This window comes from Flavobacterium sp. KMS (assembly GCF_000813005.1).
In the GTDB taxonomy this organism is placed as follows: domain Bacteria; phylum Bacteroidota; class Bacteroidia; order Flavobacteriales; family Flavobacteriaceae; genus Flavobacterium.
On the sequence record NZ_JSYP01000001.1, the window covers coordinates 576,716 to 634,386 of the forward strand.

Annotated in this window: 36 protein-coding genes (1 of these 36 cut by a window edge); 20 read left to right on the forward strand and 16 right to left on the reverse strand. The window is 33.9% G+C overall.

Annotated elements, in window-relative coordinates; all coding sequences use genetic code 11:
• The 3 genes from OA93_RS02425 to rpe all read left to right on the forward strand — a co-directional run.
• On the forward strand, positions 1 to 1,343 hold the 3' portion of the coding sequence (locus OA93_RS02425; protein ID WP_082001750.1) for a hypothetical protein. Its footprint begins 400 nt before the window's first position; only the last 1,343 of its 1,743 coding nucleotides appear in the window; its start codon lies off the left edge, out of view; its stop codon occupies positions 1,341 to 1,343.
• A gap of 80 nt (positions 1,344 to 1,423) precedes the next feature.
• Positions 1,424 to 2,287 (forward strand): sigma-70 family RNA polymerase sigma factor, encoded by an 864-nt coding sequence (locus tag OA93_RS02430; RefSeq protein ID WP_026707723.1) that lies wholly within the window; start codon positions 1,424 to 1,426, stop codon positions 2,285 to 2,287.
• 508 nt (positions 2,288 to 2,795) lie between these two features.
• A complete protein-coding gene (rpe, locus tag OA93_RS02435) occupies positions 2,796 to 3,458 on the forward strand; it encodes a ribulose-phosphate 3-epimerase (RefSeq protein WP_039111521.1) in 663 nt (220 codons plus the stop codon).
• Positions 3,459 to 3,723: 265 nt separating this feature from the next.
• On the opposite strand, the gene OA93_RS02440 is transcribed toward rpe, so the two are convergent.
• A complete protein-coding gene (locus tag OA93_RS02440; protein ID WP_039111522.1) occupies positions 3,724 to 4,563 on the reverse strand; it encodes an AraC family transcriptional regulator in 840 nt (279 codons plus the stop codon).
• An 85-nt stretch (positions 4,564 to 4,648) separates the two neighbouring features.
• Here OA93_RS02440 and OA93_RS02445 point away from each other — a divergent pair, with 85 nt between their 5' ends.
• Positions 4,649 to 6,184 carry an MFS transporter gene (locus OA93_RS02445; protein ID WP_039111523.1) on the forward strand — a complete coding sequence of 512 codons (1,536 nt, stop codon included), beginning with the start codon at positions 4,649 to 4,651 and terminating at the stop codon, positions 6,182 to 6,184.
• Positions 6,185 to 6,748: 564 nt separating this feature from the next.
• On the forward strand, positions 6,749 to 8,074 hold the full coding sequence (locus tag OA93_RS02450; protein WP_039111524.1) for a serine hydrolase: 1,326 nt from the start codon (positions 6,749 to 6,751) through the stop codon (positions 8,072 to 8,074).
• A 235-nt stretch (positions 8,075 to 8,309) separates the two neighbouring features.
• On the opposite strand, the gene OA93_RS02455 is transcribed toward OA93_RS02450, so the two are convergent.
• The gene (locus tag OA93_RS02455) at positions 8,310 to 9,257 is read right to left on the reverse strand and encodes a DUF4421 family protein (RefSeq protein WP_039111525.1); all 948 of its coding nucleotides are present in this window, start codon (positions 9,255 to 9,257) and stop codon (positions 8,310 to 8,312) included.
• A gap of 345 nt (positions 9,258 to 9,602) precedes the next feature.
• Here OA93_RS02455 and OA93_RS02460 point away from each other — a divergent pair, with 345 nt between their 5' ends.
• The 6 genes from OA93_RS02460 to OA93_RS24000 all read left to right on the forward strand — a co-directional run bounded on the left by OA93_RS02460 (position 9,603) and on the right by OA93_RS24000 (position 16,609).
• Positions 9,603 to 12,005, forward strand: coding sequence for a hypothetical protein (locus OA93_RS02460; RefSeq protein WP_039111526.1), 2,403 nt, complete (start codon positions 9,603 to 9,605; stop codon positions 12,003 to 12,005).
• A 194-nt stretch (positions 12,006 to 12,199) separates the two neighbouring features.
• Entirely contained in the window at positions 12,200 to 12,871 is a 672-nt protein-coding gene (locus tag OA93_RS02465; RefSeq protein WP_039111527.1) for a response regulator transcription factor, read from the forward strand.
• Positions 12,871 to 14,142 carry a HAMP domain-containing sensor histidine kinase gene (locus OA93_RS02470; protein ID WP_039111528.1) on the forward strand — a complete coding sequence of 424 codons (1,272 nt, stop codon included), beginning with the start codon at positions 12,871 to 12,873 and terminating at the stop codon, positions 14,140 to 14,142. The genes OA93_RS02465 and OA93_RS02470 overlap by 1 nt, the downstream gene beginning before the upstream one ends.
• Positions 14,143 to 14,213: 71 nt before the next feature.
• Positions 14,214 to 14,657 carry a PepSY-like domain-containing protein gene (locus OA93_RS02475; protein ID WP_039111608.1) on the forward strand — a complete coding sequence of 148 codons (444 nt, stop codon included), beginning with the start codon at positions 14,214 to 14,216 and terminating at the stop codon, positions 14,655 to 14,657.
• Positions 14,658 to 14,674: 17 nt separating this feature from the next.
• Entirely contained in the window at positions 14,675 to 15,139 is a 465-nt protein-coding gene (locus OA93_RS02480) for a PepSY-like domain-containing protein (protein ID WP_039111529.1), read from the forward strand.
• Between the two features lie 606 nt (positions 15,140 to 15,745).
• Positions 15,746 to 16,609 (forward strand): PepSY-like domain-containing protein, encoded by an 864-nt coding sequence (locus OA93_RS24000; RefSeq protein WP_052259345.1) that lies wholly within the window; start codon positions 15,746 to 15,748, stop codon positions 16,607 to 16,609.
• A gap of 704 nt (positions 16,610 to 17,313) precedes the next feature.
• Here OA93_RS24000 and OA93_RS02495 read toward each other — a convergent pair.
• From OA93_RS02495 to OA93_RS02540, 10 genes are all read right to left on the reverse strand, one after another.
• Positions 17,314 to 22,341 (reverse strand): T9SS sorting signal type C domain-containing protein, encoded by a 5,028-nt coding sequence (locus OA93_RS02495; RefSeq protein WP_039111530.1) that lies wholly within the window; start codon positions 22,339 to 22,341, stop codon positions 17,314 to 17,316.
• A 714-nt stretch (positions 22,342 to 23,055) separates the two neighbouring features.
• Positions 23,056 to 24,198, reverse strand: coding sequence for a DUF1343 domain-containing protein (locus tag OA93_RS02500; protein WP_039111611.1), 1,143 nt, complete (start codon positions 24,196 to 24,198; stop codon positions 23,056 to 23,058).
• A gap of 286 nt (positions 24,199 to 24,484) precedes the next feature.
• A complete protein-coding gene (locus OA93_RS02505; RefSeq protein ID WP_039111531.1) occupies positions 24,485 to 25,789 on the reverse strand; it encodes a serine hydrolase in 1,305 nt (434 codons plus the stop codon).
• 5 nt (positions 25,790 to 25,794) lie between these two features.
• Positions 25,795 to 28,299, reverse strand: a complete 2,505-nt coding sequence (locus OA93_RS02510; protein WP_039111532.1) for a family 20 glycosylhydrolase — start codon at positions 28,297 to 28,299, stop codon at positions 25,795 to 25,797.
• A gap of 21 nt (positions 28,300 to 28,320) precedes the next feature.
• Positions 28,321 to 29,793 (reverse strand): family 10 glycosylhydrolase, encoded by a 1,473-nt coding sequence (locus tag OA93_RS02515; protein WP_039111533.1) that lies wholly within the window; start codon positions 29,791 to 29,793, stop codon positions 28,321 to 28,323.
• A gap of 495 nt (positions 29,794 to 30,288) precedes the next feature.
• A complete protein-coding gene (locus OA93_RS02520) occupies positions 30,289 to 32,127 on the reverse strand; it encodes a PQQ-binding-like beta-propeller repeat protein (protein WP_039111534.1) in 1,839 nt (612 codons plus the stop codon).
• A gap of 347 nt (positions 32,128 to 32,474) precedes the next feature.
• The gene (locus tag OA93_RS02525; protein WP_240474646.1) at positions 32,475 to 33,080 is read right to left on the reverse strand and encodes an alpha/beta hydrolase-fold protein; all 606 of its coding nucleotides are present in this window, start codon (positions 33,078 to 33,080) and stop codon (positions 32,475 to 32,477) included.
• A 340-nt stretch (positions 33,081 to 33,420) separates the two neighbouring features.
• A complete protein-coding gene (locus OA93_RS02530) occupies positions 33,421 to 36,336 on the reverse strand; it encodes an FAD-binding and (Fe-S)-binding domain-containing protein (protein WP_039111535.1) in 2,916 nt (971 codons plus the stop codon).
• A gap of 405 nt (positions 36,337 to 36,741) precedes the next feature.
• Positions 36,742 to 38,667: a glucosamine-6-phosphate deaminase gene (gene nagB, locus OA93_RS02535; protein WP_039111536.1), complete on the reverse strand. Its 1,926-nt coding sequence runs from the start codon at positions 38,665 to 38,667 to the stop codon at positions 36,742 to 36,744.
• 135 nt (positions 38,668 to 38,802) lie between these two features.
• A complete protein-coding gene (locus OA93_RS02540) occupies positions 38,803 to 39,552 on the reverse strand; it encodes a DeoR/GlpR family DNA-binding transcription regulator (protein ID WP_039111537.1) in 750 nt (249 codons plus the stop codon).
• 245 nt (positions 39,553 to 39,797) lie between these two features.
• Here OA93_RS02540 and OA93_RS02545 point away from each other — a divergent pair, with 245 nt between their 5' ends.
• The 9 genes from OA93_RS02545 to OA93_RS02585 all read left to right on the forward strand — a co-directional run bounded on the left by OA93_RS02545 (position 39,798) and on the right by OA93_RS02585 (position 56,058).
• Positions 39,798 to 43,091, forward strand: coding sequence for a TonB-dependent receptor (locus OA93_RS02545; protein WP_039111538.1), 3,294 nt, complete (start codon positions 39,798 to 39,800; stop codon positions 43,089 to 43,091).
• A gap of 24 nt (positions 43,092 to 43,115) precedes the next feature.
• On the forward strand, positions 43,116 to 44,849 hold the full coding sequence (locus tag OA93_RS02550; protein WP_039111539.1) for a RagB/SusD family nutrient uptake outer membrane protein: 1,734 nt from the start codon (positions 43,116 to 43,118) through the stop codon (positions 44,847 to 44,849).
• A 281-nt stretch (positions 44,850 to 45,130) separates the two neighbouring features.
• A complete protein-coding gene (locus OA93_RS02555; RefSeq protein ID WP_039111540.1) occupies positions 45,131 to 46,330 on the forward strand; it encodes a DUF1343 domain-containing protein in 1,200 nt (399 codons plus the stop codon).
• A 116-nt stretch (positions 46,331 to 46,446) separates the two neighbouring features.
• Positions 46,447 to 47,274: an N-acetylmuramic acid 6-phosphate etherase gene (murQ, locus tag OA93_RS02560; protein ID WP_039111541.1), complete on the forward strand. Its 828-nt coding sequence runs from the start codon at positions 46,447 to 46,449 to the stop codon at positions 47,272 to 47,274.
• Positions 47,275 to 47,532: 258 nt separating this feature from the next.
• Positions 47,533 to 49,041 carry a sodium:solute symporter gene (locus OA93_RS02565; RefSeq protein WP_039111542.1) on the forward strand — a complete coding sequence of 503 codons (1,509 nt, stop codon included), beginning with the start codon at positions 47,533 to 47,535 and terminating at the stop codon, positions 49,039 to 49,041.
• A gap of 83 nt (positions 49,042 to 49,124) precedes the next feature.
• Positions 49,125 to 52,124 (forward strand): glycoside hydrolase family 3 N-terminal domain-containing protein, encoded by a 3,000-nt coding sequence (locus OA93_RS02570; protein WP_039111543.1) that lies wholly within the window; start codon positions 49,125 to 49,127, stop codon positions 52,122 to 52,124.
• A gap of 170 nt (positions 52,125 to 52,294) precedes the next feature.
• Positions 52,295 to 53,503, forward strand: coding sequence for an anhydro-N-acetylmuramic acid kinase (locus tag OA93_RS02575; RefSeq protein WP_039111544.1), 1,209 nt, complete (start codon positions 52,295 to 52,297; stop codon positions 53,501 to 53,503).
• A gap of 216 nt (positions 53,504 to 53,719) precedes the next feature.
• Positions 53,720 to 54,991, forward strand: a complete 1,272-nt coding sequence (locus tag OA93_RS02580; RefSeq protein WP_039111545.1) for a DUF5009 domain-containing protein — start codon at positions 53,720 to 53,722, stop codon at positions 54,989 to 54,991.
• 203 nt (positions 54,992 to 55,194) lie between these two features.
• A complete protein-coding gene (locus OA93_RS02585) occupies positions 55,195 to 56,058 on the forward strand; it encodes a penicillin-binding transpeptidase domain-containing protein (protein ID WP_039111546.1) in 864 nt (287 codons plus the stop codon).
• A 1-nt stretch (position 56,059) separates the two neighbouring features.
• On the opposite strand, the gene OA93_RS02590 is transcribed toward OA93_RS02585, so the two are convergent.
• The 4 genes from OA93_RS02590 to OA93_RS02605 all read right to left on the reverse strand — a co-directional run bounded on the left by OA93_RS02590 (position 56,060) and on the right by OA93_RS02605 (position 57,633).
• On the reverse strand, positions 56,060 to 56,260 hold the full coding sequence (locus tag OA93_RS02590) for a hypothetical protein (protein WP_039111547.1): 201 nt from the start codon (positions 56,258 to 56,260) through the stop codon (positions 56,060 to 56,062).
• A 95-nt stretch (positions 56,261 to 56,355) separates the two neighbouring features.
• Complete coding sequence (locus OA93_RS02595; protein WP_052259346.1) at positions 56,356 to 56,769, reverse strand: DUF4279 domain-containing protein; 414 nt, start codon at positions 56,767 to 56,769, stop codon at positions 56,356 to 56,358.
• 152 nt (positions 56,770 to 56,921) lie between these two features.
• Positions 56,922 to 57,224 carry a hypothetical protein gene (locus tag OA93_RS02600; RefSeq protein WP_039111548.1) on the reverse strand — a complete coding sequence of 101 codons (303 nt, stop codon included), beginning with the start codon at positions 57,222 to 57,224 and terminating at the stop codon, positions 56,922 to 56,924.
• A gap of 22 nt (positions 57,225 to 57,246) precedes the next feature.
• Positions 57,247 to 57,633: a hypothetical protein gene (locus tag OA93_RS02605; protein ID WP_039111549.1), complete on the reverse strand. Its 387-nt coding sequence runs from the start codon at positions 57,631 to 57,633 to the stop codon at positions 57,247 to 57,249.
• Between the last annotated feature and the right edge of the window lie 38 nt (positions 57,634 to 57,671).

Consider the following 57,671-nt stretch of genomic DNA (forward strand, 5'->3'; position numbering starts at 1 on the left):
TAACGAGTGTAAAAAGCAATTCAAACAATAATTCCTACTCTCAAAAAAAGGAACCAAAAGGTACAGAAACTAAATCAGACTTAGCCCTGTCACCTACTAAAGACCAAAATTTTGCAATAGAATTAAATAAAGTAAATGCAATAAAAAGAGAACAACTTTCACTTAAAATTAAATCATTAACTGCTATTAATAGTAAAGGAAACTACTCTCTTTCTATAAAAAAAATTGACAATTTACCTTCAAAAAAACCATTGAGTTCTTATGAATTTGCAAAGTATAATTCAGATAATAAATGGGTAAATACAATAAATGATACCATCTTATTTATACCAGAACTTAGAGGTGAAATAATATCTGGTACAATTACAAATAGTAAAGATTCAAAACAAATAAGCGACAAAAGTGTAGCATTATCTATACCTGGAACTGATTTTGGTTTTAAAATCGTTAAGACTAATCAAAATGGTAAATTCAATTTTATTTTAGATAAAAACCCCAACTATACTAATGTTGTAGCTCAGGTAATAGGAGATGACAAAAATGATTACACGATAGAAATTGATAAAATCAAACCATACACTTTATCAGAGTTAAAATTTGCAGATGAGTTAAATCTTACTTCAGATTATAAAAATAGCATTGAAGAAAGATCAATTGCAAACCAAATAGAAAACGCTTATTACTCCATAAAAAAAGATAGTGTAGAAGCCAATAGTAAAGCTGTATCATTTTTTAATCCATTACAGAAAGAGTATATACTTGGGGACTACACAAGCTTTCCGAGTTTAAAAGAAACAATAACTGAAGTGGTAAAAGAAGTTTATTACCGTGAAGAAGATAAAAAATATAGCCTTAATGTGAGAGACATAAACTATGATTTAAAATATTTTTCTGAGCCAACATTAGTATTAGTCGACGGATTATTAATCCAGAATGTCAACGAATTATTTGATTACAAAACAGAAAATATATACAAAATAAGTGTTGTTCCCGGAGTTTATTTTTATGGTCCAAAAGCATTTAATGGCATCATAAGCATCACTACAAAAAGAAATGATTATGTAAGTAAAGAAACTGGAAACTATATTTTGAAATCTGAAATTCAAAGACCTTTAAATAAAACTATCTATTTCAAACAAGATTATACTGATGGTGATAAATACAATAGAATTCCTGATTATAGATACCAATTACTTTGGCAACCAGACTTAACACTGGAAAATAAAGAGAACACAATTTCCTTTTTCACTTCTGATGTATCTGGAGAATATGAAATCAATTTAGAAGGGTTTACACAAGAAGGAATCCCTGTATCATTGAGAGAAACTTTCGAAGTGAAATAATTATTTTTAAATTTTTGTAACTTTTTTGCAACTTCATACGTATAACCATTTGTACACTTAAAAATTGAGGAGACAAAAACATGAGACAACTTAAAATCACCAAGCAGGTAACCAATCGTGAGACTGCTTCATTAGACAAATATTTACAAGAAATTGGAAAAGTTGACCTAATTACCGCTGACGAAGAAGTAGAGTTAGCACAAAAAATTAAAGCTGGTGATCAAAGAGCATTAGAAAAATTAACAAAAGCCAACTTACGTTTTGTGGTTTCGGTGGCAAAACAATATCAAAATCAAGGGTTAACACTTCCCGATTTAATAAACGAAGGAAATTTAGGTTTGATTAAAGCGGCACAACGTTTTGATGAAACACGTGGTTTCAAATTTATATCATACGCAGTTTGGTGGATTCGTCAATCGATTCTTCAAGCATTAGCAGAACAATCACGTATCGTTCGTTTACCTTTAAATAAAATTGGTTCTATCAATAAAATCAACAAGATGTATGCATTATTAGAGCAATCTAATGAGCGTCCACCATCTGCTGAAGAAATTGCTAAGGAACTAGACATGACAGTAAATGACGTAAAAGAGTCAATGAAAAACTCTGGTCGTCACCTATCAATGGATGCACCTCTTGTAGAAGGAGAAGATTCAAACCTTTACGATGTATTACGTTCTGGTGAATCTCCAAATCCTGACAGAGAGTTAATTCACGAATCATTACGTACAGAAATCGAACGTTCATTAGAAACATTAACTCCAAGAGAGGCAGATGTAGTTCGTTTATATTTTGGTCTTGGAGACCAACACCCAATGACTCTGGAAGAAATTGGAGAAACTTTCGACCTAACTCGTGAGCGTGTACGTCAGATTAAAGAAAAAGCAATCCGTAGATTAAAACATACTTCAAGAAGTAAAATTCTTAAAACTTATTTAGGTTAAAACTAGCCTTAAAGTTAGAAAGTTTATAAAGTCCAAAAGTTTAGGCTTTAAGACGTTTAACTTTCGACTAAACAGTAAACAACAGTTTGATTGACTGTTCGTTTTTTGATTGATGATTGAAACTCCGGCTGATTACCGGAGTTTTATTTTTTTATACCATCAACTATTTCACCTTATAATTGGGCGTGCCCTTCCGTAAAAACTACAGGTCAGGCTTTCGCACTCGCTTTTTTTAAATCATTCCACTACGTTACATCATTTAAAAAAGAGCTCAAACAATTGCTCAATCCCTCACGCAAAACCATTTTAGTAGTCGAAGGTTTTCATGTCTTATATTGAATTTTAAACGCAAAGAACACAAAGCTTTGTGAACTTTGCGTAAATCCTTGTGCCCTTTGCGGTTAAAAAAACAGCATAAAATACCCTAATGAACTTTACATAAATCCTTACGAACTTTGCGGTTAAAAAAATTACCTTTGCAAAAAATAACACAACACACAACTACACAATGAAAAATACACTTATTGCACCGTCTGTTCTTGCTGCCGATTTTGCAAACTTACAACGTGACATCGAGATGATTAACAATAGTCAAGCCGATTGGTTTCATATAGACATCATGGATGGCGTTTTTGTTCCAAACATTTCTTTCGGAATGCCCGTTTTAGAAGCAATTAACAAACATGCAAAAAAAACTATCGATGTTCACTTAATGATAGTTGATCCAGATAGATATATTAAAACTTTTGCCGACTTAGGCGCTAATATATTAAGCGTACATTATGAAGCTTGTACACATCTTCATAGAACCTTACAAGCGATTAAAGCAGAAGGAATGAAAGCTGGAGTAGCAATTAATCCACATACAAACATAGACTTACTAGAAGATGTTATAAACGACATCGATTTGGTTTGTATCATGAGTGTAAATCCTGGTTTTGGGGGACAATCATTTATCGAGAATACATACGCAAAAGTTAAAAAACTAAAAGATTTAATTACCAGAAAAAATGCATCTACAATTATTGAAATTGATGGTGGTGTAACTAATAAAAATGCAAAACAATTAGTCGAAGCTGGAGCAGACGTTCTAGTAGCAGGAAGTTTCGTTTTTAAAGCCGAAAACCCAACAGCAACAATTGCCGATTTAAAAGCATTGACTTCTTTTTAATTTCTTTAGAAGTAAATAAAAATACAAAAGCCGAAGTATCTCTTCGGCTTTTTTTATGTTCATTGTAAAAATGTAAAGAATTTCCACGCTATCGTTGTTTTATTTACCACATAGAAACATAGATACTATATGTTATAAAGAACACAAAAAGAAATACATTCCTTTCACATAGCCAACTCTGTGCCTTTTAAATAAGTGAAACGTCTTTTTTAAGAATATAAAATCTATGTTTCTATGTGTTAAAATAATTGTACCAAAACCATTCTTAGCTCAACAAAACTTTAGCTTTTCGATATCCCGTTAAACTAATGTTTCTGTGCTTCTTAAAGAATTTATTCAGATGACTTTCGTCAGAAAAACCAAATTCATCTACAATCTCATTAATTCGCATATCGCTAAAACTTAATCGGTGCTCTATCAATCTAATTTTATAATTTGAAATAAAAGACTGAATCGTTTCTCCACAATGATTCTTGAAATAACTCCCCAAATACGTATCCGATATATCAAATTTCTCCGCTATTGCAGAAGCTTTCAATTTTTGAGGACACAAAATATTAGATTGAATGTAATTTATGATTTCCAAAATTCTTTTATCTGCATTCTCCTTTATCCCAACGGGTTTTATTTTAGCAATATTTCTTGCAGCAATTACAATCAATGCATTTACGTAATGAATAATTAAATCTTCATCATAAATATCTTTGTTATCAATACTATGTATCAAAGATTCTGCAATAGACTTAACAAGAAATTCATCTTCTTTACGATTTAAAATACAGCCTGATAAATGAGTTGCATAATGCAATATACATTCAATATGATCGATACTTTTCGACTTATAATCTCTTACATATTCACTATTAAGTTTAACCAATAAAAACTCTGTAGTTGTAACGATATCAAACGTATGATAATCATTTGGCGTAAGCAACATTAAATTACCCGCTTGATAAGAGATACAATTTCCGTTAATATGAAGAAATCCATTTCCTGAAATAACATAAACCATCTGGAAAAAGCTGAATTGCGAATTTCCGATAGGACATTCATTAACCTTCTTATAAATTACCTCGACAGATTGGTGCATATTTTCTTTTCTCATCTTGCAAAGATACCTCTTTATCATAAAATTGTACCGAAATATCAATCATACTCAGTTTATTTTTGCTAAATATAAAAACTTAAAAATGACGCAAAAATTTAAACTCACCAAAAATACAATTGCCTTAATCGCCATTTGTCTAGCCACATTAATGTTCTCACTAGAAATTTCGAGTGTTCCTGTAATTCTCCCAACTCTCGAAAAAGTCTTAAACGCTAACCTTCGGGATATGCAATGGATAATGAATATTTATACTATTGGTTGTACCGCAGTTCTTATGGCAGCTGGAACTCTGGCCGATCGCTATGGTCGAAAACGCATTCTTATCATCACTTTAATTCTGTTTGGGATTTCCTCCTTAATATGCGGTTTAGCACAAAATGTAACCGTATTAATTATAAGTCGATTTTTTCAGGGAGTAAGTGGCGGTGCAATGCTTATATGCCAAGTAGCTACTTTATCCTATCAATTTCAGGAAGGAAAAGAACGCAGTAGGGCTTTTAGCATCTGGGGAATAATCCTTGGGGTCGGTTTAGGATTCGGACCTATTATTGGTGGTTCAATCACAGCTTTATTATCTTGGGAATGGGTATTCTTAATACATGTTCCAATAGCTATTATAGCTGCTATTCTTGTTTATAGTAATGTAAATGAATCCAAAGATCCTCAAGCCAAAAAACTAGACATTTGGGGAATGCTCACCTTGTCTATATCCATTTTTGGGCTTACTTATTTTATTACACAAGGACCAGATTTAGGTTTCTCTAGCCCTATTGCCCTAGCAAGTATCCTTATTGCGTTGATAAGTTTAATACTTTTTATAAAGGTCGAAAAAATAAACCCTCATCCCATGTTTGATTTCTCGGTATTTAAAATTCGTAATTTCTCTGGCGCTATCTTTGGCTCAATCGGTATGAATTTTAGTTTTTGGCCGTTTATAATTTACTTACCTATTTATTTTCAAAGTTGCTTGGGTTACGATGTTGTAACAGTAGGACTCTCATTACTTGCCTATACCCTACCTACTCTAATTATACCTCCGTTGGCAGAATATCTTTCAGTTCGCTATCGTTCAGGAGTAGTAATTCCTTTGGGATTGTTTATACTAGGATTAGGCTTTATTGTTATGAGATATGGTACCGTAGCAGAAAATCCTAGTTGGCTCACTATGCTTCCTGGTTCTCTTTTGTCAGGTATTGGCTTAGGCTTAACTAACACGCCTGTAACCAATACTACAACTAGTTCTGTATCGAGTAATCGAGCAGGAATGGCTTCGGGAATAGACATGAGCGCACGAATGATTTCATTATCTATAAATATTGCCTTAATGGGTTTTATACTAGTCGAAGGAATCTTTTCTCATTTATCAACTGCCTTTTCTGAATCTCTAAATCGAGAAACATTACGTTCATTAGCAGAAAAAATAGCAGCAGGAAACTTCTCCTCTCTCAATCAAGATTTTCCTGAACTAACTTCATTAGATGCATCAGGTCGAATTGTACACGAAGCGCTTGCACATGGTTTTGACTTAATCCTCTTGTACGGAGGTTTTGGAGTCTGGATTTTAGCATTGATTAGTTTTTATTTTTTTAATTCTTCTAAAAAGACATTAAGAAACTAAAGTACTAAGGTTTCTGTAGATACACTGAAAAAGGTTCAGAGGGACTGAGGAACTGAGGTACAAAGGTTTCCTATCGATTACGTTTAAAAAACTCAGCTCTTTTTTTAGTTAACCATAAAATAACCACAAACTTGTCTTTCTGAGGGACGAAGGCACGAGCGATAGCGAACTGGCAAAGCAATCTCCGCGAGTGGCTCGACAAGTTTGTGTTAGTTTCTCGCGGAGGTGCCTCATTCTTCGGCATGACTAGATTGTGTTTAGAAAGAAAAGCAATGAGTAACAAAGGTTCAAAGATTCCCTATCGACGCACTTAAAAATCCTTTTAATCTTATTAATTCTATAGTAAAACGAAGGTTTTTCATCAATAAAAATTTCTTTAGAATAATAATCACATTTCCATTTTAGATAAATTATATTTCTTTAAAATTTAACATTTCAAAATTAAGTTCTTAACTTAGCGTAAATTCTTATTTTTTCAGTAAAACCACATCCAAAAACAAGCTGAAAAATAATTCATTCTACATTCCATTTTCTATTACCCATTAGCTAATCAATTAAGACAATATGAAACAAACCTATTTTTATTCCAGTGTATTATTTTCCTGTTCAATATTATTATCAAGTAACATTGGTAATGCTCAAGAGAAAACCAAATATCTAAATGCTGAACAGAGTGATCCTATAAAAATGGGCTGGATGGTAGGTTCTCCTCCACCTGCTGACCGTCTTGTACGTTTTGATGATGGCAGTTTTTTTCAATTTCCAGCACTAAGATGGAGCGTAGCACATATGCGCCAATTTATGCCAACAGTAAATGTTTCTCGTGGTTTAGGAAATTCAACTCCATTAGAATCAAATATTAAAAGTGACATTGATCAAATTAAATTCAAACCTCTAAACGAGAAAAAAACAATTTCCTGGGAAGAATCGTTGCAAAAAACCTATGCCGATGGTGTTATTATCATGCACCACGGAAAGATTGTATATGAAAAATATCTTGGAGCATTAACCACCGATGGACAACATGCTGCCATGTCTGTAACAAAATCTTTTACGGGAACACTTGGGATTATGTTGGTCGAAGAAGGTCTTATAGATCCTACCAAACTAGTGTCAGAATATATTCCAGAACTTCAAAATTCAGCTTTTGGAGATGCAACTGTAAGACAAGTAATGGATATGACTACCGCTTTACAGTTTAGTGAGGATTATGCTGATCCTAATGCCGAAATATGGAAATTTTCGGCAGCAGGTAATCCGCTACCAAAACCTAAAGATTACACTGGACCTAAAACCTATTACGAGTACCTACCAACGGTTAAGAAAAAAGGAACTCATGGAGATGCATTTGGCTATAAAACAGTAAACTCTGATGTTTTGGGATGGATTATTGCCAGAGTTACAGGAAAAACTGTTGCCGAAGTTTTATCCGAAAAAATATGGAAGAAACTAGGAACAGAACAAGATGGGTATTACTCTGTAGATGCTGCAGGAACTCCTTTTGCTGGAGGTGGTTATAATTTAGGCTTAAGAGATTTGGCACGCTTTGGTCAGTTAATTTTAAATAACGGAAAAGCTGGCGATCAACAAATTATCCCAAAATCGGCAATTGATGACATCAAAAAAGGAGGAAACAAAAAAGCATTTGCAAAAGCAAACTATACGCTATTAAAAGGATGGAGCTACCGAAATATGTGGTGGATAACTAATAATGATAATGGTGCATTTTGTGCTCGTGGCGTACATGGACAACTTATTTATATAGACCCAAAAGCGGATATGGTTATTGTGCGTTTTGCATCTAACCCAGTTGCTGCAAACTCAGCTAATGATCCCTATTCTTTACCAGCTTACGAGGCTATAGCAAAATACCTTATTAAGGGGAAATAATTACCCAAATCATATTGCTTAAACGTGAAAACATTAAATACTAATTAAAAGATTCCAACCAAAAAGTTAACCATGTAAGTGATTAAGTTCATTTAAGTTTAAGCCTAATTAGTTAGTCACGCTTATATTTACTTAAATCACTTATATGGTTAAAATATTTTTATTGAATTGTTAATGCAGTGAATGTAATCAAATCAGTACTTCAAACATAGAAGGCAATAGATACTCATATTATTTACTTTGCTTTCTTCTTACCCCAAAAAGGGTTTGAATCAAGTCTCCATATATAAGCAATTTGAAAATTTCCCGAAGACAGTCCTACGTTACCCGTATCATTATTATCTGAAAATGAAGAGAAAATCAGATTATTTACATATGATAATCCGAGGGACCATTTCTCCTTGTTATACCCTATAGCCGTTCTTGGAAAGAATGTGGGATATATTTCTATCTTTTTTTTGCCAAAGTCATCTATTCTTTCCGTACCAAAATTAGCGCCTACTGTTACAGAGCCACTGGCAAACCATCTTTTATTTATTGCCCAGGTATAGGCATATCCTCCACTTACTCCAAACTGAAAATTACGCAAGGAATTTTTGTCCTTATGTACAAAAGAACTATCTGAATCTATTTTTGTAAAATAAACTCCACCTCCTAATAAAAAACTCCCTGCCGATTTTAATTGTTTTTCGTTCTGATTGAAAGCAGCTTTATAGGAGAACTTTTTATTATTAAAAACATATTGTCCAAACGCACCATATTGCTGAATATTTAAATCTGGATATAATTGTATGTTTTTATCATTATTATCAGCAGTATAAAATCCATGATATTTTTGTACAAAAAGGTCAATTATAAACTTTCGACCATAATTATGAATTTGAAAATCTAATGCTTTGGTTCTTCCCTTTTCTTTATCTTTCATAAAGCTCAAACCATATCCATAACTCAAATTAATTATTGTGTTATTTATAGACACTCCAAAGCCTAAGCTCATAGGGTTATTGGGCATGAAATTTTTAACCTTTCCATCTACTTCTTTTTCCATAGAAATAAGTTTCATTGACATATATGTCCTTAGCGAAAGTTTATTCTCAAAAGGTTTAATGTAAGTCGTATCGATTTGCGCATTGCAAAAAATAGGAAAAGCAAAAAGGAGTAAAAAAGAAAAATATGATTTCATTGTGTTTTTAGAACGAAAATTAATACCCCTTATTATTTCAAAAAAACTTATTTAACAAGAGTTTATAAGTATATAAAAATAGTGCATAATGAATTGATTTTAATCACAAATCTAGGAATTACGTCAATGAAATACGACCATTCGTCAAAATGTTGAGTGCGTTTTAATAAAACTATAATCTATTAATAAAAGAGAGTCAATTTTACTGTTTAATTTTAAAATAATTCGCAAACTTTAAATAGTTGATTTTTTTTGTATCATTTTAAAATCTGAAACAGACTAAACTATTAAATATTAGGCTTGTAATTCATGTCCCCTTAATTTTATGAGATATATTCTAAAATTATGAAAAAGACATTTTTAATTGCAATAGCCTTTAGTTTTCTCTTGATTTCTTTTTCCTGTAAAAAAGACAAAGAAGATAAAAAAGCTCAAGCAGAAAATCCTTCTGCTTCAGATTCTACAAAAACAATCGATAATGGTTGGCCTCGCGAAGTAACAAACAATGATGCCAAATTAGTCTATTACCAACCACAGGTAGACGACTGGAAAGATTTTAAAGAAATAACTGCACGAATTGCATTTGCCTTAACTCCAAAAGATGGCAAAGAGGTTCTGGGTGTAGCTTCTCTAAAAGCAGGAACCTTGGTAGATAAAGATGCCAGAAGCGTGTTTTTTAGAAATGTAGAAGTTACTGATATTAGATTTCCTGCTCTCGATGAAAAATTAGTTCCGCAAATGGAAAAACTATTTAAAGAATTAATTCCTAAAGGAGGAGATCCTATTTCTATAGATCGTGTAATGGCAGATTTAAGTAAAACCAAAACTCCACCTAAAGGTATAGCGGTTAAAAACGACCCTCCTCCTATTTTTTATAGTACAAGTCCTTCGATATTATTGATGGTTCAAGGAGACCCAGTTTTAGTTCCAATTGAAAAAACAAATCTGAGCTATGTTGTAAATACAAATTGGGATTTATTTTTTGATAAATCGGCTAAGAAATACTATCTATTGGTCGAAAATGTTTGGTTAACTGCTACAGATTTAAAAGGCAAATGGGAAAAGACGACCAGCTTACCTAAAGAAATGAGCAATTTACCATCAGGACAAAACTTTGATGAAGTAAAAAAAATGATTCCTCCACCAACAAGCAATACCTCATTACAAGTTTTCTTTAGTGATAAACCAGCTGAACTTATCGCTATAAACGGAACTCCCAAATTTGTTAAAATACCCGGAACTAAATTAATATATATTGAGAATACTGATAATGATATTTTTGCAGATGAAGGTGACGGGCAATATTATGTATTATTATCGGGCAGATGGTTTCGCTCTAAAGAGCTTACTGGTCCATGGAGTTATGCAACTGATAAGTTACCTGCCGATTTTGCAAAAATCCCTAAAGATTCTCCTCGAGCAAATGTATTAGCTTCTGTTCCTGGAACACAAGAAGCATCGGATGCAGTAATGCTATCACAAGTTCCTACAACTGCTATTGTAAAAAAAGCTGATGCCGAAACCAAGGCTAAAGTTACTTACGACGGAACTCCACAGTTTAAACCTATTCAGGGTACATCGCTTCAATACGCAAGCAACACACAAGAAAAAGTAATAAAGGTTGGAGATTTATATTATCTGTGTTTTCAGGCAGTATGGTTTATGTCTACAACTCCTAATGGCCCTTGGAAAGTAACCGATTCTGTACCTAAAGAAATCTATTCTATTCCGCCTAGCTCTCCTGTATATAATGTTACCTATGTAACCCAAACAAATGTTACAGATACAACTGTAGAGAGTAGTACTACTGCAGGTTATTTTGGAGCTTTTATTGTAGGTGCAGTAATAGGATCTGTACTTACTTATGGAACTGGATTTTACTATCCTCCATATCTTTATTATGGTCCCGGAATTTATCCTGTATATCGCCCGTGGCCATGTACTTATGGTGTTGGAGCAGTTTATAATCCGTGGTCGGGAGGTTGGGCAGCTGGAAGAGCTGCATATGGACCATACGGATCTGTAGGAACAGCAGCTTGGTACAATCCTGCAACGGGAAGATATGGTCGTTCAGCTAGTGTACAAGGTTGGTATGGCGGGCGCACCGCAGCTGGTGGTTACAACCCTTGGACAGGAAATTATGGAAGAACAGAACAAGGGCATAATGCGTATGCACAATGGGGACATTCAGCAGCATCCAATGGTCGCCAATGGGTACAATCTGGTCATGTAACAACTAGACAAGGAACAGTAGTTGGTTATCAAACTTCTGGTGGTAAAGAGGGCGTAATCACACACCATAGAGGCGGAGGAACTACTGTACACACCAACAATAATCTTTATGCCGGACATGATGGACACGTTTATAAAAAAGATAGTAACGGTAACTGGAGTCATTATAATAATGGCAACGGCGGATGGTCTAAAGCTGGTACACTAGGTTCTACACAACACAATGGAGATAAAATCCAGCGCGATAACGTTCAGAAACCAAACCAAACGCTTAACTCTCCTAACAGATCTCTTGGAGGAGAAACTGAACGCAATAACATACAGAAACCGAACCAAACGCTTGGCTCGCCAGACAGATCTCTTGGTGAACCAGGTCATGATAATACCATACAAGGGCTTAACCATTCGGATTTTGCCAGACAACGCGGAGAAACTCAAACACGAGATTTTCAAAACATTCAAAGAGGTGGCGGAAATCGATTAGGTGGTGGGGGCGGTTTTAGAGGTCGAAGATAATTAAGCTCTAAAATCACAACAATTTGATATTAAAAAAATAACCAATTATAAAAAAGGCTAGATACATCATTTTTGTATTTAGCCTTTTTAAATAAATTATTTAATGCAAATTCCATTAATTCCTAAATGTTTCCAGAAACCAAGTTTTATTTTGAATTCGTATTCATACATTTGAATTACATAAAACAGGTAACATGAAAATTTTAATAATAGAAGATGAAGCTGGTTTACGTGAAGTCGTGCAACAATCACTCGAAAAAGAGAAATATATTGTCGAAACCGCATATGATTATATTTCCGGACTAGACAAACTAGGCGCATACGATTATGATTGTATATTAATCGATATTATGCTTCCTAACGGAAATGGTTTGGACTTACTGAGAGAAATAAAAAATCAAAAAAAACAAAGTGCAGTTATTATTATATCGGCAAAAGATGCTGTTGATGATAAAGTAAAAGGGCTGGACTTAGGGGCCGATGATTATTTAAGTAAGCCTTTTCATTTATCAGAATTACATGCCCGAATTAAATCGGCACTTCGGAGAAACAATCACAATGGAGACAATTTAATTGTTTGGAAAAACGTAACGCTTTGCCCAGAACAACGAACAGTTTCTATAGACAATAAAGAACTAACCTTAAACAGAAAAGAATTTGATTTACTTTACTATTTTATAATAAACCCAAACCGATTAATTAATAAAACTGCAATAGCCGAATATGTTTGGGGTGACCATACAGATCAGGCAGACAATCTGGATTTTGTATATTCACAGATTAAAAATTTACGCAAGAAACTAAAAGACAGTGATGCCGAAATTGATATTCAGGCTGTTTACGGAATTGGATATAAAATGAATTAATGAAATTACAAAACTATACACTTCGCTATCTCGCACTTACGCTACTTATTGTAATCCCAATTTGGGCTGGGATTTTTTATATGCTGATTTTAGATGAAGTGCATGATAATATTGATGATGATTTAAAAAACTCTAAAATCATTATTATCCGACATGCTTTTGCCGACAAAAAACTATTAAATTCTCCCGAATTCGGCATCAATAAGTTTACCATAAAACCACTTCCTAAAGGTCATTATTCTCAAAAAGATGAATTTTCTACCTCTGAGGAATTTATGGAATATGATAACGATAACGAACCTATTAGAACATTAAAAACTATTTTTAATGATGATAACGGAAACTCGTATGAACTAATAATAAAAGCATCTGTTGTAGAAGAGGATGACTTACTCGAAGATCTATTCCTGGCTTTAATAGGTTTGTATGTTATGCTTGTTATTAGCATATTAGTAGTAAACCATTTGCTCTTAAAAAGAATCTGGAAATCGTTTCATATCATTTTAGAAAATCTTAAAGAGATTAAATTAGGAACTGGCAGCCGATTAAAACCTATCAATTCTCCTATTGATGAGTTTAATATTTTGGCAAAAGAAGTAGAGAAAATGCTAAATCGTAATGAAACAATTTATTCTAGTCAGAAACAATTTATAGAAAATGCTTCACACGAATTACAAACTCCTCTGGCAATTAGCATTAACAAACTCGAATTATTTGCAGAGAATAGCGTTCTCCCTGATGAACAAATGATGGAGATAGGTAAAATAACAGATACACTGACTCGATTAACAAGATTGAATAAATCGTTATTGATGTTATCCAAAATAGAAAACCAACAATATTCTGAAGAAGAAAGCGTCAACTTTAATAAACTCATATTAGTATTAACAGAGGATTATGCAGACTTAGCTGAATTCAAAAAAATAAAAATCACAGTGACTGAAAATGATACTTTGTTTTTTATGATGAACAAAGGATTAGCCATTGCATTAATTAGTAATTTATTAAAAAATGCTTTGATACATAATCATCCTGATGGTTTTGTAAATTTTGTAATAAACAAGAATGATATCATCATTTCGAATAGTGGTAATAATTCTCCATTAAATCCTGAAGCTATTTTTGGCAGATTCTATCGCCATACCACAACCAATGAATCTACTGGTTTAGGTTTGTCTATCGTAAAATCAATTATAAATAATTACTCGATTACTATCGAATATTTGTTCACGGAAAATCATCAATTCAAAATTATTTTCCCAAAAAAGTAGTCTTTTATTTATTTTCCTAATTGTTTCCAAATTCTGGTTATACACTTGTATCAGAATTAAAAACAACAATTATGAAAACTAAATTAAACTTGGCTACATGCCTAATAGCAGGATTAGCATTTGGACTTTCTGCGAATGCACAAAAAACAGTAATTACAAAAAATGCTTTACCTGCAAATGCTCAGACTTTCTTAAAAACTCATTTTCCAGGACAAGAACCTGTTAATATTATTGAGGATAAAGAAACCTTCTCTAAAGATTACAAAGTTCAGTTTACAAATTATATAGAAATAGAATTTGACGGAAAAGGAAATTGGGAAGAAGTAGATGGTAATCATCAAGCAATTCCAAGTAGTATAATTCCTAAAAAAATAGCATCTTACGTTACTACTAATTTTGCAAATACTATAATAACCAAAATTGACAAAGGAACTTGGGGATATGAAGTAAATTTAAGTAACGGTCTTGAATTAGAGTTTAACTCTAAAGGCAATTTTATAAGAATTGATAATTAACATTAAATACAACAATCATGAAAAAAATAATCTTATCTGGCTTTATAGCCTTAACACTTTTATTCTCGGCAACATCTTGTGACAGCGATGATGATAATGATCATGAAACAATAATTAGTGCCACCGATTTACCTCAACCGGCAACTGCATTTGTTACTACATATTTTCCTGATGCTACTTATAAGCTTATAACTAGACAAAATATTCCTGATGCCGATGGGTCAATTTATGATGTTTTACTAAGTAATAATTTCGACATTGATTTTGATGCTAAAGGAAATTGGATTGATATCGATGGAAATCATCAGGCAATTCCGGTTGCTTTGATTCCTGTAAAAATCAATACTTATGTAACCACAAATTATCCTGATCAAGTTGTAACATCAATCGATAACGAAAAAACGTTTATAGAAATAGAACTTTCTAATAATCTGGAACTAGTTTTTGATCTTGAAGGAAATTTTCTTCGAATAGATAAATAAAAACAAAACTGCATCATACTCTAAAAGCTCCGAAATTTAATCTCGGGGCTTTTTTTTGCAGGAGATTTTAAAATTTTTCTGCCACAAATTACACAAATTTATAAGCGTATCGATAGGAAACCTTTGAATCTTTGTAACTCAGTACCTTTCTTTAGCCACTGATTAAAATGATTTTTTTCACGCAGATCCGACAGATTTAAGCAGATTTAATTTAAAAAAATAGTAATAAATAAATCTGCGCTCATCGGCTTAAATTTTTTTAAAATCTGCGTGAGAAAAAATTTACCCATTCAGAATAGCTATCGGGGTAAAAGAATAAAAAGGAATTTTTCAGCACATTCAGAGAAACCTTTGCGCATTTGCATCTCAGCGCCTTAGAACCTTTTCCTAAAACTTTTCGGTTAATTTTTTCGCCTCAAATTTCACGAATCTACACAAATCATTAAACCGTTATAAATCACTATAATCTTTTTAAAAACATATCGTCAATAAAGATTAATCTCCCTTACTATCTCTTTTGCAAAAAAAATAAGAATATTCCTAAATGTTTCCAGGTTCAGGTTATAATATTGCTGTATAATAAAATAACAATTTAATACTACTACCATGAAAAAAACATTTTTAACAAGTTTTACAATTTTATCAATTTTGCTTTCAACAACCTCTTGCGATAGTAATGACGGTCTTGTCGCAGTGGATAAAACTGTAATCGAGCCAACTAATCTTCCTGCTACAGCAAAAACATTTACCGAAACCTATTTTCCTAGTCCTGTATATAAATCAACAGTAAAATTAAATACACCTAGTTTAAATGGAACTATTTATGATGTTTCGCTTGCAAATGGTTTCGAAATAGATTTTGATGCTAACGGAAACTGGACTGAAATAGATGGAGGTAATCAAGCAATACCTACTGCTTTAATTCCAGAGAAAATTAATGCTTATGTTGCTGCAAATTATCCTGGTTTGTTTATCGTACAAATCGAAAACGAAAAAACTAAATACGACGTAGAATTATCTAATGATATAGATTTAGTTTTTACTACACAAGGAGATTTTGTTAGAATAGATCATGATGGAGATAATCATAATGAAGTTGTTGTTAATCCAACTACATTACCTCTGGCAGCGACTACATTAATTAGTACACATTTCCCTAATGCAACAATTAGATTGGTAGAAAAACAAAATAAACCAGATGCAAACGGTTCTGTTTATGATGTTTCTCTTTCTAACAATTTTGAAATTGATTTTGATGTAAATGGAAACTGGACAGAAATAGATGGAGGTAGCAAAGCTATTCCTGTTGCTTTAATTCCTGCAAAAATCAATACATATGTTACAACCACTTATCCAGGTTTATTCATAACATCTATTGATAATGAAAAAACATATACTGAAGTAGAACTTTCTAATGATACAGATTTAATTTTTGACACTCTTGGAAATTTCCTTAGAATAGACAAATAAAAATGTAATTATATAATACCATTCTAAAAGCTCTGAAATTTAATTTCGGAGCTTTTTTTAAGTCTGTGGATGAAAAGGAACGCGGATAAGACAGATTCGCTAAAGCGAAAACACGGATAAAAACGGATTTTAAAAGTTTAAATTTGTGAAAATTTGTGTAATTTGTGGTAGAAAAAAATAACCGCAAAATTGCCTTAGTCTTAGTCTCTTTGCAGCTCAGAACCTCAGCGCCTTTGTCCCTTTGAAACTGAGAGTCAAAAGTGCAAAAATTAGGTTTGCGAATGTCAGGCTGCGCGGAGTCGAAGCCCCGCAAGTAACTAACATAAAGTTTTTCTTAAATTGCGGAGCCACTCGCGGAGATTCCTCAATTCTTCGGAATGACAAGATTGGGGTTATGTTGTGATCAAGTCTTTGTCCCTTTGAAACTTTGCAACTTTAAACCTTTCTTAGCGCATCGATAGAAAACCTTTGCATCTCTTAATTATCGAGTTTCTCGCGGAGACCCTTCTTTCATCAGGGTGACAAGATTGGGGTTATGTTGTGGTCAAGTCTTTGTCCCTTTGTCTCATTGTAACTTAGAACCTCAGCACCTTTGAAACTTTGCCACTTAGCACCTTTAAACCTCAACAGTTTAGAATCTATTAAAAAACAAAAAACCATTCCGTAAAACGGAATGGTTTTTAAAAACACAATCTTTATTCAATTTAATAAATCACTTTTTTAATTTTGGTCTGATTGTTATCTAAGACAACTTTAACCACCAGAACTTGATTAGCAGATTTTAAATTATCGATACTCAATTTAGGATTTCCTATCCCACCTTTCTCGTAGAGTAAATTACCCGAAACATCGTAAATAAATACCTGATTAATATTCTGATCAAACGCATTAACACTTATCACTTTGTTTAAAGTAGCTACAGAAATTGTATTGTTTGCCGATGCAGAATATTTTGAAGCAACTGCACGACCAAATACGAAAGGAATACCAACTGTTAATTCCTGCACACAACCTTGATCTGAAGTTATTATAAAAGTATAAGTGCCGGATGATAGATTTTGAATTAATAAAGAAGGTAGATCTGACTCATAAACAGTTGCTCCTGAATTAAATGATACAGTCCAATCACCCTCAGGTAAATTTTCTAAAAGAACACTTCCCTTAGATGAAGATGTTTCTGGTGTAACTGTAGGCGTAACCGCTGGCGTTTCGTTAATAGTCACAGTTATTAAACTTGAACTACTGCTTATACCGTTCGCATTTTTTACAGTCAATGCTCCGTTATAAACCCCGGCCGCAGTTCCTGCAGGAATAGCAACCGTGACCGTATTATCAATCAATGCTTCATCAGTAACAGCAGCAAAACTATTTGTAGGCGAAGAATCCCATACTATACTATACACAACTGGAGAGCCGGTTGTAAAGAGATAGAATGTTGTATTTTGCGCACTAGGGCTTGAACATATGTCAGTTGCACCTATTCCTGTTATTGTTGGTGGTACAACCGCATCATTAACTACTATTGTTACTGCTAGATCCGTTTTACAAGTTCCGCTATAGATAGTCAGTAGTCCAACGTAGGTTCCTGACGGGACATTTGGAGATATTTCAATTGTATTTATCACGCCTCCGCCTGGAGCTGCAGTGAATGGAGTTAAACCTTGGTTTTGTATTGGACTGTTAGTGGAAATAACATTCCATTTAACAGAATACTCTGTAGGGTTTCCTGTAACTGCAGTATATGCTAATGATGTTGTTTGCGAACTGGTACTTGTAAAAACTGGTGTAATTTCTCCATTTGTTGTAATTGTAGGAAGTGGATTTACAGTTACTGTAAAAAGTGAGCCTGCACTACTAACACCACTCGCATTTTTAACAGTCAATGTTCCGGTATAAGTTCCCTCAGCAGTTCCCCCAGGCACATTAATCTTAATTGGACTGGCAGGTAATGCTGCATCTGTAACGGCTGCAAAACTATTTGTTGGAGAAGAATCCCAAACAATACTATAAGAGACAGGAGATCCTGTTGTTGCACTATAACTTAATGCTGCTCCTTGCGCAGAAACTCTTGAACAAACAGCATTTGTTGATTCTGCTGCTGTTATAGTGGGTGCTTCAGGGTTAATTACTATTGATACTTCCTGAGCTGCTGAGATACAAGTTCCATTGTAAATAACCAAACTTCCAATATAGGTTCCAGGCGGAACATTAGGAGATACTTCAATTGTATTTATTACACCTCCGCCGGGAGCAAAAGTGAATGAAGTTGTACCTTGATTTTGCATTGGACTATTACCTGAAAAAACGTCCCACTCAATATAATATCCTATAGGATCTCCTGTAACTGCAGTATATGTTAATGATGCAGTTTGCGAGTTCGTACTTGTAAAAACTGGAGAAATTGTTCCATTTGTTGTAATTGTAGGTTTTTCATTTATAGGCACAGTAAAAGATGAGCCTGTACTAACTACGCCACTTGCATTTTTCACAGTCAATGTTCCCGTATAAGATCCTCCAACAGTTCCCGCAGGAACATGAATATCGATACGGCTTTCAGGTAATGCTGCATCAGTAACTGCTGCAAAACTATTTGCTGGAGAAGAATCCCAAACAATACTATAAGTAACTGGAGAACCCGTTGTTTCACTATAATATAAATTTGTTATTCGCTCTTCATCAGCTGGACAAATAGGAAAGGTTCCGTCTGATATGGTTATAGTAGGTAAATCCTCTACTGTTACAGTTGTTGCCACAGAATTTACTACTGCACAATCCCCACTTTGTACAACAGCTCTAAACTGTGTAGTTTCTGTTAATACGCCTGAAGTGTACGTAGTATTTGTATTTGCGATATCAACCCATGTCGTAAACGGATTTACAGATGACTGCCAGTTAACAACCGATCCTGTATGACCGGATAAAGTCAGTAAACCACTTGTGTTTCCATAAGTAATTGTTGTTCCGCCAGTTACTGTTCCACCAACTGTTGGCGGATATATTGTTATAGACACGGGATATACAGAACCGCAAGATCCATTTTTTAATATCAATGATCCTTGATAGGTTCCTGGTAAAGCATTTGCTGATACTTCGATTTGAAATGTATTAGGAGTTGAAGTAAAAAGATGTGGAGTATCAGGAATATCTACTAAGAAAGCTGCATTTGCTTCGTTATCCCAATTAACTGCATAGCTTGTAGGACTTCCAGTAGTAGCACTATAAGCTAAATCTGATATTTGCGAGCCTGCACAAATCGCAGAGAATATTCGAGTTGATGTAATTTTAGGAATTTCATTTATAGTTACAGTAAAAATTGAACCCGTACTAACACCACCATTTGCATTTTTCACAGTCAATGTTCCCGTATAAGTTCCCACAGCTGTTCCGGCAGGAACTGCAATCGTAATTGGACTAGACGGTAATGCTGCATCTGTAACTGCTGCAAAACTATTTGCTGGAGAAGAATCCCAAACAATACTATAACTAATTGGAGATCCCGTTGTTTCACTATAACTTAACGGTGTATTTTGCGCACCCACAATTGAACATCGAGATCCAGCCGAAGCTGACGCTGTTATAGTAGGTAAAGCCTCTACCGTTACAGTTGTTGCAGCAGAATTTACAACCGGACAAAATCCTGTTCGTACAACTGCTCTAAATTGTGTAGTTTCTGTTAGTACTCCTGAAGTGTAAGTTGTATTTGTATTGTCAATATCAACCCAAGCCGTAAACGGACTTACTGATGACTGCCACTTAACAACAGATCCTGTATGACCTGATAAAGTCAGCAAACCACTTGTCTCTCCGGAATTAATTGTTGTTCCGCCAGTTACTGTTCCACCAATAGCTTGCCCAATTATTGTTATCGTTACCGTAGATGCAGAACTGCAAGATCCACTTTTCACTATAAATGATCCGTTATAGGTTCCCGGTAAAGCATTTGCAGGTATTTGAATTGGGATTCCTCCACTTGAAGCAAAATTATATGAAGTATCAGGGATATCCGCTAACAAAGCTGCATTTGCTGCGTTATTCCAATCAAGGGCATAACTTGTAGGATTACCAAAAGAAGCAACATAAAATAAAGTTGATGTTTGTGAATTGCCGTTTGCACAAATTAGAGAAAGTACTCCATCTGATATAATTGTAGGAGTTTCATTTATAGTTACAGTAAAAACTGAACCTGTACTTATACCACCGCTTGCATTTTTCACAGTCAATGTTCCGGTATAAATTCCGGCGGCAGTTCCGGCAGGAACTGCAATCGTAATTGGACTAGATGGCAACACTCCATCTGTAACAACTGCAAAACTATTTGCTGGAGAAGAATTCCAAACTATACTATAGGTAATTGGAGCTCCCGTTGTTCTACTGTAACTTAGAGCTGTACTTTGTGCATCATCACTCGTACATACACTATTTGCAGCTAATCCCGTTATAGTGGGTAAAGGCACTACTGTAACCGTTGTTGCAGCAGAATTTGCTGCTACACAAGCACCATTTTGTACAACAGCTCTAAATTGCGTAGTCGCTGTTAATACCCCTGAAGTATAAGTAGTATTTGTATTGACGATATCGACCCATGTTGTAAACGGACTCACAGATGACTGCCACTTAACAACAGATCCTGTATGACCTGATAAAGTCAATAAACCGCTTGTATTTCCAGCATTAATAGTAGTTCCGCCACTTACTGTTCCACCAACTGTTGCCGGTGATACAATTACCGTAGCTGAATTATTAGTCGTAATAGTAGAAGAACAAGTTTCTGAAGTAAGTTTAGTAACTGTTATAATGCTCGAACCTGCAGTAGTTAATCCTTCCGCTGTAAAAGTTCCAGTTCCTGCTGTACTAACTGTCAAATTTGCAGTTAGTGCCGTAGCACTAGGACTACTTCTGTTATAAGTCACTACATAATTACCAACAGGCAATGACGTAACGCTACCCGCTACTGTTATTGTAGATGTTGTACCACTAGAAGCACAAATACTTGTTGCAGTTGTAGATCCAATACTATAATTAGGACAAGAATAAGAAATAATCACTTTTCCAGCTGCGCCTGCACCCCCAATTTGTGCAACACCCAACGCCGAATTTATGGCACCACTACCTCCTCCACCAGCTGGTGAACCTGCGATTCCGGGTGCATTACTTAAGAGTAAACCTGAAACAGCTCCTCCTCCGGCTCCTCCTGAATTTGCTCCGGCACCTCCAGCACCAGACGAAAGCAATAATCCTAGAAGATTCCATGAGTTACCATTACCTCCGTTTACACCTGCAAACTTACTAGAACCTGTCGAAGCTGCAATTGTTCCTCCTGTTCCTCCTAAAGGAGAACCTCCAGTATTATTGGCACCTCCACCTAAACCTCCTGCGGCTAAGATAGACGTTTCGAAACCACTAATAGTAGAGTTCCCTCCTGCAGCACCAGCTCCGCTGGTACCAGCGGTTTGACTAGCAACTACTACATTTAGCGTTGCTCCGGGAGTAACTGTAATTGGAGCACTTGCGTAAGCTCCTCCTCCTCCTCCGGCAGCACCTCTTCCTAAAAGCAATGGGGCACCACTGGCTCCACCGCCAGATCCGCCACCGCCCCATGCCTGAACAATGACACTAGTTACACCAGCAGGGACAGGAAATGTCCCATTGTTGGTATACGTTTTCGTCGATCCTGCTTGGGACCACGAATAAGAACTAATAAAGACGAGTAATAAAAATAATTTTAATTTCATAATAGTAGGTTTTAATAATGAAAAAAATCAGTTAATTATTTGGGGTAAAGGGTATTTATAAGAAGGTGGTATTAAAAGAAATAGCATAATTAGATTGAAGATTAATCTACAGTATTTTCTTTTCTCGAATCAACTACAACATATTGATATACAGTCTATTGAAGCAATACATTAGTAAAATTAACATAATATTTCTGTAAATAATTATATTATTATGCAAATTATTGTGTCGTTCAACGAATAAATATTTTTTTTACTAAATATTTAACACGTTAAATATCAATACATTAAAAATATCATTTTGTTACAAAAAAAGCTGCTTCAGCGTAAGGTATTGAGTTGTTGAGGTTTTAAGTGACAAAGGCGCAAAGGCTAGCTTTGCCCATAAACTAACCGTAACATTGTCTATCCTGAAGCAGGAAGACACGAGCGATAACGACCTGGAGAAGTATTCTCCACGAGTAGCTCGGTAATTATTGTGGAGTTTCTTGCGGAGACCCCTCGTTCCTCGGGGTGACAAGATTGTTTGAAGAAGGGACAAAGGGGCTGAGAGACAAAGGTGCAAAGGCTTGGATTACGCGTAAAACAACCATAATCTTGTCAGGCTGAGTAGAGTCGAAGCCCACGTATAAACCGTTACTTTCTTTTCATAATAAAAAAAGCCCTAACAAGTTTTAAAATCTTGTTAGGGCTATGCCTTTCTATTTATTATTTTTATTTATAAATCAGATATTTTGCTCTCATTTTTTTGAAATCTCGCAAACCATCTTTCCAGCTGTTTCTAATTTCTTCTTCGGAGATTCCAGCTTCTATTTGTTGTTGCAATTTTTCATTTCCAGCTCGTATAGAGAATTTTCTTTTATCGAAGAATTTAGACTTATCTGTAGTTGTTTGATATGCTTTGATCAGCCATTTAATTTCTAGTCTATTAATTCTAGGAATTGCCGACAAATCCTCCCCATTACATTCTACACCATTATATAAAGGATCTTTATCTCCAAAATTTGGTTTTGGAGTAAATGCAAAGTCGCTTTTTGGTAAATAAGGAGAGCCATATATCTGGAATTGTTTCTCCGTTCCGCGTCCCATACTTATATTAGTTCCTTCAAAAAGGCATAAACTAACATATAAATTAATCGATTGATCGTTAGGTAAATTAGGAGAAGGTCGCACTGGTAAACTATAACTCATGCTTCTATTATAATTCAGACACGGGATAACTGTCAGTTTACATTGAATTCCGTCTTTAAGCCATTTTTCACCATTAATCATTTTAGCTTCTTCGCCTAAAGTCATTCCGTGAAGTAAGGGAGTTCGGTGCATTCCAATTCCGCTTTGAAACGCAATATCCAAAACAGGACCATCTACAATACCAATATTCGGATTCGGGCGATCCAATACAATTAACGGAATGTTATTCTCGGCACATGCTTCCATTATTCTATGCATTGTAGAAACATACGTATATAATCGTGTTCCTACATCTTGCAAATCAAAAACCATGATGTCAATTCCTTTTAATTGCTCAGCATTTGGTTTGTTATTTTTCCCGTAAAGGGAAGCAATCGACAATCCTGTTTTTGTATCGATTTCATCAGATACGTGTTCGCCAGCATCGGCTGTCCCCCTAAAACCATGTTCTGGTGCAAAAATGGTTTTTATCTTTACTTTCTTTTCAACCAAAAAATCTACCAGATGGGTTTTCTCATCAATAATTCCTGTCTGGTTGGTTACAATACCAATAGTTTTCCCTTTTAGTAAAGGCAAATATTCAGTATAATTTTCTGCTCCTGTTTTTATTTTTTGCGCAAAAGAAACGGTTGTAATTAATACGCATATTATGGTTAGTTTTTTCATAGGGTTTATTTGTTTTTCACTAATTGCACGAATTAGCATAAATTATTTTTTGCCACAGATTAAAGGATTAAAAAGATTTTATTCGCCATTAATTTTTGTTTCTCGCAGATTCTACAGATTTTGGAGATTTACATTATAATAAATTGTTTCACGCAGATTTTGCAGATTCTGGCAGATTTAATTTAAATTTTATAATCTGTGTTGATCTGCTTAAATCTGTAAAATCTGCGTGAAAAACTTAGCGTCAACAAAACAAAAATCATTTTTAATCTGTGGCTAACTTTTTTCACTCATTTATTTGTTTCCAAATCTTCGGGCAAAAATCATCTTTATACATTAATCTATTAGTTCTTGTAGGGTTTACACGATTGGTAAGAATAATTAAGAACCTATTATTATCGGGATTCAAAAAGAAAAATGTTCCTGTGAAGCCTGTATGTCCAAAATCATTTTTATTATAAAATGCATCTGGTTTTCGTTTATCAAAACCAAGTCCGCGATAAATTCCTTCTTTGGCAAGAGGCGAATTTGTAAATGTTGCAACCACCTTTGCTTTTAGAATTTGCTTTCCTTGATACTTCCCATTGTTAAGCAACATCTGGCAAATTACCGAGATCGATTGTGCATTGGCAAACAAACCTGCATTCCCGGAAACTCCACCTAAAATAGCCGCAGCTTCATCATGTACATAACCTTTGATGGTATCTTTTCTGAAAAAATTATCAATTTCGGTTGGCATTACATTTTGCTCCGAAGTCCATTTTAAAGGATTATATCCAATTTTTGAGATTCCTAATTCAGCATAAATTTTATTCGCCAGTTGATCCAACTTTTTACCTGTATTTGTCTCCATCATTTGTTGCACAAGGATCAGGTTTAAATCGCTGTACAAATACTTACCACGAGGATTGGTATTGGCCACAGCTATTTTCTCATATACCATTTTATAAAACTCAGGATTTATCCACATATTTTTATAAACCTGAACATAATTCTCTTTAGGTTCAAAAGAGAGATAATTTGCATCATAAACAATATTCTTGTTTACATACATATTATCGAATAAATCAGGATAGTTCTCCGACTTTTCTTTACTTAACAAAGGAGATCCATCTGGCGTAGATAACATACTTTGATAAAAAGTAATACTGGGCGTTAACCCCGAAGTATGCGTGAGTAATTCAAAAAAAGTTAAATCGGCAATAGCTGTGTTTTTATACATAGGAACTACGTCTCCCAACTTATCTTCTAATTTTAATCTGTTTTCTCCAACCAAACGCATGGCGACGAGGGTAGCTCCCAAGACTTTAGACATAGAAGCTAAATCGTACACGTCGTCTGTTTTTACTAACTCTTTTTTTGAATAATCGTGGTACCCATAATTTTTCAAAATGAAAACAGAATCTTTGCTACCTACAATAATTTGTGCTCCAGGGAAAAATCCTTTTTCGAGCGCATTATTCATCATCGAATCGATGTAAACTTCATTTTGCTTTGTATTGAAAGTTTTTATTGAACTCTTTAGAGAATGGCAACTAATCTCTAGAAGAATCAAAAAAACAAGTACGATTTTAACTCCTATTTTCTTCATGTTCTTTATGGATTAACTCTCAAGTCCTGACCTGCCATAAGAGGCTCGTTGTTGGTTCCTGTGATCATTATTCTAACTGCTTTTACAGGTTTCTTTGGGTAGATAGAAGCATTCCCATAATCAAAAATATCTCCTTTTTCAAAATCAATTCCGTTATACGAATATTCAACATAACCATCATTTACAATAAATCTTGGGTGATGTGGAATTCCTGTCAATACATCAATTTTTGAAGAAACAACAGGATTGGTAAACGTGTATAAAATCCAGTCACCGCTCACACACGGAACATCGGTACGCAAATAAGTCTCTTCATTATAATCTTCTAATCTTGAAATTGGGAATTTAGGATTTTCAGCCATCGATGAGGTAACTTTTACCTCTGGTTCTAAATAAGGCGAACAATTGAAATTTACCTTAGCCGAAGATGCTGTAGCTTCTTTATTATCTACAATAAAGTCTAAACGATAAGTGTTTTTATCATTATAATTATCAATCACAAATCGCAAACGAGGTTTGGATTTCAGTGTTTTTTCTTCTGAATAAGTTTGGATTAATTTATCATTTTCATAAAATGAAACCGATTTAATAACTCCATTACTAACCTCATCTGCAGTTGGATTAAAAGTTAAATACCAAATCCCGCTTTTATCAACATGCTCCGTAATATTCTCCGAAATGTTTAAAACCTCAACTTTTGATGTATTCCAATTTGCAACTGGTAATTTCTCAACTTTTACCGCAGGACTTGCTGAATCTTCATTAAAGAAGGTACGGAACAAGTATTGCTCATAATTCTTAGTCTGGATTGATCCAGTATATAAAGGGGATTGTCTCGTAGGTTCGTTTCCTTGCGCATCATAACGTACAACTGCTCCTTCATAAGGTGGTGTTACTGTAATCGTTCCGCTTTTATAAATTGCCGTTGGCGGAAAATCTCTAAAAGCAATTCCCATATTAGCCAAACGTTGCAAATGGCTATTGGTTAATCTTCCATAAAAATTATCCCAGTTTTTATCTTCTTTTTTAGACCATCCAATTTCGGACAAAGCACTAATTCTTGGGTAACTTTGGTATTCTACAAATCGTGTCGGACGATCAAGATATTCACTCCACAAAGCACCTTGTACTCCTTTTATCAATTTTTGTTGTTCGGGAGTTAAATCGTTGTCTGGAATTGGCTCAAACGAATAAGCTCTTTTTGTATCTGTAATAGCTGCCCAACGATGACCACGCTCATTTTCGGACTGTGCCATGTCAAAATAAGTAAATTGCCCTGGCATCATAACAGTTTCATACCCTTTTTTAGCTGATTCAATTCCGTAGCTTATTCCCTGCCAAGCACTAATTAAAGTGTTTGGATTTATCTCTCCTCCTTTTAAAATTTCATTCCAGCCGGCTGTTTTTTTATTGTATTTTTCTACGATTTTTTCTACACGTCTAAAGAAATAATTCTGAAGTTGGAAAGTATCTGTATAGCCTTCTTTTTCCATCAGCGCTTTACATTTTGGGCAATGTTCCCAATTGGCTCTATTTACCTCATCTCCTGCAACATGAATATATTCAAAAGGGAACATTTCTGAAACTTCTCTAATTATAGAATCTAGAATTTGATAGTTTTCTTCACGCCCCACACACCATACATTTTTTACTTCTCCCTGAACACTTTTTGTTTCCTGTGTCGTAACACATCCTATTTCTGGATATGCTGCCGTTACAGCGCGAGAATGTCCCGGAATTTCGATTTCGGGCATAATTGAGATTCCACGAGCTGCTGCATAAGCCACAACTTCTTTCATATCGGCTTGGGTATAATAACCGCCGTAACGTTTGTTTCCTGAACCGTAAGATGGCAACAATACTTCTCCTGGTCCTCTCCAGGCTCCTTTTAAGGTTAAATCTGGCATTGATTTAATCTCGGCTCTCCATCCGTTATCATCGGTAAGATGCCAATGAAAAACATTCATCTTGTGTGCTGCTAACCAGTCGATATAATTCTTAACCGTTTGCTTATCAAAAAACTGTCTTGAACAATCAAGCATCATTCCGCGCCATTCAAAACGAGGATAATCTTCTATTTTCACAAACGGAATTGTTCCTTTTTTCACCTCTTTGGCAGTGCAAATTTGTAATAAGCTTTGAAGTCCATTTAAGACTCCGTTTGAAGATTTTCCTTTTATAACCACTCCTTTTTTAGTTACGCTCAATTCGTAACCATCATTAGGAAGATTTAATTTTTCATCTACTAAAAATGATATTCCATCTTTTTTATTTCCTTTTCCAATAGAAACAATCGGCTTAATTCCTGTAGTTGCAAAAAAATCACTCCCTATATAATTGGCACTTTTTTGCAACTTTTTGTCTACAACAATTTGTACTGATGAAGGAATTACAAATGTTCCTTCTTTCTGTTCTATTTTTACTGGTTGCGGAATTATATCGAGTTTCTGAGCCTGTAATACATTCAGGGAACTCAAGAAAACTGCGATTAGTAGCATACTTTTTTTCATCTTTTCTGGTTTTTGGTTTTGTTAAAATTGTATTGGAATACTTTCCGTTTGTGTGGTACTCAAAGCGGTAATGGCATAAATATATTTTTCAAAATTAGCATTTGGCACTTCTAATTTTGTGGCTGTGGTTACGTAGTAAACATTCTCAGGATTAGAGAAATCTGTTATTTTTCCTTTAGCAAATCTATAAATCACATATTTTTTATTGTTCAATCCAGCTTTCCAAGTAAGCAGTCCTTTATCTCCGCTTTTAGCAATCGTAGCGTTTATTGGCGGCTGTGGTGTTATTCTTGTAATTCTGTTTGCTTCGGGTGTTAATGCAATATATTTATATTGTTTTTCTATAAGAGGCTTTCTAAGTGTATCTCCTTTTTTTAGAAAATTGTTTGCTGTAAAATACATGGAGCCATCTAGTAAAGGCAGAGACCGAACCATTTCTATTTGCTTCACAATCTGGTCTGGACTTCTCCACTCTACTTCATTTGCTGTTTTCAAAAGCTTATAAACTCCATGACCTACATATACATTTGCCCCGTATTTATGTTTTGCCCACCATTTTGCCAAAACTTCAAAATTAGCTCTGTCAAAACCAATGTGCCAGTATATTTGAGGTGTTACATAATCTATCCAGTTTTCTTTTTGCCATTTTAAAACATTGGCATACAAATCATCATAGTTTGTAGCTCCTGCCATTGTGTTTGATCCTTCTGAATCTTTGGCAATATTTCGCCATACTCCAAAAGGTGAAATTCCGAATTCGACCTCTGGTTTATTTGCAATTATAGTATCTCTTATTTGTTTGATTATCAAATCGACATTATCCCTTCTCCAATCGTCTTTGTCTTTAAACTGTCGAGGTTCTTTGGCAAATGCAACCTGATCAGGAAATTCTTGCCCAGCAATTCTATATGGATAAAAATAATCGTCCATGTGTATTGCCTGAATATCATAATTTCGAACTATTTCGCCCACCACAGAAGCAACAAAATCTCTGGTTTCTTTAAACCCAGGATTAAAATATCTCGTTTTTCCGTAAGTAACAAACAACTCTGGTTTCTTAAAATATAAATGCGTTTTTGCTAGTACTTCTTTGGTTGTATCTTTTTGTACACGATACGGATTTAGCCAGACATGTACACTCATTCCTCTTTTCCCCGCTTCGTCAATCATTAATTGCAATGGGTCAAAACCCGGGGCAACGCCCTGAGTTCCGGTTATCCAATGTGATGCTGGTTCTTTAGTCGATTTATAATAGGCATCTGCCGTAGGGCGAATTTGAAAGATTACGGTGTTCAGATTATACGACCGTAAATTATCCAGAATTGTTATCATTTCGGCTTTCATCGCCTTGTCTGATAAACCGGGTTTTGAAGGCCAATCGATATTATCTACAGTAGAAATCCAAGCAGCCCGCATTTCTCTTTTTGCTGGTTGTTGTCCAAAGAGATTGGCTTGAAACAACAGCACTAGAATTAAAATTTTTAAGATTTTCATAAATTCTATTTTTGGTTAGTTAATGTTTTTCGGGCAATTTAACCGCAAAGTCCGCAAGGGTTTTACGCAAAGTCCACAAAGTTTTTAATCTGTTTAATCCTTTAATTTCTATCTAATTCATTATTAAATCACCAACGAAATAAGTCCCAGCGGGACATTATATTTATAGAAATTTAATTGTTTATCTAAAGAAACCCCAGCGGGGTGACATTTCAGCAACCCGAAGACAAACATACATATCGCTCCGCTGGAGCTTTTACAAAAAGAACGTATAACATTGGCTATAAATATTACGCTCCGCTGGAGCTTTTATAGCATAGCATATTTACTCAATATAATTTTCTAATCATTCTAATCTTTTTAATCTGTGGCAGATAATTTAACCACTATGTCCGCAAAGTTTTTCTCAATATTGACATTTCAACGGAAGAGAAACTCCATAATATTTGTCGATAATAATACCTAACAGGTTTAAAAAAAACTGTTAGGATAAACTTACTCTAATAAATAAATTCCTCCCTCAATAAGCGATGTCCAAACGTTGCCTTTTTCATCTACTGAAAATCCGTTTACGCTCGAGCTTCCTAAATTGATTTGTTTTATAATCTCAAATTTCTCCGCATCAACAATAACGACTTCTCCTTTTCGGCTTCCTATATATATTTTATTATTGTTTTCTACTATTGGCGCTGGATTATGCTCGTACCCTAGTTTTAAATCTAAAATCTTACTTTGACTAATCAAATTTTCTTCGGTTAATTCTAGATTATCGCTTAATGGTAATCTTAACAATTCTCCATTCATTGTTTTTGCATAAAACCATTTTCCGTCTTGGCTTTTTCCCATCGATTCTCTGACTTTCCATTTAGAGGTTCTTAAAAGGGTTTTACCTGTTTCGATATCCAAAATGGTCAAAAAACGTTCTGGTGTAACAAAGTAAAGTCTGCTTTTTGACGACACTACATTTACATTTCCAGCTGAATACAAAAGCTGATTTATATTGCCATTATTCCATCGCCAGATAAGTGCTCCTGTGTTTTTATTTAAACAATAAACATTGGCATCCCATGCTCCAAAAATAACCTTATCCCCTTGTATCAATGGAGTTCCTTGCGAATACGATTGTGGTAAATTATTCTTCCAGATTACCTGACCACTAACGGCATCAATGCATATAAACGCTGTAGAGCTTGCTGTATAAATTTTATTATTCTCGGCAATTGGCGAACCTACCAAAACTCCACCTACAGGAATCTTCCATTTTTGTTTGCCTGATTCTGTATCAAATCCTAGCAGATTTCCTTCTATTGTACCAATAACAAGATTGTTTTTTACAATAATTGGGGAGAAATAAATAGCATTTCCTGTTTCTGTTTTCCAATTCAGCGTTTTGTTTTTCAAATTAACCGATTGTATCTCGCCAATAGAATTGGTAAAATAGAGGCTTCTTTTATCAAAACAAGGAACACTATAAATTGATGCAATATCTTTTATAAATGGAGGGAAATTAGTTTCTAGATTATCTTTTGGAATTTCAATTTTTGAAGGCTTTGTTGGAACTGAGAAATTAAAAACACCTGGTTTGTCTATCATTTTCTGATAAACACTAATGCTATCATTACTGATTACAACCTCGTTGTAGCTTCTGGTTTTTCCATCGCGCGAGGTAATCGATGCTCCCATAATACCGCTTAGACCAGAGAAATCATATTTTTTTAAGGTGTGTCCGTGACCACAAAAACTAACAACTGTAGGGTATTTTTCTAAAACAGAAAGTACTTCTTTATAATTACTCACACTATTATCTAATGGATAATGCGCAAAGTTCAATACTTTTTTATTGCTATTTTTAAGACTGTCTTTTAGTGTTTGGTCAAGCCAAAGAACGTCTTCATGCTTTACAAAACCATCCCCCATTTTCATATAAGGACCACACGGAAATCCGATAAAAAGATAATCTCCTTTTGAGAAAACAAATCTATCGTTACCCCATATTTTTTTATAAGTCAAACCTGCACTTTCACTCCAATTAGTTTCGTGATTTCCTGAGATTACATAATAAGGAATTTTCAATTTAGCCAGAATCGAATGAACTTGCTTTAGTTCATCATCTGCGCCACGATTCGTTAAATCTCCCGTTACTACAACAAATTCATTATCAGAATTATTGATTTCTTTTATAATGTCTTGCAACAAAAAATCATTTTCGTTCCCCACAGAAACATGCAAATCTGTAAGTTGTACAAACTTGATATTTCCTGATTTTTCTGCCTTTTGAGAAAACCCTGATGCAATTATAAAAATCAATAATATTATGGAAAATGAAAGTTTCATTGATCTGTTTTTTATTTTATTTTGAAACAAATTATATTGTGGTTACGTTGTGTTAGACGCACTGCGGTGCGTCTCTACACTGTGCGTATACACTGTGCGTCTACAGAAAACCTTTGAATCTCTGTCCCTTTGAACCTCTCTCAATTATTAAAAAAATTATAGAAAAACAGCAATTGAAATTTTAAGGAGTTCTCCCAATATTCAATATTATGTTTTCCTGGACGTTCTATATAATCATGGTTAATTTTTTGGGCAAGCATCTTTGTATGAAGCTCTCTATTTACATCAATAAAAAAATCATCTACTCCACAATCGATAATAAGTTTTAGATTATTGTTTTCTACTAATCAAAGCATATTTACTACTGTATTTTTCTCCCAATTTTCAGGGAATTCAGTTATAGAACCTAAACGTTTTTTTATATCCCACTTTTCAGGAAACGGACGAAAATCTACTCCTCCGCTCATACTCCCAGCTGCTCCAAAAACATCCTGATGTTTAAACGAGAGATATAGTGCTCCGTGTCCGCCCATACTAAGACCAGATATGGCTCTGCCTTCACGACTTGCAATCGTTTTGTAGTTTTTATCTATAAAGGGAACTAACTCATTTACAACATAAGTTTCATATTTAAAAGTGGAATCTATTGGACTATCAAAATACCAACTTGAATAATTCCCATCAACACCAATTACTATAAAACCATATCTATCTACCTGTTCTCCAACCTCTTTAAAACTTTTTACCCAAGTTGCATAATTACCGCTATACCCATGAAGCAGATAAACTACTGGGAATTTTTTCTTGCTTTTTTTATAATTATCAGGAACTATTACACACGTCTGTATGTTTTTATTCATCGAAGCGCTAAACACTTGTATCGTGTCAATCTTAGCTGCTTTGGCAGAAAAAAATAGAAATACTAAGAGTAATGTGTAGATTGTTTTTTTCATAGAATTATGGTTTCTTTTGGTTAAAAAGAGGCAATAACTTTTCTTCAAAATGTATGAGCTTTTTTATTTCTGATACATTTTGACAAAAAAATATAACGGGTTAAATGATTAACTTTCTTTCTTTTAAGTTCTTATTTCACTGACTTTAAAGCTTGAGCTAAAAGGTAATACACAATTAAATAAAACTATTTTAACCATGTAAGTGATATAAGTCCATTTAAGTTTTACGCTGATTAGTCATGCTTATATTTTCTTACATCACTTACATGGTTAACTTTTTTTGTTACAATTTTATTTCTTTAATAAAACTCAAAAAATATAAAATTTAGATTCGAGAAATTTACTTCAAACAATCCCTCAAAATCGTCACTGGATGCATTGCTTTTCTATTGGTTCCGTCAAAAATCTGGTGACGGCAACTCGTTCCTGCAGCTGCAATTGCAGTTGTTGCTTCGGTTGAACGAATTTTCGGAAACAAAGTATCCTCACCCATTTGCATACTTATTTCGTAATGCTCTTTTTCATATCCAAATGAACCTGCCATACCACAACAACCTGAATTATAAATAGTAACCGAACTATTTTTAGGCACATTTAGCATTGCGAAAGAAGCTTCGACAGTACTTAATGATTTTTGATGACAGTGTCCGTGAATTTTTATAGTTTTCTCTACATCCGAAAATTGTCCAGAGTGAATTTTTCCTGCAGTTATTTCTCTCTTAAAGAACTCTTCGATAGTAAATGTGCTTTTCGATAATTTCTCAGCACTTTCTTTGTCTTTTGCCAATCGAATGTATTCGTCTCTAAAAGTTAAAATAGCAGATGGTTCGATTCCTATCAGGGGTATATTTTCTGAAATTAAATCTTTAAAAATACCTACGTTTTTATTAGCTATTTCTTGTGCTTCTTCTAAGAATCCTTTAGATATAAATGCTCTTCCGCTTTCTTCGTGGTCCACAATTATTACTTCATAGCCTAATCCTGTCAGCAATTCATAGGCATCTATCCCAACTGGAACATCATAATAATTGGTAAACTCATCACAAAAAAGATAGACTGCTCCATTTGCAAAAGGACTATTTACTGTTGATTTTTTATTTTTTTCGTACCACTTTCTAAAAGTTGTTGGTGCTAATAATGGAACTTGTCTTTGAGAAGCAATTCCCATACTTTTTTTAACAAAGCCCAAATTGGCAACAAAATTTGTCATGGAAGGCGCAATGCTTCCTAGTTTATTCAGTTTAGAATTGATAGCAAATATTTTATTTCGAACAGAAAATCCGTTTGCTTTTTGGTATTGATATAAAAACTCCGATTTTAAAGTCGCTACATCTACATTACTTGGGCATTCGCTTGCGCAGGCTTTACAGCTCACACACAACTCAAATACTTTATATAATTCTTCGTGGTCAAATTTATTGTCTTTCTCAGAATGGGTTAAATATTCTCTCAGTGCGTTGGCTCTGGCGCGAGTCGTATCTTTTTCATTTCTCGTAGCTCGATAACTAGGACATAAAGTTCCTCCTGCCGAAGGTAACTTTCTGCAATCGCCTGAACCGTTACATTTCTCGGCTGCACGCAAAATCCCCATACTATCCGAGAAATCCTGAATTGTTTTAATATCTGGTTCTACTCTTCCTGATTCTACCCGCAGGTTTTCGTCCATTTTAAAAGCATTCACTATTTTTCCAACATTCAAAATTGTATGTGGATCGAAAGCACTTTTAATTCTTTTTAATAATTCGTAATTCTTCTCGCCTATCATAAATGGCAAAAACTCTCCACGAACAATTCCGTCACCGTGTTCTCCACTTAGTGAACCTTTATATTTTTTCACCAAAATAGCCACTTCGGTAGCAATGTTTCTAAACTGGTGTAATCCTTCTTTTGTTTTTAAATTTAAAACGGGACGCAAGTGTATTTCTCCCGCTCCAGCATGTGCGTAATAAATAGCACTTTGCCCATGTCTTTCCATCATAGCAGAAAAATCGGCTATGTAATTAGGCAAATCACTTAGTTCAACCGCTGTATCTTCTATAGAATCGGCAGCTTTATCATCGCCTACAATACTTCCTAAAAGTCCAAGTCCTGCTTTTCGTAAGTCATTTATTTTATCAATATCGGTTCCATAAATTTTAGGCAAAGCATATCCAAAATTATTTTCTTCAAGATCTTTAATTAAAGCATCTGCTTGTCGTTCGGCATCTTCCATACTATCGTGTGATCCTACTTCGAGCATAATAACTGCCTTAGGTTCTCCCACGATAAAAAACCTGTTTTTAGCTTGTTCCCTATTGGTTTTAGTACAATCTAATATTGTATCATCCATCATTTCGCAAGTGTACAAATGATGTTTCATTGCAGTAACTACGGCTTCTAAACTTTCTTGAATAGTATGAAAATGTGCCACAACCATAACATTATTTGTTGGTGGCAAATCATCTACTTTCAGTGTGATTTCTGTGGTAAATGCCAAAGTTCCTTCACTTCCGCAAAGTAGCTTTCCTAAATTTATTGTGTTTTCTGTACCCGAAAACAAGTCTGATTTTAATAATAAATCAATTGCATATCCTGTATTTCTTCTGTGAATTTCAGGTTTTGGAAATTCTTTTACAATTTCTTCCTGGTTTTCTTTATTCGAAAGTTCTTCATAAATCGCTTTGTAGATTTTACTTTCCAGCGAATCTCCTTTTGTCTTTTCTATAAATTCCTCCGAAGTCATTTCCTTAAATACAACAATGCTTCCGTCGCTTAAAACAGCTTTTATCTCGACTATTTTGTCACGGGTTACTCCATAACGTATTGATGTTGTTCCTGATGAATTATTTCCTACCATTCCGCCAATCATACATCGATTTGTGGTCGAAGTATTAGGTCCGAAAAATAATCCGTGTGGTTTTAAATACAAATTCAGCTCATCGCGAATTACTCCGGGCTGAACTGTTATGGTTTTCTTAGTAGCATCAAAAGCAACAATCTTAGTAAAATGTTTAGATACATCTACAATTATTCCGTTTCCTACAGTTTGCCCCGCCAAAGAAGTTCCTGCTGTTCTGGGCGTTATTGAAATTTTATTTTTTGCTGCAAAGCGAATAATTTTAACAATATCTTCTTCAGTTTTTGGAACTGCTACTGCTTGTGGTATAATTCTATAAGCAGATGCATCAGTGGCATATAATTTTTTATGAAGCTCGTCATAAAAAAGAGTTCCTTCTAATGAATCGGATAATTGCTGTAGTTGAAGAGTATCAGACATTTAATATGATATTGCTATTATTTTATTATTGTATTTCAAAGTGTTTTTTCACTTTGCAAGTTAACAAGATTAGACCTAACTTCTTTTAAAAAACGTCAGGTCTGCGGTACAAAATCTTGCAGGATTATAATCCTTTGTTGGAAATCTATATTTTTATTAATCTAACTCGTTTAGTGTAATTAATTTTTAACACATAGAAACATAGGTTTTGTATACTCAAAAAAGGCGTTCCACTTATTTTAAATGCACATAGCTAGTAGCTATGTGAAAGAAATGTATTTCTTTTTGTTTTCTTTTGCACATAAAATCTATGTTTCTATGTGTTAAACAAATTTTTACGACTCGAGAGAAGCGAAAAAGACGGAGTAATTATACCAACAAGTTAATTTAAACTAACACAAATTATTAGTAATCAAAACGTTTAAACGCTTCGATTGCTTCGTATTCTGCCAATCCTAATTCATCATATAAAATGGCTGTATTTTTATTACGATCTTCGGCTCTAACCCAGAATTCTCTTGAGTCATTTCCTTGAAACATTACTCTGTCTTTCTGAGATTGGTGGTACAAAATTGCATGACGTTTCAATAATACTTCTGATGGGCTTAATGGTACTGCCATATCTATTTCGTGAATATCCCATTCGTGCCAAGCTCCTCTATATAACCATAACCAGCAATCATTCATATAAAGTTCTGACTTTAATTCTTTCATTGCTGCAAATATCGCATTCAAACATACTTCATGCGTCCCGTGTGGGTCTGCTAAATCTCCTGCTGCAAATACTTGATGTGGTTTTATTTTAGCAATAATATCCTTAACGATAGCAATATCTTCAGTGCCTAACGGATTTTTCTTTACTTGTCCTGTTTCATAAAAAGGTAGATCCAGGAAATGGGTATTCTCATCTTTTAAACCAATATATCTTGTGGCTGCGTACGACTCACGTCTTCTTATAAGTCCTTTTAATTTTCGAACTTCTAAAGAATCAATTTGATTTTCTGTCTTATTATTTAGGAAATTAATAACCGATGAAAAATTAACTCCTTCAATCTCTTTTCCGACAAAATCGCTACATACTTCGGCAAACTTTAATGCCTCATCATCTGTAACAGCAATATTTCCGGAAGTTTGATATACTACATGTACATCATGTCCTTGTTTTATTAATTTAGAAAATGTTCCTCCCATCGAGATAACATCATCATCCGGATGTGGACTAAAAAGGATTACTCTTTTCTTAGTCGGATTGGCTCTCTCTGGGCGATGTGAATCATCTGTATTTGGTTTTCCTCCTGGCCAACCTGTGATGGTATGCTGCAAAACATTGAACATATTAATATTCAAATCGTAAGCAGAACCTTCTTGTGCCAAAAGATCTGACATACCATTATTATTATAATCTCTGTCGGTAAGTTTTAATATAGATTGTTTGGTTTCTCTACAAAGCCAAACGATTGCTTTGCTTTTTAATTCTTGTGTCCAGGTACATCCGCCTACTAGCCAAGGTGTTTCAAATCGTGTTAATTCAGATGCTGAAGACTGATCTAATACAAAAGTAGCATTAGAATGATTTTGCAAGAATGTAGCAGGAACTTCTGAGCTTATATCTCCTTGAATCGTTCTCTTAATAATTTCGGCTTTATTTTGTCCCCAAGCCATCAAAACAATTCTTTTAGATCTAAGAATCGTAGAAACTCCCATTGTGATTGCTCTTTTAGGAACATTATCGATACCATTAAAGTCTGATGAAGCATCGACTCTGGCAATATGATCTAGGGTTATAATTCTGGTTCCTGAATTAATGTGTGATCCTGGCTCATTAAATCCTACGTGTCCTGTACGACCAATTCCCAGAAGCTGAAAATCAAGCCCTCCGGCTTCTTTTATTTTCATTTCATAATCAACACAATATTGATTAAGTTCTTCTAAAACAACAGTTCCGTCTGGAACATTTACATTTTCTGGTTTTATATCAATATGATTAAAGAGATACTGATGCATAAAATAATGATAGCTCTGACGATTCTCTTTGGTCATTGGATAATATTCATCCAGATTAAAAGTAACTACATTATAAAAACTAAGACCATCTTCTTTGTGCATTCGAACTAACTCTTCGTATACTTTTATAGGTGATGAGCCTGTTGCCAGACCAAGTACACAAGTTTTATTCTTGGCTTGTTTTGAACGTATTAATTCGGCTATTTCCTGAGCAACTGCTTTTGAACCTACAATTGAATTATCAAAAATCACATTATGATTTTTCTCAAATCGGGTTTCTTCAAATTTGCCAGGTATGTCGTAAGCCAAAGAAGTATTGGTTTTCATAATATATCTCTTAGTTAAAAAATTAGTTTAACAAATATATACAAAAAACAAAACGAATACATTATTTTGCGTTATTTAACAAAATTAAATTAAAATACCGTAAAATAACGCAGAAATTACTGATTGAATCTCAAATTACAACACAAAAACTCCTGATTTTCTATATTCTTCCAGCGTTGGATCTTCTGGATCAAGGTTTGTAACAATAGTATCGAGCTGACTAAGTTCGCAAACAACATGTGGCATTTTAGTATTTAATTTATTCGAAGAAAACATCGAAACTACTCTGTCAGAAGACTCTATCATTGCTTTTTTAACAATAGACACTTCATACCCTATCTCTGTTAATCCTTGTTTTACATTAATACTACTGGCTCCAATAAAACAGATATCGGCTTTAATCTTAGACAAAACCTGGATTACATCCATACCAATAGTAACCATTGCGTTTTTTTGCATTTTTCCACCTATAAATATTAAATCTATATTAGGATGCTGTGATAATTGCATTGCTATTGGCAAGCTATAAGTATAGATTGTAGCCTTTAAATCGGAAGGAATTAGCTTCGCAAACACAAGATTGGTGCTACCTCCGCTCATTATAATAACCTGTCCATCATGCAATAATGACAACGCTTTTATGACAATTTTTTTCTTTTCTTCTTCTGCCGATATGACAATATCAAAAACATCAACAGATTTTTCTGTAGGCTGTATAGCACCTCCATAAACTTTCTCAAGAAGATTCTTACTGTCTAATTCATTCAAATCTCTCCTTATAGTGTCTTCTGACAGATCTAGAGCTAAAGCCAAATCCGTCGTAACAACCTTTTGTTCTTCAAGGAGTTTAGTCATTATGTATTTATGTCTTTCGGCTTTCAGCATTTTTTAAAAATTAAAAATTCAGGGCAAATATATCAAATAATTCAATTCAAAAGCTGAGGACTCCTTAGTATATGCAATAGTTTGCATATTTTGAATCTCCTATGGACCTTATAGAGTATTGTCACGTAAAAACTGCATTGTTTTGCGTTATTTTAGTTAATTTTTGAAAATAAATATAAAATAACGCATTTATATGCAATAAATAAATATATTTGCTCAACAACCATTAAAAAAACCAAATTATCATGAAAAAATTATTCCTTATTTCATTGTTGGTTTTGTTCATTCAAGTAACATTTGGGCAAACAAAAACAATAACCGGAACTGTAAAAAACAAAGCGGATGGGATTCCTATTCCTGGAGTGAGTGTCCTTATTCAGGGAACTGCAAAAGGTAGCTCTACTGATTTTGATGGTAACTACAGTATCGCAATATCACCAGGAGAAAGCCTTAGCTTTAGCTACATGGGTTTTGAAACTAAGGTGGTAAAAATAGAGGGACAACAAAAGGTTAATGTTGATCTTTCTGAAACCGCTTCAAAATTAGACGAAGTAGTTGTCGTAGGGTTTTCTTCTCAGAAAAAAACCAACGTAACTGGTGCTGTTGCGTCTATAGATGTTGCTAAAACTATTGGCAGCAGACCCTTAACTGATATAAGCAAGGCATTACAGGGTACTACGCCTGGTGTAAATGTTAGTTTTAACTCAGGAAATATTAATCGTATGGCAAAAATAAACATACGTGGATCTGGAACTGTAAATGATAACGGCTCTGACGATCCTTTAATATTGGTTGATGGAGTTCCTACAGATTTATCTCTTATCAACCCTAATGATGTAGCAACGATGACAGTACTTAAAGATGCAGCTTCGGCTTCTATCTATGGTGCTCGTGCCGCTTTTGGGGTAGTACTTATTACAACAAAAGGAGGAAAAACAGGAGAAGGAAAAGTTAGATTTTCTTATAGCGGAAACACTGCTTTTACCAACCCGATTTCTACATTACAATTCTTAGACCCTACAGACGAAATTCCTGGACTAATTGCTGCAGGAACGCGTACTGATGGTTCTACACCAGAATTTTTTGGAGCAAATTACAACACTTTACTTGCCGGAATTAAAACCTGGAAAGAGAAATACGCAAACAATCGTACTAGCAATGAAATGGTTTATGGTGAAGATTGGGAAATTAAAAATGGTACGCCTTATTTCTATAGAGTTTGGGATGCTAATAAAGAAATGTATGCAAAAGATGCGCTTCAAACTTCTCACAATTTCTCTGCTCAAGGTAATCTGGGAGATAAAAGTTCATTCTTTGCTTCGTTTGCAATTACAGACCAACAAGGTATGTTAAGAGTAAATCAGGAAACTAGAAAGAGAACAAATATCAATTTAGGATTTACTACAAAATTAACGGATTGGCTTACAGCAGATTTCAAAGTAATGACTATTCGCAGTACTTACGATCAGCCATTTAACTATTATGGTGGTTCTGGTACTGATGATACAAAATATGGAGGTTATTTTGGTTATGCACTTCGTTGGGGACAATATACTCCAAACTTCGGAACCTATAGAGGATATAATTTCCGTACTGCCGGAGGGTATTTATCTAATGCGTCTATGAACGAAAATGATCAATACAATAACAGGTTAAGTGCAAAATTTACAGCCGAAGTTATAAAAGATCTTAATATAATTACTGAGATAAGCAGTGTTACTGATTATTACTCCAGAAAACAAAACGGAGGTAAATTTCAGGCTTGGGATAGCTGGTCATCTATGCCATACGACGCTACAACAATACAAACAGCTACACCTGCAACTCTTGAAGCAGGAAATGATTTTGTAGCACAATCAAAAGCAGAAACAAGAACAAATGTTGTTAATATTTATGCGAACTATAAAAAGCAATTTAACAAACATAATTTAAAATTCTTAGGAGGTTTTAACTCAGAGTGGCAAGATTTCTCTCGTACGTATGCAAGAAGAAATACACTTTTAGACAAAACAAAACCAGAATTTAACCTTGCTGTAGGAGAACAATTTGTTTCTGGAGCTACAAATACTGATTTGAATCCAAATGTAACAAGCTATTCTATTGCAGGTTTCTTTGGTCGTGTAAATTATGATTATAACGGAATTTACTTATTAGAATTAAATGCTCGTTATGATGGTTCTTCTAAATTCCCTACAGACCAACAATGGGGATTCTTCCCTTCGGCATCTATAGGATACAAAATTGCTAATGAAAGTTTTATGGAAGGTACACGCGGATGGTTAAACGACCTTAAATTACGTGCATCTATGGGATCTATTGGAAACCAAAACATTGGTAACAATGCTTTCTTATCTATAATGAAAACTAAAAATCCTTCGTGGATAAATGGTGGAGCCGTATTACCTCCTTCTACAGATTTGCCAACTAACGTTGACCCAGCATTAACTTGGGAAAAAGTATATACTAAGGATGTAGGTATAGATATTAGAATATTTGATATGCTTGGCGCTTCGTTTGACTGGTACCAACGTGATACAAAAGGAATGCTTGCTCCAGGTATTACGCTTCCAGGTTCATTTGGTCAAACTTCTGCTCAAACAAACTCAGGAAACATGAGAACAAGAGGATGGGAATTGTCTTTGAACTTTAATAAAAATATTAGCGAAAATGCTTCGGTATTTGTTGATGTGGCTTTATCAGATTTTAAATCGGTGGTTACAAAATGGAATAATACTTCTAAACTACTAGGCTTAGTTTCACCTGGTGTATATCCTTATTATGATGGTTACGAAATTGGTCAGATCTGGGGTTTAACAAGTGATAGACTTTTACAATCTAGTGACGTGTTTACTAATAATGGTAAAACGGTAAATGGTGTTGATTATTCTAAAACTATGCTTGGTAATTTTAAATACGGACCTGGTGATGTACATTATGTAGATACAAATGGTGATGGTGTAATATCACGTGGAGCAGGAACTGCAGACGATCATGGAGATTTAAGTAAAATTGGTAACTCAACTCCTCGTTACAAATACGGAGTAACTTTAGGCGGAAAACTCTATGGACTTGATATTTCTGGTTTCTTCCAAGGGGTGGCTAAACGTGATTATTGGGCTGCCTCAGATGCTGTTTTACCTTTCTATCGTGCACCTCAACAAATGTATGCAAACCAATCTGACTATTGGACACCTGATAATACTGAAGCTTACTGGCCAAATCCTTATTATGGTAACGAATCGACAGCTTTTGGTGGTGCTACTAATGGTATGAATAACTTCGTAACTCAAACAAGATACTTACTTAATATGTCTTATTTACGTCTTAAAAATGTTACTCTTGGTTATTCTTTACCAAAAGAATTCATCAAAAAAGCAGGATTAGAAAAATTAAGAATATATGCTTCGGGTGAAAACTTAGTGACTTGGGCAGATAGCCGTCTTCCTGTAGATCCTGAACTTGACGAATCAGAAATCTTCTGGGGAAGAGCTTATCCTTTTACCAAAACATGGTCTTTTGGTGTTGAGCTATCTTTCTAATACTAACAATTCAAAATTTTTAAAATGAAAAAATCAAATATAAAATCCAAATTACAGCTGATGTTTGCAGCAACTATAATGGCAATGAGCGCCGTTGGTTGTTCGGACTACTTGACAGATGAGCCTGCAGATAAATTTACAAACGAGAACTTCTGGCAATCTGAAGACAACGTAAAAACTTTTTCATGGCTTAATTATGATACTTTTTATGGCTATGGAAACGGTACAACAATTGGACTTTCATCTTTTTATTATCACGGAAGTGATTTTAAAGTAGATGATAACCTATCAGCTTTTACTTTTTATCAAATGCCAGTTACAGCAAGTACTACTAACCTTTATTCCTGGAATGAATATTATACACTGATCCGTCGTTGTAATTTAATGCTAGAAAAAATACCTGGCGTTCCTATGGCCGAGGTAAAAAAGAATCATTACATAGGAGTTGCTAAATTTTTCAGAGCCTATACTTATTTCCGTTTAGTACAAAAAATGGGAGATGTTCCATACACCGATAAATATTTAGCTCAAAATGATGATGCTGTATATTCGCCTTCAATGCAAAGAGCAGAAGTTATCGACAAGGCCATTAAAGATATGGAAGAAGCTATAGACTTGTTACTTCCGGTAGATGATAAAAATACAACTGTAAATAAATATACCGCTTACGCTGCTTTAAGTAACATTTGTATCTACGAAGGAACGTACAGAAAATACCATTTAGGTCAAGATGGAAGCACTTATCTTAACAAAGCAAAAACTGCTTCACTTGCTGTGATGAATAATGGTGGCTATCAATTAAACTCAGATTGGAAATCTCTTTACAATTCTGTTGAATTGGCTGGTAATACAGAGGTGATACTTACAAAACGTTATTTATCAAACGTATTGATGCATTCTCTTCAAAACTATACCAATACATCAACCATACAATATGGTTTAACAAAATGGGCTGCTGATAGTTATGTAACTACAAATGGATTACCAATACAACAAGTAGGAAACAGCCAATACACAGGTGATGATGACATTACAAAAACTTTTACTAACAGAGATCCTCGTTTTGGTAAAACTGTAAATCCTACTAGTTATGGTTATAAAGGAAAACCTTTTAGTGCTGCTACGTTAGTTTCAATGTCTGGATATGTGTTTGAATTATACAACAACCCTGCAACAACAGGTCCCGATGTTACTACAGGAGGACGTAATTATACTGATGCTCCTGTATTTACTTTAAGCGAAGTATATTTAAATTATGCTGAAGCTTGCGCAGAACTTGGTACTGCTACAAATACTGATCTTGATATGTCTATCAATAAAGTACGTGCCCGTGCAGGAATTGCACCTTTAACTACAGACGGAACTAATGCTTCTGCAGGAGGAATACAAATTAATGATCCAAGAAGAACAGCAACTTTAGAGCAAATCTCAGGTTCTGTTAACCCTCTTATATGGGAAGTACGTCGTGAGCGTCAGATTGAATTTATGAGCTGGACAACGCTTAGACAAATGGATATTTACCGTTGGAAAAAAGGAGATTACCTTGATACTTCAAAAAATATAGATGTAAATCTTGGAGCAAGAATAGGTACACCTGTAGGAACACAAGTTGTAGTAGATGGTAACGGATATATAAAAATATACCCTGCAAGTACAAGAACCTTTGAAGCCAAACATTATTTAATGAATATCCCAACAAACGATATTGATTTGTACAAAGCTCAAGGTGTAGAATTAAAACAAAACCCAGGTTGGTAATTCAGAATCTCAAAAACTGAATACTAACAAAATAATAAACTACCTCTGGTCATGGAAAACTCCAGAGGTAGTATTTTAAAATTATTATTTCGTACAACGAAGACATCGAAGACATCGATTAATAAACCGACGAAAATAAAATCTCTAATCTGAAAACTCAGATAAACGCTACTACAATAAACCACACAACAACAATCAAAAAAATACAGAATATCAATCAAATAATAATCTAACTTTATTTAGTCAATTTCTGCCTTCTAACTATTAAACTGTAATTTAAAATGATAAAATTCATAGCTAAATGTGTTCTTATTGTAGCATCAATGTTTTACACAACATCATATTCCAGTTCATTACAAACAATTGCAAAAAACAACACTCAGGAATTAAACGCACCGGCAATTAAAACCGGAGCCGATAATTATGAAAAATACCTACCCTTATTAAAAGATAAAAAAGTAGGAATCGTTACAAATCAAACAGGGATTTTGACTAACAAAACTCACCTGGTAGATTTTTTATTAGAAAAAAAAATTGCTGTTCAAACCATTTTTGCTCCCGAGCATGGGTTTAGAGGAACTGCCGATGCTGGCGAACATGTTGTAGACGGAAAAGATCCAAAAACCGGACTATCAATCATTTCTCTTTACGGAGATAATAAAAAGCCAAAAGCAGCACAATTAGCAGGAATCGATGTTATGATATTTGATTTACAAGATGTTGGAGCACGTTTTTACACCTATATTTCATCTTCGCATTATGTGATGGAAGCTTGCGCAGAAAATGGGATTCCGCTTATTATTCTTGACAGACCAAATCCTAATGGAGGTATTGTCGATGGGCCACTTTTAGAAAAAGAATTTACAAGTTTTGTGGGTATGCACCCTATCCCACTGCTTCACGGGATGACTATCGGCGAATATGCTCAAATGATTAATGGCGAAAAATGGCTTAAAAATGAAGTACAATGTAAACTAACCGTTATTCCTTGTGTCGATTATAACCGAAAAATGGAATATAGCTTGCTTGCAAAACCATCGCCAAACTTACCAAATGATCAATCTATAAACCTATACGCAAGTTTATGTCTTTTTGAAGGAACTAATGTAAGTATGGGGCGTGGAACCGAGAAACAATTCCAGATTTATGGTTCTCCTTTTTTAACAAAAACTAATTTTAGCTTTACTCCTAAACCAAATTTTGGAGCCAAAGACCCACTTTATAATGGAAAAGAATGCTTTGGTGAGGATTTAACATCTTATCCTAAACTAACACGTTTAGAATTAAAATGGTTGATTAAAGCATATCAAAACACTAGTGATAAAACTAAATTCTTCAATCCTTTTTTCACAAAACTTGCCGGAACAAAAAAATTGCAACAGCAAATTGAAAGTGGAATTTCTGAAGATAAAATTAGAAAGACCTGGCAAAAGGATTTAGAAGCATTTAAAAAAATGCGCACAAAATACCTAATCTATTAAATCATACCCTTATTTATTGTCAAATAAATTCTGGACTGTTTTTTATGATGCCCAATCATAAAATATGTTCCAAACAAAATTAAAAAATTAAAAAAATTAGCTAAAAACAAAATAAAATGGCAAAAATAAATCCCGATACAGAACGTGAATCACTTTACTCTAATTTAGATAAAATGAGCACAAATGAGTTGCTTACCAATATAAATAATGAAGATAAAAAAGTAGCCGATATTGTCGAAAAACAAATTCCTAATATTGAGAAATTAGTAGATGCTATCGTTTCTAAAATGAAACTTGGCGGAAGACTATTTTATATAGGCGCAGGTACATCTGGAAGAATCGGTATTCTTGATGCTTCTGAATGTCCTCCTACTTTTGGTGTTCCAGATAATTGGATTATTGGTATTATAGCTGGAGGTGATTCGGCCATTAGAAAAGCGGTAGAAAATGCCGAAGACGATATTGATCAGGCTTGGAGAGATTTATCTGCCTATGATATTTCGAGTTTAGATGTCGTTTTAGGAATCGCAGCTTCAGGAAACACTCCTTATGTGATTGGTGGATTAAAAAAAGCAAGAGAAAATAATATCATTACAGGGAGTATTTCTTGTAATAGCGCAAGTCTTATTTCTAAAGAAGCCGACCATCCTATAGAGCTAATTGTAGGGCCAGAATTCCTTACAGGTAGTACAAGAATGAAAGCGGGAACATCTCAAAAACTAGTCTTAAACATGATTTCAACATCTGTTATGATTAAACTAGGAAGAATTTACGGTAACAAAATGATAGACATGCAATTGTCTAACAAAAAACTAGTACAAAGAGGTGTAGAAATGATTGTAGAAGAACTTCATATTGATGAGAAACTAGCTTCCGAATTATTAAAAAAACACAAAAGTGTAAGAGCCGTTTTATTGGCAGAAAATAAAAATCTGGAAATTTAACAACCAAACTAATCAAAATCTTTTATAGATTTATACACGTTGGATATAACTCATGAAAATTTTATTTAACACATAGAAACATAGATTTTATGTGTAAAAAAATACAAAGAGAAATACATTTCTTTCACATAGCAAACTCTGTGTGTTTTAAACAAGTGAAACGCCTTTTTTAAGATTACAAAATCTATGTTTCTATGTGTTAAAAATTAATTACGCCCAACAAGTAAATTTATAAAATACTAAACCACAAAAGATAAAATGACACCAAGTACTATCCTTCTTCTTATTATCATTTATTTCGGAACACTATTCTATATCTCGCATAGAGTGAGCCGAAAGGATGATGGAAATGATGCTTTTTTTACAGCCAATAAAAACTCAAAATGGTATTTAGTTGCTTTTGGGATGATCGGAACGGCTCTTTCTGGAGTAACTTTTATCTCTGTTCCTGGAGAAGTTGGTGCTGCGAGTGGTGAACAATTCAAATATTTTCAGTTTGTATTAGGTAACGCAATCGGGTTTATAATAATTACAAAGTTATTATTGCCGCTTTATTACCGAATGAACTTAACCTCCATTTATGGATATATAGAACAACGAATGGGGTTTTACAGCTATAAGACCGCAGCTTCTATTTTCCTGATTAGTAGAACCGTTAGTTCAGCATTCAGATTATACCTAGTGGTAATTGTATTACAGCGTTTTGTATTCGATTTTTATGGTATTCCGTTTGCCTTTACCGTATTAATGTCCTTAATTCTTATTTTTTCTTATACCTACAGAGGAGGGTTAAAAACGATAATTATTACAGATACATTACAAACGTTTTTCTTAGTTACCTCAGTTTTTCTTACCATCTATTTTATTTGTGATCGTATGGATTTAAGTGCTATTGGTGCTTTTGAAGAAGTTAAGAATAGTAATTACTCTAAAATATTTTTCTTTGATGATTTTCTGGGAAGCAAATTCCATTTTATAAAACAAATATTAGGAGGAATGTTTGTTACTATAGCAATGACAGGACTTGATCAAGATTTAATGCAAAAAAATCTGAGCTGTAAAAACATTGGCGAAGCACAAAAAAACATGTTTACCTTTACTGGAATCTTCGTTATAATCAATATCTTCTTTTTAAGTGTTGGAGCTTTACTATACATTTATGCTAACAAAAACGGAATTGCAATCCCAACCGATTTAATTACAGGTAAACCAAGAACCGATTTACTTTTCCCAGAAATAGCCTTAAATCATTTAGCTACAATTCCGGCAATTGTATTTTTATTAGGAATTATTGCTGCAACATTTGCTACGACAGATTCAGCATTAACAGCATTAACGACTTCTTTTTGTGTCGATTTCTTAGGCATGGACAAAGCCGAAAATAGCAATAAGAAAAACTCAGTACGTACAAGACACTTGGTTCATATTAGTTTCTCTGCATTGATTTTCTTCGTAATAATCATTTTTAATTCCATCAATGATAGTTCAGTAGTTGGGATGATATTTAAGGTTGCATCCTACACTTATGGTCCATTATTAGGATTATATGCATTTGGATTGTTCCAAAAATCAAGAAATGTAAATGATAAACTTGTTCCATTTATCTGTTTATTATCTCCTTTCTTCACGTATTTAATAAATGAAAATTCAAAAGTATTGTTTGCAGGATATGTATTTGATAATGAATTAATCGTGCTAAATGGTTTAATAACTTACTTAGGATTATTCCTGACAAGCTCACGCAGTAGCGAAAAAATAAGTTTTTAAAACCACCTTAAAACAAAACTAATTAACTAATCAATTGAACGCTTTTAAATAAGCTTAGCTTTCAATTGCCAAAAAATAATGATATGAAAGATTACTTTATAAAAATTAGCCTTTGTGCCACATTTTTATTTTTAATCACCAATTGTGGCGTTTCCAGAAAAAACAATACAGTTACAGATTCAAAAAATGATACCTCCCCAGCAGATACAGTAGTTTATGTAGCTCCAAATAAATCCGAAAAGAAAACATTCTTTAAAGATTCAGACAGAGAAACTGCTTGGGTTGATAGTATTTACAATAAAATGTCGGTTCAGGAAAAAATAGGTCAACTATTTATGATTTCTGCCTATTCTAATAAAGATTCTGTTCATACCAATCAAATCAATAAATTAGTTCAAGACTATAAAGTAGGTGGAGTTATATTTTTTCAAGGAGGTCCTGTTCGTCAGGCTAAATTAACCAACCAGTACCAATCTAAAGCAAAAGTTCCTTTGTTTGTAGGGATTGATGCCGAATGGGGATTGGGTATGCGATTAGACTCAACTTATCGTTACCCTTGGAATATGACTTTAGGAGCAATTCAGGATTTAAGTTTAATTGAAAATGTTGGAAGAAACATGGCCAATGAAAACAAACGAATCGGAATCCATTTTAATTTCGCTCCAGTTCTTGACATCAACACCAATCCTAAAAATCCTATTATCGGAAACCGTTCATTTGGCGAAGACAAAGTTAATGTAAGCGACAAAGCCATTGCCTTAATGAAAGGGGTACAAAGTCAAGGTGTTTTTAGTACCGGAAAACACTTCCCTGGACATGGAGACACCTCAACAGATTCTCATCACGCATTGCCTTTGGTTAATTTCTCAAAAGACAGACTTGAATTGGTCGAATTGTATCCGTACAAACGAATCTTCGATGAAGGTTTAGTATCGGTTATGGTTGCCCATCTTAATATTCCAAGTCTGGAACCAACACCAAATCTTCCATCTTCAGCTTCTTATAATGTAGTAACCAATCTGCTTCAAAAAGAATTAGGCTTTGAAGGTTTAATTTTTACAGACGGTTTAGCGATGAAAGGCGCAAGTAATTTTAAAGGTCCTGGGGATCTGGAAATTGCCGTACTACTTGCAGGAAATGACATTTTGCTTTGTTCAGAAAATGTTCCTGTAGCATTCCAGAAACTTGAAGTTGCCTATAACGAAGGTGTTATTACCGAGGAACGTTTGGCACATTCGGTAAAAAAAATATTGCATTATAAATTTAAAGCAGGATTAAACAAATACAAACCTATCGATATGGCAAACATATACGACGAGCTTAATCCGCCGCAAAATGATGCTTTGCACTATAAATTATACGAAAACGCTATTACCGTTTTAAAAAATGAAAAGGAAATACTTCCTATCAAAGATTTAGAACAAAAGATAGCGTATGTAAAACTAGGAGAAGATGTTAATAGTGATTTTGTTACTACTTTAAAAAAATACACTGAAGTTACCGAAGTTGCCAACACGAACATAGATAGCTTAAATAAAGAATTAAAAAAATACGACCTTGTTATTATTGGTTTTCACAAAGTAAATAAAACTTGGGAAAAACAAAATTTCACAGATACTGAACTGATTTGGTTACAAGAAATTGCAAAACACAATAAAGTGATTTTGGATATTTTCACAAAACCATATTCGCTATTGCCAATCACTAATTTTGATGATATCGAAGGAATAGTAGTTTCTTATCAAAACTCAGATATCAGTCAGATAGTTTCGGCAGAATTATTATTTGGAGCCATCCCTGCCAAAGGAAAACTACCTGTGTCTATCAATACATCTTTTAATGTAAATGATGGTTTAACTACCGAAAAAATAAATCGTTTAGGTTTTACAAAGCCAGAAAATGTAGGCATGAATCCGCTTATTTTATCTAAAATTGATGCTATCGCACAAAAAGCAATTGATGGAAAAATGACTCCGGGAATGCAGGTACTTGTAGCTAGAAAAGGAAGTGTTATTTTCCAGAAATCATACGGTAGTCAAACCTATGATAATACCCGAAAAGTTACAAACTCAGATTTATACGATGTAGCTTCGATTTCAAAAATGATTTCGACATTGCCTAACGTAATGCAATTGTATGATAATGAAAAAGTAAATCTGGATACCAAATTAAAAGATATGGTGCCGCTTTTCGCGAAAACAAATAAAGAAAATATCAGCTTCAAGGATTTACTAACTCATTATGCAGGGCTTCAGGCTTGGATTCCGTTTTACAAAGCAACGCTGGATAGCGAAGGGAAACCTTCGGCTAAATACTATCGCAGAGTAGCCGAATCTGATTTTTCTACAAAAGTTGCAGACAATCTTTTTATTAGAAATGACTATCATGACACCATCATGAAAATCATTGCCGACAGTCCTTTATCCTTAAAAAAAGAATACAGATATAGCGATTTTACCTTTATTATCCTGAAAGAATATTTAGAAAGAAAAACGCATAAGAAATTAGAAGTACTGAGTCAGCAAAATTTTTACAACACACTCGGAATGAACAATACGCTTTACAATCCTTTAGACAGATTTGACAGAAGTAACATTGCTCCTACCGAAATTGATAATTATTTCAGACACCAGGTTATTCAGGGATATGTACACGATATGGCTGCAGCGATGGAAGGCGGAGTTGCGGGTCATGCTGGGATTTTCTCCAACGCTATGGATGTTGCTAAAATGATGCAGCTATTTTTACAAAAAGGAAATTATGGTAATAAACAATATTTCTCCGAACAAACATTTGATGCCTTTAATACTTGTTATTACGCTGACAAAGGAGTACAAAGAGGTTTAGGTTTTGATAAAAGAATAAACGAAAAAGGTCCTACGTGTGCCTGCGTTTCTCCATCTAGTTTTGGACATACCGGATTTACTGGAAACATAGCTTGGGTTGACCCAGAAACAGAAATTGTTTATGTATTTTTATCCAATAGAACCTATCCCGAAGTTATTAATGATGAGAATAAATTAGCTAGAGGAAAAATCCGAGAAGATATTCAGAGAATAATTCAGGAGGCTATTATAAAATAAAAAACAGTTCTATTTATATCAATCAAAGGTTAAATAAAACCTGTATTAAATTTAACCATATAAGAAATATAAGTTCATATTAGAGTCTCCTCAAAATACAGCTTAAATGAACTTACATTACTTACATGGTTTAAAAAGGATATTAAAATGAACTTTTAAAAACAAAAATCATGAACACAAATCTGGAATCACTGTATAAAATTGCTCAAAAACCTTCCCGAACTATTATCGGATTAATGTCTGGTACTTCTTTAGATGGTCTTGATGTGGCTTTATGCGAAATCTCTGGTTCTGGTGAAAACACCGAAGTTCAATTAGTACAATTCGATACCATTGATTATTCTGAAGAAATAAAATCAGAAATCAGAACCGTATTTGCTAAACAAACCATTGATTTTCAGAAACTGGTTTTATTAAATGAATGGATTGGGGTTCTTCATGCCAACATGATTTTGGAATGTTTAGACCGTTGGGGAGTTCCAACAGATAAAGTAGATTTGGTAGCTTCGCATGGTCAAACTGTTTTTCATGCACCAAAGATTTTACACCAACAAGAAAAGTTCCCAAACGCTACTTTACAAATTGGCGACGGAGACCATATTGCTGTAAAAACTGGAATCATAACACTGTCAGACTTCCGTCAAAAGCATCTTGCTGCAGGAGGCGAAGGAGCACCACTTGCCGTTTATGGTGATTATTTCCTCTTTGGAAAAAAAGGAGAAAATCGTATTATGCTTAATATGGGCGGAATTGCAAATTTTACCTATTTGCCATCAAGCAGTAATCCCGAAGAAGTTTTTGTTACCGATACAGGAACTGGAAACACCTTAATCGATGCCTTTACCAGGCTTTCATTTCCTGATAAAGCCTATGATAAAGATGCCGAAATCTCGAAACAAGGAGTAATAAACCTTTCGCTTTTAGAAGTTTTAAAAGCCGATGAGTTCTTCCTTGCGTCTTTCCCGAAGACTACAGGCCCAGAACTTTTTAATATCGAATATGTTAGAAAAGCCCAAGCCGAAAGCAATACAAACGATATTTCTGTTGAAGATTTATTGGCAACCCTAACCCGATTTAGTGCCGAAACGATAGCCAGCGCCATACACACAGCTATAAAGAACACAACACATCCTGTTGAAAGTTTTACGATTTATATGTCAGGCGGAGGTGCGCACAATCCATTATTAGTAAGTTGGCTAAAAGAACTATTGCCTTGTACTTTTTTAAATACCGATGTTTTAGGAATCTCAGGAGATGCAAAAGAGGCAATATTATTTGCGATTTTGGCAAATGAAACTGTTTCTGGCGGAACATCAGATTTTGGAACACGCAAAGGAATTCCGTCTGTATCGATGGGTAAAATTTCTTTTCCAAGTTAAAATAAAGAACCAGTAAAACTTCAACCGTATGAACACAAATATTACAAATGAATTTTAAACACGAATTCCACGAATTGACACGAATTAGTTTGTGGAATTAATTTCACAAACTAAGTCAACTATTAAAATTTGTGTCAATTCGTCTTTATTTTTTGTACTTATATCCATACAGTAGATTAAAAGTTTCACTTTTAAATAATAAAATAAACCAAACCAATGACAAAAGAACGTTTAATTTCACTAGATGTATTTAGAGGATTTACGATTTTATTAATGACTATTGTTAATAATCCAGGAAGCTGGGCATCTATTTATCCACCTTTAGAACATGCCGAATGGCACGGCTGTACTCCTACCGATTTAGTTTTTCCTTTTTTTATTTTTATAATGGGAACAGCAATCCCGTTTGCAATGCCTACAAAACATTTTGACTCAGGAGTTTTTAATAAAATTTTGGTTCGTTCCTTACGAATATTCTGTTTAGGATTATCTTTAAACTATTTCAGCCGAATTCAATTGTTTGGACTAGAAGGAATTCCTTTGTTACTTCTTAGATTAAGTATAACATTTGCAGTAGCCTATGCCCTTTTAGGAAACTTTACTTTAAAAGTTAAAACATACCTTGTTTTTGGAATCTTTGCGTTATTATTATTCTTAGCATATAGCAAAATAGAAGCCTTTAAAGACGTAAGAATCCCTGGTGTTTTACAACGTATCGGAATTGTATATTTCTTTACTTCACTTTTGTATCTAAAAACAAATTTAAAAACGCAACTTCTGGTTACAGCTTCAATTTTGTTGATTTACTGGATTTTGATGGCTTTTGTTCCCGTTCCAGGATTTGGCGCTGCCAATTTTGAAAAAGGAACCAATCTGGCTGCTTGGTTAGACAATTTACTCTTGAATGGGCATTTATGGAGCTTCTCTAAAACTTGGGATCCAGAAGGAATTTTAAGTACTTTACCAGCTATTGGAACCGGAATTCTCGGAATGTTCATAGGACAAATACTAAACTTACAGATTACAAAAACCGAAATTCTAAAAAAATTAGCAATCTCAGGAATTGTACTCTTGGTTATCGGTATGCTTTGGAACATAATATTCCCAATAAACAAATCACTCTGGTCAAGTTCTTATGTTTTATATACCGCTGGTATAGCTACAATATGCTTAACCATATTATACTATATAATAGATGTAGCAAACTATAAAAAATGGACTAAACTATTTTTAATTTGGGGAGTAAATCCAATGATTGTTTTTTACTTCTCTGGAATAATCCCTAGAGTTTTGAGTTCTATTAAAGTTCAAAGTCCAGATATAGCTGCAGAAGAAATCAATCTTCAAGCCTTGATTTACAAATTTGGAATTACGCCTTGTTTTGAAAATCCATTGAATGCATCATTAGCTTATGCAATATCATACGCCATTTTTTGGTCACTTATACTTTGGGTTTTCTATAAAAAGAAACTGATTTTTAAAGTATAAAATATACAGTAAGTTTTTTTTAGTTTTTTGTTTTCTTGGATTGCCACGAATTGCACGAATTTTCACGAATCAGAACATTCACTATGTTCAATTGACATAAAAAATTAGTGCACTTCGTGGCAATACTTTTCATACAGAAATCTATAAAATCATTTTAATCTGTGGCTAAAAATATAGTCAAGAATACATTTTAAAACACCAAAATGAAATTGAAACGATTGTTATTTGGATTGTTATTTATCGGACTTCTTTTCTCCTGTTCATCGAACAAGAAAAAAGACAATTCCTCAATTACATCAAGTAGCGATAAAGTTTTAATACGTGAGGATTTTAAAAAATATTTTGATAATTGTAATGTTGAAGGCTCGATTGCAATTTATGACAATAACAATCATAAATGGATTTTATCCGACACTATCAATACAAAAAAGGAAACATTACCAGCATCGACATTTAAAATTATTAATCTGCTTATTGCATTAGAAACAGAAACTATTGCTAGTGAGAATGAGATAGTGAAATGGCCCGGAAGTACCGATACTATAAAATATGATTTTCGCCCTACTATTTACCACGATATAACAGTAAAAGAAGCTTTTGAAGTTTCGGCAGGTTGGGCGTTTATAGAATTAGCTAAAAAAATTGGCAAAGCCAATTACAAAAAATATTTAACGCTTTGCAATTACGGTAATCTAGACCTCTCACAAACTGATGCTGACTTTTGGAATTTTGGCGCTTTCGGAATCTCGCCAATCAATCAAGTGGAATTTATCAAAAGATTCTACGAAGGAAAACTTCCTTTTTCTAAGCGAAACATCGAAATAGTAAAAAAGGTCATGGTAACCGAACAAAATACAGAATATACTATTCACTCCAAAACTGGCTGGACTAGAGAAAATGGAATCAATACGGGTTGGTGGGTTGGCTACATCGAGAATAAAAACGGAACTTACTTTTTTGCAACACGCCTTATACAAGACAGAAAATTAAATAGTACTAATTTCGGTCCTTGCCGAAAAGATATCACGAAGTCCGTGTTTAGGGATTTGGGGATTATAAACCCCTAACCTATTCATCTTTTGTTATCCGTTTTTTAGCAAATCTCAAAACTACTATTACTAGAATATCTAATACTATAGATCCTGCTATACTTAAATCTGTTTCGAGTGGTATTTTGTGACCTGAACCATGGGCAAGAAACCAAATTACGGCAAAAAACACAAGTAAGATGTAAAGCAATACCAACGCAATATTAATTATGATTTTCATTAGTTATTCTCTTTGTTTTAATTTTAAATTATTCGCAAAAAACATTTTATATTTTTCCCTTGAATACTCACGTCACTCATATATCATAGGTTACACTAATCCAAAACATAAGTATCTATCTCAATTTCGGCACCTAACCTATTTACTACCTCTAAGAAATCTCTATTAAAAGACATTACAACTCCATTATCCTTCACTATTTCTAATACTATATCAAATTTTATTGCCAATTTATTCTTCTTCTTAAACAATAGTATCTTCTCTACTTTTTCATTAAATAACTTAACAAACTCATCTGATATTTCTTCAAAGTATATTGTCTCAATATTATTGATAGAATATTCCCAAGCTGACTCTATTCTTTTCTTTTCTTTCTTGTTATTTTTTATTAAATCTCCTTTGTTCCAGCAAGCTGTCGGTGATATTCCGACAAGTTCAGTAAATTCATTTGAATTAAATACATCTCCATAGATTGAAAAAATTAATTTTATATGTGTTTTGGCAACCATGTATTTAAATTTTATTGATTTTAAAGTAATTTTTATGAAATGTGATAATCTAAAAAGAATTTTATAATATTAAATCTAAAACAATACCAACGCAATATTAATTATGATTTTCATTAATTATTCTCTTTAATTTTTTATTGTTTTATAATATATTATCTCTCCATAAATTCTTCTATCAAAATCCTTAAAAGTTCTAAAGAGTGACCATCATTAGCACTATAAAGTCTAATAATTCTTTCAGGATCAATATCTTTTAACCCATCCTCAGCAAATTTTTCATGAATAAAATCTCTAAAAGAGTCAAAAAAATCGTGAACTACGGAATCACTTTTACCAAATGAATATCCTTTAAAAAAGATAAAGAAAGATTCTACATTATGAATTGAAAACATTGCTGGTCTTTTTGAAACAAATTGAATTAAATCAATATTTTCTAGTATTGTATTATTCTCCATTATCTTAAATTATTTCTTTAAATTATTCAATATCAAACACCTTACTTCTATCCTTATAAACTTCACCCCTTTTTTCAATCAAATAAAATGCTGACATAAAAACCATGGTTGCTACTATTTGATAAAAGATATCACTCAATTTTGTAAACTCCGCTAGAGCCAAATAACAAATGACCATTGATACTATCCCGATAATAAATCCATAAATAGAATATATAATCTTGTTCTTTTTACTCATGATAAAAAAATAGATAATACTCATAACAATAGTTACATGAAACCTTACAATTACACCACCATCTTTCCCATGATAATAATCTAAATCGGGTAAATTTATCTTATAGTCAATATAAAAAATGATGACTAGATTCATTAAAATTAACAGCAATATAATAAAACTTCTTTTCATTTATTCCTTAGTTTTAAAAACTTAAATAGGCTTTAAAT

What these genes read in the sequence shown, in the direction of transcription:
- OA93_RS02430 (WP_026707723.1), top strand. Translation starts at nt 1,424, where the DNA reads ATGAGACAACTTAAAATCACCAAGCAGGTAACCAATCGTGAGACTGCT.
- rpe (WP_039111521.1), top strand. Translation starts at nt 2,796, where the DNA reads ATGAAAAATACACTTATTGCACCGTCTGTTCTTGCTGCCGATTTTGCA.
- OA93_RS02440 (WP_039111522.1), bottom strand. Translation starts at nt 4,563, where the DNA reads ATGAGAAAAGAAAATATGCACCAATCTGTCGAGGTAATTTATAAGAAG.
- OA93_RS02445 (WP_039111523.1), top strand. Translation starts at nt 4,649, where the DNA reads ATGACGCAAAAATTTAAACTCACCAAAAATACAATTGCCTTAATCGCC.
- OA93_RS02450 (WP_039111524.1), top strand. Translation starts at nt 6,749, where the DNA reads ATGAAACAAACCTATTTTTATTCCAGTGTATTATTTTCCTGTTCAATA.
- OA93_RS02455 (WP_039111525.1), bottom strand. Translation starts at nt 9,257, where the DNA reads ATGAAATCATATTTTTCTTTTTTACTCCTTTTTGCTTTTCCTATTTTT.
- OA93_RS02460 (WP_039111526.1), top strand. Translation starts at nt 9,603, where the DNA reads ATGAAAAAGACATTTTTAATTGCAATAGCCTTTAGTTTTCTCTTGATT.
- OA93_RS02465 (WP_039111527.1), top strand. Translation starts at nt 12,200, where the DNA reads ATGAAAATTTTAATAATAGAAGATGAAGCTGGTTTACGTGAAGTCGTG.
- OA93_RS02470 (WP_039111528.1), top strand. Translation starts at nt 12,871, where the DNA reads ATGAAATTACAAAACTATACACTTCGCTATCTCGCACTTACGCTACTT.
- OA93_RS02475 (WP_039111608.1), top strand. Translation starts at nt 14,214, where the DNA reads ATGAAAACTAAATTAAACTTGGCTACATGCCTAATAGCAGGATTAGCA.
- OA93_RS02480 (WP_039111529.1), top strand. Translation starts at nt 14,675, where the DNA reads ATGAAAAAAATAATCTTATCTGGCTTTATAGCCTTAACACTTTTATTC.
- OA93_RS24000 (WP_052259345.1), top strand. Translation starts at nt 15,746, where the DNA reads ATGAAAAAAACATTTTTAACAAGTTTTACAATTTTATCAATTTTGCTT.
- OA93_RS02495 (WP_039111530.1), bottom strand. Translation starts at nt 22,341, where the DNA reads ATGAAATTAAAATTATTTTTATTACTCGTCTTTATTAGTTCTTATTCG.
- OA93_RS02500 (WP_039111611.1), bottom strand. Translation starts at nt 24,198, where the DNA reads ATGAAAAAACTAACCATAATATGCGTATTAATTACAACCGTTTCTTTT.
- OA93_RS02505 (WP_039111531.1), bottom strand. Translation starts at nt 25,789, where the DNA reads ATGAAGAAAATAGGAGTTAAAATCGTACTTGTTTTTTTGATTCTTCTA.
- OA93_RS02510 (WP_039111532.1), bottom strand. Translation starts at nt 28,299, where the DNA reads ATGAAAAAAAGTATGCTACTAATCGCAGTTTTCTTGAGTTCCCTGAAT.
- OA93_RS02515 (WP_039111533.1), bottom strand. Translation starts at nt 29,793, where the DNA reads ATGAAAATCTTAAAAATTTTAATTCTAGTGCTGTTGTTTCAAGCCAAT.
- OA93_RS02520 (WP_039111534.1), bottom strand. Translation starts at nt 32,127, where the DNA reads ATGAAACTTTCATTTTCCATAATATTATTGATTTTTATAATTGCATCA.
- OA93_RS02525 (WP_240474646.1), bottom strand. Translation starts at nt 33,080, where the DNA reads ATGAAAAAAACAATCTACACATTACTCTTAGTATTTCTATTTTTTTCT.
- OA93_RS02530 (WP_039111535.1), bottom strand. Translation starts at nt 36,336, where the DNA reads ATGTCTGATACTCTTCAACTACAGCAATTATCCGATTCATTAGAAGGA.
- nagB (WP_039111536.1), bottom strand. Translation starts at nt 38,667, where the DNA reads ATGAAAACCAATACTTCTTTGGCTTACGACATACCTGGCAAATTTGAA.
- OA93_RS02540 (WP_039111537.1), bottom strand. Translation starts at nt 39,552, where the DNA reads ATGCTGAAAGCCGAAAGACATAAATACATAATGACTAAACTCCTTGAA.
- OA93_RS02545 (WP_039111538.1), top strand. Translation starts at nt 39,798, where the DNA reads ATGAAAAAATTATTCCTTATTTCATTGTTGGTTTTGTTCATTCAAGTA.
- OA93_RS02550 (WP_039111539.1), top strand. Translation starts at nt 43,116, where the DNA reads ATGAAAAAATCAAATATAAAATCCAAATTACAGCTGATGTTTGCAGCA.
- OA93_RS02555 (WP_039111540.1), top strand. Translation starts at nt 45,131, where the DNA reads ATGATAAAATTCATAGCTAAATGTGTTCTTATTGTAGCATCAATGTTT.
- murQ (WP_039111541.1), top strand. Translation starts at nt 46,447, where the DNA reads ATGGCAAAAATAAATCCCGATACAGAACGTGAATCACTTTACTCTAAT.
- OA93_RS02565 (WP_039111542.1), top strand. Translation starts at nt 47,533, where the DNA reads ATGACACCAAGTACTATCCTTCTTCTTATTATCATTTATTTCGGAACA.
- OA93_RS02570 (WP_039111543.1), top strand. Translation starts at nt 49,125, where the DNA reads ATGAAAGATTACTTTATAAAAATTAGCCTTTGTGCCACATTTTTATTT.
- OA93_RS02575 (WP_039111544.1), top strand. Translation starts at nt 52,295, where the DNA reads ATGAACACAAATCTGGAATCACTGTATAAAATTGCTCAAAAACCTTCC.
- OA93_RS02580 (WP_039111545.1), top strand. Translation starts at nt 53,720, where the DNA reads ATGACAAAAGAACGTTTAATTTCACTAGATGTATTTAGAGGATTTACG.
- OA93_RS02585 (WP_039111546.1), top strand. Translation starts at nt 55,195, where the DNA reads ATGAAATTGAAACGATTGTTATTTGGATTGTTATTTATCGGACTTCTT.
- OA93_RS02590 (WP_039111547.1), bottom strand. Translation starts at nt 56,260, where the DNA reads ATGAAAATCATAATTAATATTGCGTTGGTATTGCTTTACATCTTACTT.
- OA93_RS02595 (WP_052259346.1), bottom strand. Translation starts at nt 56,769, where the DNA reads ATGGTTGCCAAAACACATATAAAATTAATTTTTTCAATCTATGGAGAT.
- OA93_RS02600 (WP_039111548.1), bottom strand. Translation starts at nt 57,224, where the DNA reads ATGGAGAATAATACAATACTAGAAAATATTGATTTAATTCAATTTGTT.
- OA93_RS02605 (WP_039111549.1), bottom strand. Translation starts at nt 57,633, where the DNA reads ATGAAAAGAAGTTTTATTATATTGCTGTTAATTTTAATGAATCTAGTC.